Below are 56549 nucleotides of genomic sequence, written 5' to 3' on the forward strand. Positions count from 1 at the left end.
TGGTGGCTTCGCCGGGCGCAAGTCCCGCAGCTAGCGGATTGGCAATGATGCGTGTCGTGTTTTGCATAAAGTTCATCTGTTCGTCCTCTTTCGTCGTTGAATACTCTTCTGCGGCCCGGCGTCTATTCGGCTGGTATTGGCGCAGCGCGAGGAAGCTCGGGCCTTTCCTGAATGACGGCACGTTGAATCGGGCCCACGATGACCCAGTAGCTGATAATGGCGAGTAGGCCATGGAGGCCGACATAGAGCAGCGCGCCATTGAAGGATCCGGTCGCTGCAAGGATGTAGCCGATCGCAACCGGGGTCGTGATGCCGGCAGTATTACCGATCGCGTTGAAGACGCCGCCGGTCAGCCCGATGACTTCTTTTGGCGCGGTATCGGCCACTACGGTCCAACCTAGCGATCCAAAGCCCTTGCCGAAAAAGGCGGCGCTCATCAGGACTAGGATCAACGTGGTGGAGTCTGTGTAATTGCAGCCGATGATCAGCATCGTCATCAACAGACCAATCGTAATCGGCGTCTTCCTCGCGGTGCTTAGCGATCCGGTCCTGCGAAGAAGCCAATCTGAGAAGAAGCCGGTCATGACGCCGCCAACGAAGCCGGCGATGGCCGGGATGGTCGCCACTAAACTTGCGTCGAGTACCGAAAAGCCGCGGGCCTTGACGAGATAGCTCGGAAACCAGGAGACGAAGAACCAGGTGATGGATGTAATGCCGTACTGCGCGAGGAAGATGCCGACGAGCATGCGGCTGCGGAAGACTTCGGCCAGATCCGACCATTTTGGACCGCGCTCGGCGGAGCGCACAGGAGCTGCGCCGAGGTCGACAAGGCCGCCACCAGAGCGAATGTGATCGAGTTCAGCTGGCGCGACTTTTGGATGTTGAGCAGGCGGATAGTACGTGACGAACCAGAGGGCGGAGAATGCGAGCCCTAGGACGCCCATCACAGTGAAGATGTGCTCCCAGCCGAAGCGATGATCTAGATAGCCCATCAAAGGCGTGAAGATCACGAGGGAGACATATTGCGCGCTGTTGAAGATCGCGCCGGCAATGCCGCGCTCGCTCGATGGAAACCAGGCAGCGATGATGCGCCCAGCAGCCGGCCCGACTGGAGATTCGAACACGCCAAGCAGGAAGCGCAAGGCGAGCATGGCCAGAAACGGATAGGCGAGCCAGGCCACGCCGCTCATCAGGAACGTGACGACCGACCAGAGGATCAATCCGACCAGGATGCTGAGCTTTGCGCCGAGCTTGTCCGTGATCCAGCCAGCGGGCACCTGAGCCAGCACGTAGGCCCATGCGAAAGCGGAAAACATCCAGCCGAGTTCGACCGGGCTGATGCCAAGAGCCTTGGACATATTGGGGCCCGCGATCGAGAGCGTCGCTCGATCGCCGCTGCTTAGTGCCAGCAACATCGTGATGAGTGCCAAGATCACGAAACGAAATTGGAAGCGCGCCACTCTGCTCCCTGACATACGATCCTCCCGTCGAGGTTTTCCCGGATCGATCTCTCGCCGATCACGGAGCCCAACCTAGACGCAGGATCAATTCACGTCTAAACTCAATTTTGGATCGAGCTAATACCTTAAAGTTATCAATGATCGAATTTGCACAAATTCGTGCCTTTGTTGCGGTTGCCGACGAGCTTCATTTCGGGCGAGCGGCCAAGCGCCTCAACATGACTCAGCCGCCACTCAGCCGGCACATCCAGATGCTCGAGCAACAGCTCGATGTGACGCTGCTTGAGCGAACGAGCCGGTCGGTTGAGCTGACCGTCGCTGGAAGGGCGTTTCTCTCTGAAGCGCGAGGGCTGCTTCAGCAACGGGAGAATGCGGTGAAGGCTGCGCGACAAGCAGCCTTATTGGCTGGTGGTGCCCTGACGATCGGCTTCGTGGGTGCTACAACTTACGGGTATTTGCCTTGGCTTGCCTCGTGCTTGCGCAGCGAACTACCGCACATCGAAGCAAGCTTTGTCGAGCTGACCTCGCGCGAGCAGCTCGAAGCTCTCAAATCAGGGCAAATCGATTTCGGCTTGGTGCGCCCATTGCAGACGGCCGAGACGGTCAGAAGCGCATGCGTGTTCCGCGAGGAGCTGGCGCTCGCCCTGCCACTCGATCACCCGCTCGCGGGGCGGCGCCGGCCCGAGCTTGAGCAGCTCGATGGGCAACCCTTCATCATGTATTCGAGCGCTGGCCCCTACATGAACTCGCTGCTGACCATGGCGTTTGGAGCCGCCGGCATCCGGCCGAATGTCGTGCAGTCGATGAGCCAGGCACAAGCCATCCTCGCGCTGGTCAGCACGGGGTTGGGTCTTGCGATTGTTCCCGGAGAGACCCGCAATGCCTGCTTCGACAATGTCGTGTTTCGGCCTATCCGCTTTGGGCGCTCTATCTTTGCTGAATTGCACGCCATCTGGAGAAGTGACAATCGCAATCCTGTTTTACCGCGCCTGCGCGAGCTTGCCTTTCGGGACGAGGGCAGCGGTGTCCGCCGGCCCTTGCAGCTGCAGCCCTAGAGGCCACTAACCAGAACGCGGACCCGGATTCGGTCCGCCACCGCCGCCCTGGGGTGGCTCGTCGCTTACTTCTGCAATGATGTTAAATGGTTGACGAAAGGTCGTAGTGAAGGCCCTGCGTCACTTCGATAAGATTTATCTTATTGTCAACCTTGTGTATTATAAGAAAAAGCTTATTACCGCGGGAAATATTAATATGGTATTCCTTATAGATTTATCAGCTCGTTATATGGTATATCTTATCGGATGAAAGACGCTATCCGGCATCTCGACAGCCGCTTTGCCGCGCTCCGAGCGCTCTCGCACTCCCAGCGCCCTCCCAAGGGCTGGATTCGCGCGATCCGCGACGCCCTCGGCATGACCACCGCCCAATATGCCAAGAGGCTGGGGGTTTCGCAGCCACGCATCGTGGAACTCGAAAAATCCGAGCAAGGCGGCAGCGTAACCCTCAATACGCTTCAACGCGCGGCCGAGGCCCTCGGCTGCAGGCTGGTCTATGTGCTTGTACCCGACCGCCCCCTCGCAGAAGTTGTAACCAAGCGAGCTGCTGAGGTCGCCGAGCGGCAATCACGAGCTATCGAGCAAACGATGCGGCTCGAGGACCAAGCGGTGGAGGACAATCAGGCTGCCCGCGCGCTTCGGGAACAAGCGATCGAGGATTTGTTGAAACGCCCCGCGCGCCTCTGGGACGACGAATGACTGAGACTGATCTGCATGCCGCCGACGATCACGCGACACCGCTGACCCCTCAGGAGCGCGAAGATCTTATCCCAACGCACATTACCTTACGTAGCGAGTTGAACGAACTGGAGCAGCAGAACATCGCGACGGCAAACCGCTGGGCGTTTGGCCGCCGCAAGGTTCCGACGCGGGAAAGTTTTCTCAAGAGTTTGCATCGGCGCATGTTCGAACGCGTCTGGCGCTGGGCTGGAAAATTTCGAACGACGGAGCGCAATCTTGGTGTCGCGCCACATCTGATCGAAATTTCGCTGCATCAGGTGCTCGACGACGCAAGGTATTGGATTGAGAACAACACCTATCCACCGGACGAACTTGCGGTTCGCTTCCATCACCGCCTCGTATCCGTACATCCGTTCCCAAACGGCAACGGTCGCTGGTCACGATTGGCTGCTGACTTGTTGATCGTGCAGCTTGGGGGCCGGCGCTTTACATGGGGCGCCGCCGGCTTGCAGACAGCCGGCACCGCACGCAGGGCCTACATTGCAGCGCTTCAGGCTGCCGACAACCATGATTTCGGGCCCCTCATCGCTTTCGCGCGATCATAAAATGCCCGGCCCACCATCGGGCAAACCCTAACTAAACCAAGGCGCTTTCCTTAGCTAACTCGGTCTACGTCGGAATCAACAGCAGGGATCCGCAGATTTCGCCTGTAGAGCAGCCGTTCGAACGCATACTGTGTGAGCAAGAGATCGAAAGGCTCGTTACGCTGTTTGCAAGATTGAGCAGGCGGCCACGGATGGATGCTCCGACATTCGTCAGCGGCCTACGCATTCAAGGTCAGCGTCTCAAGGCGCGGCTGAACGATTTTGTCCCATATGCCGGCTTCGGCGGCGTATTTTGCGATTTCGGAGGGTGTCGCTTTGCGCAGTCTGATCGCGTCTTTCATCGCTTGCGTGGCGTGCGCAAGGCCTGTGGGGACGTTGTAGAAGGCTTTTTGACGTTGGCCGCTCTTGAAGAGATCGACGATAGTTTTGGCCGGTGTGTAGATCGGTACCGAGATCCCTTCGATGGTGTAATGCTTGATCCCCTTGTCAAACTCCTTGGGACCAAAGCGCGTAATTTGAATGCGAGGCCGCGCAATCTTGGGCCGCCAGTCGCGCGGACCGATCGCCATCCATACATAGGGCGGGATGCGGTCTGTCAGCTCATGGAAGGCGAGCGCAGACTCGTAACAGATGACGCCGTTTCGAATGAGTTTCGCAGCAACTGCGAGCGAGTGGTTACTGTCGAGCAGTGCATCGGGTAGCTGGTAAAGGCCGCGGCTGAGCTGATTGAGCGTGCCCTTCTGTTCCATTCGGGAAATGGTTGCGGCCGTGATCCCTTCCTGGAGAAATTCAGAAAGGCGCATCATGCCCCGCTTCTGAAGAAGCGAGATCGCCCTATCCCTCTGGCGTTGTGGTTGCTTCCTCATGGAAACCCGCATGATACAAAACCTTGCAAGTGTCAAGATTTTGCACAAGGAGTTATATCAATGCGACGTTCCCACAAGACAAATGCCTTTTTGAAACCAAGCACATAACCCCTCGCTTCACTGGCTCGGAATCTGCCCCTCCGGGTCTCACCATGTGGGCAACCCGGCTGGATGAGGCGCACCAAGCCTGCGACAGGCTGGATGGTCTCGTCTCGTGAACCTAAAATTGGGCCATGTCTGAACACGAAGTCGAGTGGTCGCCGGAGCTGATCCATCCTAAGAATGTCGCCGGGACGGCGCTTCTGGGAAAGGCCTGCGATATTCTCGAGCTGATCGGCAGATCACCCGGCGTCCTCGACCAGGCGCGTCTTGCGGACCAGACGGGCATCCCCAGGGCGACCCTGTATCGCATCCTTGCGGCGCTGATCTCGCGTGGACTGATCCGGGCAGATCCGCGCACCCAGGCCTACACGCTTGGTTTCAACTTTCTCGATCTTGCACAGAATGCTTGGTCGTCGTCTGACCTTGCGTCAATTGCGTCCGTAGAGTTGAGGCGCTTACGCGATTTGACCGGTGAGACCGCCTATCTCGCGGTTCAAGACGGTCACCACGTGCTCTCGCTCGGCCGCTTCGAGAGCGCACATTCCGAGCGATCCAATGCGAGGCTCGGCGCGCTTAAACCGATGCATTGCACAAGCCAGGGCAAGGCGATCCTCGCTCATCTCTCCGACGCGCAACTCGACTTGGTGGTCCGCGACGGGCTTGCCAAGTTTACCGAGAAGACGATTTGTGACGGCGAGCAGTTGAAGGCACATCTGGCCATCGTCCGTGCGCGCGGCTATGCGATCGATGACGAAGAGATAGTTCTCGGCACCCGCTGCGTCGGAACGGCTATTCTCGATCCCGCCGGCAAACCGCTTGCGGCCATCAGCGTGGCCGGCCCGACTTTTCGCATCACCGCCGAGCGCGCCGAACGATTAGGGCAAGAGCTCGTTGATGTCGCAAGACGGATTTCGAGCCTGCTCGCACCTGCCATCAAGAGCGCTCGGCATGATCCGGGAAATTACAAGGTCTGGACGAAGAGCACAGCCTTTGTGGGCGCGGCGCCGCGCTGGGATGCGCGCGCGCAGAACTTGGTTTGGGCCGACCTGTTGGCGCCTGCTATCCGCGCCGACGGCGGGCATCCCTTCACCGTCTCGCTGCAGGCGCTCTCTGAGGGCATCAACTCGCTGTGCCTTGTCGAGGGCGGCGTCGCCTATTCAGTTGGCCATGACATCGTGATCGACAATTTATCGGGCGGCCAGGAGCGCATTGAAGGAAAGCCGGGTATTTCCTTCAAAGTGCTGCGCGTCTCGGAGGCTGGTGAGATCTGGGCAGCAGCCTACAGCGCCGAGGCCAACATAAGCCTGGTTGGACCGTGGCGACGGCAATCGGGGATGGAACCGGTGTTCGAAGTGCAAGGCCAGGTGAGCGACATCGCCTTTTGCGGTGATGCCGGCCTGTTCGCGACGGAGCCATCGCGTCAATGCGTCTATCTGCTTGAGCGAAAGGCGGCGCGAAAGCGAAAATTCGCCGATATTCCGAAGGTCGCGGGCGCTCCTTGCGCCCTCGCCGTCGACGAGCAATTTAACCCATGGGTTGGATTGTCGGACGGCTGGAGCGTCGTGAAGCTTAATGAGAGCGGAGAGATTGAGCGAACCGTCGCCCTCCCCGTGCCAAGACCAACCGGTATCGCGTTTGGAGGAGCCTCCCTGTCCGAGCTCTTCGTGACCAGTGCCCGCACCGGCCTGTCGCGCGAAAGCCTCGCCAATGCTCCTCTTTCGGGACACCTCCTGTCGATCGATGTCGGCGAGCGCGGCCTCGCCGATCCAGTCGCAAGGCTTTGACCCAGGCCACTCGCATTATGCCCCAAAGCAACACCGTACCCAAGATCATCTCACTGCAAACCTTTCCGGTGCGCATTCCGTTCGCCGATGGCGGCCCGGGCACGGGCGGCACGCCGTCCCGCTGGCATCGCCTCGACATGGTGCTGATTCGTATCGAAGATGAGGATGGGCATGTCGGCTGGGGCGATGCCTTTGCCTATTTCTGCTTGGAGGCGGTGCGCGCGGCCGTCGATCACATGATCGCGCCGTTTGTGACCGAGGCAGCCATCGACGATATCGCTGCCTGGAACCTGGAGGTGCAAAAGAAACTTCATCTCTTTGGACGCTACGGCATAACCATGTTCGCGCTGTCAGGGGTCGACATCGCGCTGTGGGACTTGAAGGCGAAACGGCAGGGCGTGCCGCTATGGCGGCTTTTCCGGGCGAATGCGCCGACGCACCGGCCGGCCTATGCGAGCCTCGTCAGGTATGGCGACAAGGACCTCGTCGCTGAGCAATGCAAGCGGGCGCTCGAGCGCGGCTACCGGCACATCAAGCTTCACGAGATCGCCCCGGATGTAATCAGGCACGCGCGCGAGGTCATCGGGCCCGGTGTCGCGCTGATGGTTGACGCCAATTGCGCCTGGTCCATGCAGGAGACGATCGCTTTGCGAGAAACGTTCCGCGCCTGCAACACCTTGTGGGTGGAGGAGCCGGTATTCCCGCCCGACGACTACAAGAGTATGGAGGAGATTGAGAAGGCCGCAATCCCCGTTGGCAGCGGTGAGAACGCCAGCACGGCCTTTGATTTCATGCGGATCATCAACGCTGTTACCTATCCACAGCCGAGTATGACAAAAGTCGGCGGGATCTCCGAATTCGTCAAGATCTTGGCCGCATGCGAGCGACACGGTAAGAGCGTCATGCCACATACGCCTTACTTCGGGCCGGGATATCTTGCGACCCTGGCGATGCTGCCTTTGATGCAGGAGAAGACGCTGATCGAGTTCCTGTTCGTCGACCCTGAAGTGTGGCTCGCGAGCACACCGAAGCCGGTGAAGGGGGTTGTCAGCGCATCTGATCGCATCGGCATCGGCTTTGAACCAGATCTCGATGTCCTCAAGCGCTACGCTCCCCGCACCTGATCTCAACATGTGAGACGGCGCACTCGCTGCGAGCTTGATAGGCCTTCCGCCGAGCACTGCTGCCGCTATGGTGATGCCTGAAGGCAAGCATTGCACTGCTTGCGCTGGTTTAGATTCCGTTCTTGGAGGTAGATACGCATGGCTCCGATTGCTTCCCAAACCCTCGAAAAGCTGAAGGCCTGCTCGACAGCGACGCTGACCACGCAGCTCTTCAAGCGCAACTATCGTCAGCAATTCCTGGTTGGGATCACGCCGCTCAATCCGAGCGCTGGTGCGTTTGCCGGGGAGGCTTTCACCTTGCGCTTCATTCCCTCGCGGGAAGACAAGGACTGGGATCTTTCTGATCTCCGCAAGCGGGGTGAGGACAATATGCAGTGGGAGGCCGTGGAGGCGATTGGTGCAGGCCAAGTCCTGATGATCGACAGCCGCAACGACCCGCGTGCCGCATCGGCCGGCAACATGTTGATGACGCGCATGATGCGCAAGGGCGTTGCGGCAGCCATTACCGACGGCGCATTCCGCGACGGGACAGAAATCTCAAAAATGGCGTTTCCCGCTTACTGCAGGGCCAACACGGCCTCGACGCGCCCTGCCTATCATCGCGCGGTTGACATGCAATTGCCAATCGGCTGCGCCGATGTTGCCGTTTACCCCGGCGACATCATCGTCGGGGACAGCGATGGCGTCGTCGTCATCCCACGTGCCATCGCCGAGGAGGTGGCGGAGGAGTCTCATGAGCAGGAGCTGCGCGAGAGATTTCTATTCACCAAGATCGATGCTGGCGCGCCTCTTTGGGGCACCTACCCGCCGAACGAGGCAACGCTGAAGGAATACGCGGAATGGCGAGCCCGGCGAGCGGCGGAGTAAAGCGATGGGTGCGCTCACGAAAGCCGCGCAGGCGGAGGCCTTGATCCGCCGATACTTTCAAGCCTGCAACGATGCCGATCACCAGGCGCTGCTGGACTGCTTCACGAGCAATGCTGTCCACTATTTCCCACCCGGCCTGCCTGGTGCGCCCTGGCGCGGCGCTCAGGCAATAGCCGACGGCTGGGTCTGGTGTGTCAAAACGATGGGATCGCGCTGGACCATTGAGAAGGTTCTGGCCAGCTCGGACGGCCACGAAGCGGTGATCGAATGGACCCATTGGAAGACGGCCCTTGGTGAGGTGCTGCGCGGCGATGAATGGTACGTCTTCAACGACGACGTCACACGGATTGCCGAGATCCGGGCCTACTATGCCTCTCCCGTCAACAAGGCCGAGACAGTCAACAAGCTGCATGACTTCGACTATGAGGCCAGGGGCTATGCCATGGCGCCGCCCTCGCCTCCGCCCAAATTGTCCTGAAGCGCCCGGGCCTGTTCATGACCTCACTGACCGGAAAGACACGCGTTCATGCGCTAATAGGCTCGCCTATTTCGCAGGTGCTGGCACCGGGCTGGCTGACCAAGCGAATGGAGGATGCCGGATATGACGGTGTGCTGGTGCCGCTGCAGGTCGAGAGAGGCAATCTTGACACGGCTCTGGCGGCCCTCAAAGCAATGCTCAACATCGACAGTATTCTTATCACGCTGCCACACAAATTCGGGGCGATCGCGCATTGCGACCGCCTGTCTGATCGCGCCAAGGTCCTCGGGGCGATCAACGCCATGCGACGAGAACAGGACGGCCGCTGGCTCGGCGACAATTTCGACGGTGCCGGTCTGACTGCCGGATTGAAGAAGGCGGGCCATGCCATCGCCGGCAAAAACGTGTTCATGGTCGGCGCGGGCGGTGCAGGCTCCTCGATCGGCGTCTCCATGCTCGAAGAAGGCGCCCGCCGGTTGACCTTCCACGACCTCGACGCGTCAAACCAGAACAGCCTGTTTGACAGGCTTAGTAAGGCATATCCAGGCAAGGTCTCCATCGATACTGCCGTTCCTCGCGATTGCGATATTGTCGTCAATGCGACGTCGGCAGGCTTGCGGGACGGCGACCCGCTACCAGTCGATCCCGCTCAACTTGCGCCGCACATGATCGTTGCCGACGTTATCACCGATCCGGTCCCGACAAGGCTCCTGTCGGAGGCAGCCAAGATTGGCTGCGCCACGCGAGACGGCACGCACATGCTGGATGGACAGATCGCGCTTCTGTTCTCCTTCATGACCTCTGGTCATTGAGCATCAGACCGCTCACTAACGGCGACAGTCTCACGAAGTGAGACGATCTCTCGCGGACAATGAAAGACGGGCTTCACGTTGAAAGCCGCGCTCGCTAACGTTTCGCGCAATCATAACAACAATACTTGGCACTCTGGAGGAGACACTTGCGAACGCCATCGAGGCGGTCGGGCCAAAGGAATCGATCGCCGCCTGCTCCCTGAGTGGTCGCTCTGCCTGGCACCGCCGCGACGAGAATAACGCCGGGGCGGAAGCGGATGCGCTCCGAATACCGAGTCCGAATCGACCTCTTCTAGCCGAAAATCTGGGCGTAGCTCTAATTCGAACAGTCAATTGCCATCGGGAGGATTGAAAATGAAGACTCTTGCTAGAGTTTTGACAGCTGCTGTTGTCTCGCTGGCCCTCTTGGGGCAAACAGCGACAGCCGGGACGCTTGAGAAGATCAAGTCCGCGGGTATCATTCGCATCGCCGTCGATCTCAGTGTCCCTCCCTGGGCATTCAAGGACGAAGACCTCAATCCCACTGGCTCGGAAGTCGAAACAGCTAAGCTCTTGGCTGCCGATCTCGGCGTGAAGATGGAGATCGTGGGGACGAACAGCGCCAATCGCATTCCTTTCCTGATGTCGCATCGCGCAGACGCAGTCCTTTCGGCCTTGTCGATCACTGATGAGCGCAAGAAGCTGATCGCGTTCTCGCTGCCATATTCTGGAGCGACGTCCTATGTGGCAGCACCGAAGAGCATGCAGATCAAGACGTTCGCTGATTTGTCGGGAAAGCGCATTGCCGTCACGCGCGGCACGACGAACGATGCGGATGTGACTGCGGCGGCCCCGCGAGATGCGGAAATCGTGCGCTTTGAGGATGAAGCAACGACCATGACGGCGGTCGTGTCCAACCAGCTTGACTTGGTCGCGCAGGTGCCGACCCTTGTCGACCTGATCAATAAGAAGAACCCGGCCAAAGAGCTTGAGCTGAAGCTGCCGCTTCGGACCGCGCCTATGGGTGTTGGCATGCGTAAGGAGGATACGGATCTGAAGGAATGGGTCGACAGCTGGGTGAAGAAGAACATCGCCAACGGAAAACTCCAAGCGATCTTCAAGAAGTTTCAGGGCGCCGACCTGCCCCAGGAAGTCATCGCCGCGTCTCAATGACATGGCCTACGGCCCTTGAAACGAGCAAAGTCCTATGACTTACAATTTCGACTTCGCAGCCGTGCTGGCTTATTGGCCGCTCCTGTTGGAGGGTATCTGGACGACGCTACGGCTCACTTTATTCTGCACGGTGTTCGGCATCCTTTTAGGTGGTGCCTGCGCCGTGGTCCGGACCGGCGGGCCAACCTGGGCCCGTTGGATCGTCTCCTTGTATGTGGAGTTCATCCGCAATACGCCGCTGCTCGTGCAGTGCTACTTCCTAATCTTTGGCATTGCGAGCATGGGAATTCGGTTGCCCATCCTGGTTGGTGCGACCATCGCGCTGACGGTCAATATCGGAGCTTATACGACTGAGATCGTGCGTGCGGGCATTGAATCGATCCATCGCGGCCAGCTTGAGGCGGCGACCTGCCTTGGACTGTCGCGCACCCAAACCTATCTGCATGTGATTATTCGGCCAGCGCTGGAGCGCGTCTATCCGGCGCTGTCGAGCCAGTATGTTCTGTTGATGCTGGCCTCGAGCATCGTGTCCTCGGTTGGCGTTGAGGAGCTATTCGGGATCTCTAACCGTATCCAGAGCGAGACTTATCGCAATTTCGAAATCTTCGTCGTGCTCGGCGGCATCTATCTAGGTCTCGCCATACTGGTACGTGGGGGTTTTGCTCTCCTCGGGCTTGCGATGTTTCCTCGCCGCCGCAAGCTCGGAACCCCGCTGTGAGCATGGAGATAGCAGATGAATAGCGCCTACATTCTCTCGTTGCTCCAGGGGCTATGGGCGACGGTCGTATTGAGCCTGTTAACTTTCCTGTTTGGCGGCATCGCCGGCTTCATCGTCGCTCTGGCACGCATCTCGCGGAATTGGGCGATTTCGCGCGGGGCGGCGGCCTATATCGAGATCATGCAGGGACTTCCGTTGCTCGTCCTCATGGGTCTGTGCTTTTACGGGCCGAGCATTTTGGGCTACGACTCCTTATCTCCGCTGACGGCAGCGACCTTCGCGCTCACACTTTACAGCAGCGCCTATCTGGGCGAGATCTGGCGCGGCTGCATTCAGGCGGTGGCGAAGCCGCAATGGGAAGCCGCAGAGTGCCTCGGCCTGACGCGCTGGCAGCGCATGAGGGCTGTCATCCTGCCGCAAGCTCTGCGCATTGCCATTCCACCGACAGTCGGCTTCTTGGTCCAGATCGTCAAGAACACATCGATCGCCTCACTTGTGGTCGGATACGCCGAGCTCTCCTACAACGCAAAGATCATCAACAACGCAACATTTGAGCCGTTTCTCTACTTCGGCATCGCTGCCCTGATGTACTTTGCGATCTGCTATCCGCTGTCGGTTCAAAGCAGAGCCCTCGAAAGGAAACTCAATGTCGCCAATCGTTGAATTAAAGGACGTGCGCAAGAGCTTTGGCGAGCTGGAAGTCCTTAAAGGTGTCACCTTTGAGGTGAACAGGGGCGAAGTCGCCGCTATCATCGGCCAGAGCGGATCGGGCAAGAGCACGGCGCTACGTTGCATGGATCGCCTGGAGACCATCCAAGGCGGCTCGATGCTGATCTGCGGCCACGAGCTCCATGATGACGACATCGACTTGAAGTCTTTGAGACGCGATGTCGGAATCGTTTTTCAAAGCTATAACCTCTTCCCGCACCTGACCGTGGCCGAAAATATCATGTTGGCCCCGCGCATGGTAAAAGGCATGAAGCAGCGGCAGGCCCGCGAAATTGCGGATACTGTGATCGCCAAAGTGGGGCTGCGGGAGAAGATGGACTGCTATCCGGAACAGCTTTCCGGCGGGCAACAGCAGCGCGTAGCCATTGCCCGCAGCCTTGCCATGGAGCCTAAGTTGATGCTGTTCGATGAAGTGACTTCAGCGCTCGACCCGCAGCTTACGGGAGAAGTGTTGCGTGTCATGGAGCAGCTCGCGGCCGACGGCATGACCATGATCCTGGTGACCCATGAAATGGCCTTTGCCCGCAAGGTGGCGGACCGCGTCATTTATATGCGCGATGGCAAGGTGCACGAAATGGGATCGTCGGACATCCTGCGGATGCCTGCGACGCCCGAGCTGGCGGCGTTCGTCGCCGAATCAGCTGAGCATTAAGCTGCGGCAGTGAACGGGCGCTCAAACGGTCCATCTCAAATGGTTTGAATGGCGTTCTATGATCACCAACCAGCTTTTGACGGCCGGTGCGGCTCGACTTGGCTTCTCGGCGTCCGCTGGCGGACGCGTGACCTCTCTCGAGCTGTGCAGCAGCAAGGGTAGCGGCTTGCCGCGACGGGTCTTGCGTCCGTTCCCGGCCGGGGTAGAGCCCGCTCAGTTACTGCGCTGGCCCAAGGGTGGTATCTATCCCCTCGTCCCCTATAGCAACCGCGTGAGGGATGGGGTTCTTCTCTTCCAGGGTAAGCGGTACGAGCTTGCGGCCCATCCCGACGCGCTGCCGCATACGTTGCACGGGCATGCGCACAGGATGCCTTGGGAGACGATCTCGCTGACGCCATCGCAGGTGACGATGCGATACTCGCACAAGGGAGGCGCCGACTGGCCTTGGGCGTTCAGCGCAACTCTTAAGGTCGAACTTGAACCCTCGCGTGCCATATTTTGTCTCAATCTTCGAAACGAGGCGCAGACGCCGATGCCGGGTGGAATCGGCCTGCATCCCTATTTCGAGCACCAAGTCGATGACAACATAGAGTTTGACGCACCGATCGACTGGGCCGTGACGACGGACTATCTCGCCGCGCTGCCGGATGCCCATTCTGCCGGGCCCACAGCAGATTCATTGCCGCCCGGTGAGGTGACGCTTTATCGCAGTGGATGGCGCGGGCTCTGCGTTATTCACCGCTCGAATGGTGATCGGATTGAAATGCGAGGGGATCCTGCATTTTCGCATTTTGTGCTGCATCGGCCCGCTGATGCCGCACATCTATGCGCAGAGCCCGTCAGCCACGTTGCGGACGGGTTCAACCTGTTCGCTCGCGGTTGTGCTGACACTGGAACTGTGATTCTGGAACCCGGAGACGAGCTGAAGGGCTCTGTTGTGATTTCCATGAGTTGATAGCCGCGGATGGTCAAAGCTGCGGATGGCGTCGGACATTTGGTCTCCCTTTGCAAGCGCCGCGCCCCGGCAGGGATGGACCGTTCAGGCGAGCATTGTTCGAAAGTGCCAAACATTGCGAGACCCTAGCCTGCCAGTTGCATGCATTACCGAGAGATTCCGCTGAGCGGACGAAGTAATTCAGGGAACATAGACTGATGTGAATAGGGATAGGGTGCTGGCGAGGCGCTCACTTGGTTCAAGCGCTCCACCTCCTTGATGGAAAGTTGCCAGTCGAGGGCTGCGATGTTTTCAACGAGCTGTTCGGCCGTGCGGGCGCCAATGACGACACTTGAGACGGTTGGCCGGGCGAGTAGCCAATTGATCGCAACTTGAGACGCGCTTGTCCCGCGCTCCTGCGCGATATCGTTGAGCGCATCCACGATGTCAAAGAGCTTGGCGTCGCGCTCGGTCAGGCCTCCGAATTTCGCCGCTCGGCTGTCGGCCTGCGGCGGCCGGTCACGGCTGATCTTGCCGCTAAGCTTGCCGCCGGATAGCGGGCTCCATATGATGGCGCCTATGCCCTGATCGAAACCCGCGGGCATCAATTCGTGTTCATAGTCCCTGCACAGCAAGGAATAGTGGACCTGATGCGAGATGGGGCGCGGCAAGCCAAGCCAGTCAGCGGTGGTGGCCATCTTGGCCAGCTGCCATCCGGAGAAGTTAGACGCCCCAATATAGCGGACCTTCCCGGCCTTGATCAGTTCCTCGAAGGCGCGCAGTGTTTCCTCGATCGGTGTATTTTCGTCATAGCCGTGGAGTTGCAGCAGGTCGAGGTGATCGCAGCCAAGTCGCTTCAGCGAGGCCTCGCACGCCATTATGATGTGCTGCCGGCTCGCCCCCATTCCGTTCGGCCCGCTATGCGAGCGGTAGCCGAGCTTGGTGGCGATCAGGGCCTGCGATCGGCGTGAGCCCAGAGCCTTTCCGAGGATTTCTTCCGCCGCGCCCATCGAGTAGACGTCGGCGGTGTCAAAGAGATTCAGCCCCGCATCGAGGCATATGTCGACGAGCCGTCGGGCCTCCGATAGATCGGTCGTGCCCCACTTGCGAAAGAACTCGTTCCCACCGCCGAAAGTCGCTGTCCCAAAGGCCAGGGCTGGGATCCTCAGCCCTGAACGGCCGACACCCCTATGTTCCATCACATTGTCCTAGCCATAAGCACCCTGTGCTTGCCTCGTTGCAAAGCGGCTCATTTTGGATGCTCGATCTCGGGGGAGCGTCATCAGACTTCATCAATCACAGCGCCCATCTCGATCCGGGTCTGGCTCGACACAAGAGCACGGATCCGAGCCTTGCGGACGGGAGCGTGCCTGGAGTTACGGTGCGCCTCGACGGCCTCGTAGTCGTCGAAGAGTTCATTGGACATGAAAGTATCCGGCAGCACCACGCCATCAGGATTAACCGCCTGCAGGATTTCGAAGCGACGACAGCCAGGCTCCTCCGCCAGGGCGATTGCCGCAGCCTCTAGTAGTGTAGCCCTCAATTCCTCCTCACAACCCGCCTTCGCGACAAAGCGCGCGACGATGGCTAAAGTTCCTGACATGGCTTTCTACCTCAAGAGCGGAGAGACGGTCGCGGCATATGCCGACCGATAAGAAACAAGAAATAAGCCGCCGGTCGTCACGGGCGCGAGCGCTAGAAATCGAAAGGATCGCGCTCGACGAGACTAACCCAACGAAAGCCTCCCCTGGCGCACTTGGAAGGGGCTCAATTTAGCCGAAGGCGCAGGTCAAACCGGCAGCCCAGAGCTTCTCAGAAAGGACTGCCTGGCTTGGATCGCATCGGTTCGTGCAAACCGATGCGCTAAGATGCAAAGAACCGCTAGTCAGTCATTGAAGGGTATACCAGGCGCCGGTGTCGTCGGAAGCCCCGGCTCGGTAATGCGCGCGCAGTTGCTTGGCGTCTTTTTGCCTTCAAGTGTCTGTTTGAAGAACGCCAATGCGTCCGGGAAAGCGGCAATCAGGCCCCCGTTGTGAGTGGCACCAGGATAGGTGTTCCAAACGACCTCGTTTCCGGCCGAGCATAAGGCCGCCACGGCTGCATATTGGCGACGGGGCGGCAGTACTGAATCGGCCAGACCCGTGCCAAGCAGAACGGGCACCGGCAGCCGCACGGGCTTCATGTCGGTCGGAGACGCAAGGCTCGCTTCGATGTTCGCGATCGGTTGGACATAGGCGTTGTCGGCGGTGACAGTATCTTTCTGCGCGATCGCGCGCATCTCGCCGGTGCAGCCTTCTCGTGCTGCGCGTAAGACGAGCCTTCCCTTGTCAGTCACGAGGTTGTCTACGGGGGGTGCCTCATCGGGAAGCGAACCGCCGAGCATCATGAGGGTGAGGTAAATCGGCGAGCCAACCTTGAATGCCTCCGCAGGCCGGTAAGGGCCGTCGGGAAAGGTCGACACGACCCCTGTGGCGACTGTGGCGAGCAAGGGTACATCTGGCGCATAGTTCGGTGCGACCGTTGTTGCGCCCAAAGCTGCGCCTGAGCCTTGCGACTGACCACTGATGAAGACCTTGGGAGCGAGCTTGTCGCCATGGGCGGCGCGCGCTGCCCGGACGGCATCGAGCACGGAATGCCCTTCAGCTTCCCAGATCAGGTAAGGATGCGGGCCGGGACCGCCGAGACCCTGGTAATCGGTGGCAACGACCGCAAACCCATTCTCTAGCCATTTTTGGATGTAGGTTGCATCGCGCGGCTTGTGCCCGGCCCAGGACGGCGCGCACACGTCCGCAACGCCCAGCGTGCCATGAGCCCAGGCCACGAGGGGCCAGCCTCCGGCCGGCGGTTCTCCAACCGGCAGATACAGTGTCCCGCTCACCGGTACGATCCCGGCGTGCCAACGTACATCCGTCGAACTGTAGAGAATGCGTTCGGCGAGAGCCGCTTTCGTGATCTCCGGCTGGGCCTTCATTGGCTCTTCACGCAGCATCACGCCCGGCCTTGTGGGCAGCGGATCGGTCCAACGATAAAAAGCCGATAGGTTTTGATCGCCCCATTGGGGGCCAGTCGGCAGCGCGGTGTTCTGCGCGAAGGCCTCGGATAATGCCAAGGCCGAAAGGATCGAGATTGCGAGCACCGACTTCATTGTGAACCTGTTGGGATTGAGCTTTAGCAGCCTGTTCATTTTCTTCATCCGATCTGGTTCCATAACGGGCTATCGTGCGATGGACTTGAGCGCCTCTTCATGGGCAGCGCGCAGGAGGCCGAGAATGTAGCCGTTTGCGAACGCAAAGCCTATCACGTAAGAGGGATCATCCTGATGACGCGGACTATGATCGGCCAGCAGTGAGCCGCCGCTGTCGCGAAGCAGGCGAATGATGTTGAACAAGTCCACATCGCCCTCGTCATGATAGACCTCGACGAAGTCGTTCTGGCTGGCGCGGACATTGCGGAAGTGGATCTGATGAATCTTCTTTCTCTTGATCAAACCGTATAACAGCGCAAGCTGATCAACCCCTTCAGGCATCGATTCCCGTGAGACCCCGGTATCGTATTGAAAGCCATTATGAGGTGAATCGTACAGCTTCTCGTATTTGAGCAGCGCGTTCGCATAATCGCCGGCATCGAAGCTGTCGACACCGAGATAGCCGAGAGGCAGGCCGCCCGGATCGTAGGGGTGGCAAGCCATTTTGACCCCGCTCTCCGCGGCCACGGGGATGACGCGGGACGCCCAAACATGCAGGCGCTCCCAATAGTCGTCCGCTGAGACACGGCCTGCAGGGGTCGGCGGGAGGTCGCGCCAATTGTCTTCTAGCTTGAACGCGTCGTATTCCGACCCACCACGGCCCTGAACTTTGCGATTGCGCCGGATCGGGGTCAAATTCCAATGATAGCTGATGATCTTGACCCCGGCGCGGCCGGCGGTTTGGACGTTTTCGCAAATCAGATCCAGATAACGGTCGCGTTCCGGCCCCGGCGCCATCGCGATGTACGCCGAATCCATCCGGATGCTCTCCCAGATGAGATCGTTTTTCTGCAGCGTGTCGGCGATGCGCATCATGCCTTCGAGGCTCCAGCGCGTGGTGGGCTGAAGCCGCGCGCCTCCCATGCCCGTGCCGAGCGCCTGAGCGCGAGCAAGCGCACCCTCGTCGGGCGTATCGCTTCCAAAGACGTCCGGAGCGGCGTTTCTCGTCTCCAGCGAGACATCGAGATAGCGAATGCCCCACCGCTGGTGCCACTGCATGTTCTGCCGCGAGGTCACCGGTCCTCTGTCGAAGTTGCGTTGGCCACCCAGCCTGATCTTGTCGTTGACGCGCACGGCAAGCGAAGGGACGCCGCCGCTTGGCTCCTGCTCCGCGACCGCTGCACCTGACATGCCAGCGCTGGCGGACATGGCCAATAGGGCCTTTGTAAAGTCGCGCCGATCCATTTGTTGCATCTCCAACACGCCAGATCAGGATAGCGACTTCAGCAGCAGGGTCGCGATCACAATCATGATCGCCCCGCCGACACGAGTGGCGATCTGGGCGAATGCCATGAGGCCCATGCGATCGGCGGCGCCAAGGATGGCAACATCCCCGGTGCCGCCCAGTCCCGAATGGCAGGCGGTGACGATCGCAGCCTCGACCGGATACATGTTTAGCCACTTGCCGACATAAAAGCCGGAGGCAATCATGGCCAGCACGGTCGCGGTGCAGATCATGATGTATCCCGGGTTGAAGGAGGCGACGAGTTGTTCCCATTTGACCAGCAATGCGCCCATGGCGACGAGGATCGCAAAGGTCAGGTTGGTCGACATGAACTTGTTGATCTGGTAGGCGCCGAGCTCCATCTCGTTCGGTAGGATCTTGGTCAGCTTCAACGCGACCGCCGCGATGATCATCATGATCGGTCCAGGTATCCCTGTAAATGGCGCTAGGGTCATGCCAAGCACGAATAGACCGCAGGACAGCACCATACCTGCTCCCAGCAATCCGAGATCAATAGGCCGATCGGGCCGCACGTCGCCTAGGATGTCATTGTCGCCGGTCTTGACCAGCATGCCCTGCCCGCTCAGATCGCGCCGTCTCTCGCCAAGGCGCGCAAGAAGCCCGGCGCAAACGATTGCGACCACGTTGCCGAGCAATGCCGCAGGCACCATGTGTGCGACAAGATCGGCTTGCGGCCGCTGCAAGATCTCGGAATAAGCAATGGAGAGCGGCAATACGCCCTCGGCAAGGCCGCCGCCGACGATCGGAATGATGATGAAGAAGAACGTGTCCTTGGGAGTATACCCGAATGCCAGCCCGACCAGAATGCCGGCCGAGACGGCGGCAATGGTCCCGATCAGAAGCGGAACGAACATGCGGATGAAGCCTTGAACCAAGACGCGGTAGGGCATTCCGAGGATTGAGCCTGCGACGAGACAGGCGATGAAGAAGTATTGAAAATTGGCGGTCCGGAACGTCGTGGTGATTGCTTTAAGGGCGGCATCCGGCATCAAGCCATAGCTTACCAGTGCTGCCGGAACGAACAGGCATAGGATCGCGGTCCCACCGATCTGCTTGAGAACCGGTATCGTCTGGCCAAGCTTGCCCAGCAGAAAGCCGAGCAGCATGAGGACCAGGAGACCGCCGATCACATCGTTCGGGAGCTTTCCAGAGTAAACCGCGGCAGCACAGACGATGGCCGCTCCGACGTATATGCTGATTGGCAACGGGCCGATCTTGACGCCGTTGAGCTTCGTCGAAGGGATTGCCTCCGGCGCGGCCGGACGAAAAGTCGTGTCAACCAAAGTTCCCTCCAATTTTGTTATTTTCGTCATCCGGGCTGCGGCCAGTCTGCTGGCCGCGAGGACTGGCTTGCCAGTCAGAAGATCCAGGGATTCTCCGCAGCATGGCGTGCTTCGAAAGCGCGGATGTCGTCAGCAAGGACCAGGGTTGATGCGACGAAATCCCGGCCCGTCAGGAACGCCTCTTTCCTCGTCGGCTCGATGTCGAATTTGATCGGGCGGCGGCCACGGTCGAAGCGGATCGTCTGCGCTGCAAGATCAACGAAGACGTCGTTGCGCTCACGATGTGCCACAGCGTTAGCGATCTCAGCTACGAGATCGGGTTCGAGCGAGATCGTCAACAGGCCGTTGTTGCCGCAATTGTCATTGAATATCCCGGCGAAGCTGGTGCCGATCAATGCCCGGATGCCGAGCTGTTGAAGCCCCCACACCGCGTGCTCGCGGCTCGAACCGCAGCCGAAATTTGGGCCGACCACGAGGAAGCAAGCGTTGCGATAACCGTCCTGATTGAGAATAAACTCGGGATTGGGTTTACCGGCGGAGAAGCGCAGCAGATTGAAGGCGCCCTCGCCCAGCCCGCTCCGGTCCACGCCCTTAAGAAACATTTTGGGCATGATCACGTCGGTGTCGATGTTTGGCGACATCATGGGTGCAGCGACGCCTGAAACTTGATCGAATGGCATCATTGGCCTGCAACTCCCAGCAGTGAACGAACGTCAGCGATGTGGCCGGTGACCGCGGCCGCGGCCACCATTGCCGGACTCATGAGATGCGTGCGGGCGCCTGGTCCCTGGCGGCCTTCGAAATTTCGGTTGGTCGAGGACGCACACCGCTCTCCGGGCTTGAGCACATCGTCATTCATGGCAAGGCACATCGAGCAGCCGGATTGCCGCCATTCGACGCCGGCATCCGTGAACACTTTTGCAAGGCCTTCAGCCTCGGCTTGCGCTCTGACGTGGGTCGATCCCGGCACTACGATTGCCCGTACACCGGCCGCAACACGGCGGCCACGAAAGACCTCGGCCGCGTCGCGCAAATCCTCGATGCGCGAATTCGTGCAGGAGCCGATGAACGCAAAATCGATCGGGACGGATTGAATGGGATCACCGGCTCGAAGCCCCATATAGCTCAGGGCGCGAAGGGCCGCGGCCTTGCGTTCAGGCGCCACCTGTTGCGCAGGATCGGGGATAATATCGGTCACTGCAATTGCCTGGTCGGGGCTGGTTCCCCAGGTGACGAGAGGGGCGACATCCGCGACATCGAGCGCAACCTCGCGGTCGAACCGGGCATCGGGGTCCGAGGCGAGCGTCAGCCATTTCTTGGCCGCTCGCTCCCACATCTCGCCCTTTGGCGCGCGCGGCCGGCCCTTTAAATAGTCCAGCACCTTCTGGTCCGGGGCGACCACGACACCACGCGCGCCCGCTTCGACGATCATGATGGACATGACGATGCGGCCTTCGACGCTCATGTTTGAGACGACGGGGCCAGTGAACTCAACGGCATAGCCAGTAGCCCCGTCGGCGCCGATCCGCCGGATGATCTCCATGACGATATCTTTCGGCGTGACCCCGAACGGGACGTCTCCGGTGAGGTGGATGCGCATCGTTTTGAGGCGTCGGTAGCGCACCGTCGAGGTTGCAAGATAGTGCTCGATATCGGAGGTCCCGATGCCATAGCCGAGCGCGCCGAAGGCGCCATAGGCGGTGCTGTGGCTGTCGCCGGCGGCGATGACCATACCTGGCATGACGAGGCCCTGCTCGGGGGCGACGACGTGCTCGATGCCTTGGCGCGGATCGAGAATATCGAAATATTCGATGCCGAAATCCCGGGCGTTTTCAGCGAAGTAGTCAACTTGGCGCGCGGCGCCGCTATCCGGCATGGCGCGGGTGCGTTGTGCGGCTGTAGGGTTGACGTGATCGACCACCATCAGCGCCGCTTTGGGATTCCAAACTTTCCGCCCCGCGGCGCGCAGGCCGGCAAACGCCTGGGGGCTGGTATACTCGTTGAGGACGGTTCGGTCGACGTACAGCAGGACGAGCCCGGCATCATCCAGATTGCGGACCACATGGGAGTCCACCAGCTTGTCATACAACGTGCGCGCGGCCATCCCGCCTTCCTCCAAAGCTTCTTTCCGGCCACCGTGACGCGCGCGCGACTAGAAATCCAATGCCGGATGCTGATATCGTTATGCAAGGCCTGCATAAACGAGAGCTCTCCATGGAGATCAACTGGTTATACGATTTCATCGCGGTTGCGACAGCGCGCAGTTTTTCACGGGCCGCAGAGGAGCGAAACTGTTCCCAGCCGGCGCTCAGCCGGAGGATACAGGCGCTCGAGGTCTGGGCTGGCGCATCGCTGCTCGATCGCACCACGCACAGCGTCAATCTGACGCCCGCTGGTGAAGCCTTTCGTCACACTGCTGACGATATCGTGCGCAGATTGAGTGCCGGCCGGCTCGAGGCGCAGGAGCGGGCGCGCGGTGCCTCGGACGTACTGAAGTTCGCCTCGACCAATGCGCTGTCGCTGACGTTCTTTCCGGATTGGCTGCGTCGCATCGAGACCGAGCTACCATTCGTGCCCAACGTACAGCTCGTTGCCAATCATATGGAAGGCTGCGAACGGATCCTCTTGGCGAGCGATGCCCATTTTTTGCTTTGCCATTATCATCCGGCCGCCACGACGGCGTTGACGCCGTCGCATTTTCGCTCGCTGCATGTTGGTGACGATCGGCTGATCCCCGCATCGGTGCCGGTTTCGCGCCGCAACCGCAAGCCTCGCTTCAAGCTTCCGGGAACGGAGGGCGCGCCTGTACAGTTCTTGAGCTTCCGTTCAGAATCAGGGATGGGACGGATCCTGGAAGCGGTGCGTGCCACCTCCCCCTTGCAAGCTCATCTTCACACAACATTCACGTCGCATCTGGCGAAGCTTTTGGTCACGATGGTTCAGGCAGGCCGGGGCATGGCGTGGCTGCCGGAAAGCCTGATCAGTGATCAGCTTGCCTCTGGCGAGATTGTCGCGGCAGGCGGGCAGCAGTGGTACGTGCCGATCGAGATCCACGTATTCCGGCCTAAACTGCGGCTCGCCCAGGCGGCGGAGGCATTCTGGCAGCACATCGAGAAAGCAGCCACACATTCACGATGACGTAAGTAAAGTTGATGCCGCAGCAGTCACGCTTTTGGCCCGGCTATCTCAGTCGCTTATCAGCAGCGATGAAGTCGATAAATGTCCGGACCTTGGCTGAGAGGTATTTGCGCGTCGGATAAACCGCGAACAATTGGCTTTCGAAGATGCTCTGCTCCGGCAGCACTTGTTCCAGGCGCCCGGCGGCGAGATCCTCGCTGATCAGCCATTTGGGCAGCACCGCGAGCCCCATGCCTTCCAGGGCGGCCAGGTGCAGCAGAGTCTCGTTGCCGCTGAGCAAAACGGGGTTGAATTTGATAGTCTGCGTCCCACTTTCGCCCTGGATGGTGATACTCTCGCCTGGAGAGTGCAGCGCATAGTGCAAGAGGCTGTGTCCGGACAATTCAGCCAGATTCTTCGGGCGCTTTGCGCGATCGAGATAAGCGGGCGTGGCAACCATATAAAATGGGACCCTTGTGATCGGCCGCGCGATCAATGCCTCGTCAGGCGTGCCCGTCGCACGCAAGGCCAGGTCAAAACCTTCCTCGACCAGATTGACCAATCGTCCACTGAGATCGATGTTCAGCCGCACCTGTGGATAGCGAGCCTGATAGTCTGCCAAGACTTTCGAAAACTTCGGATTGGCCATCCAGACCGGTGCGGTTAGCCGCAATGTGCCGCGAGGAACTACGGTCACGTTGCTGACGGCCGCCTCTACCTCATCCAGGGACTCGAGCATTTGACGCGTCTGCTCGAAATATAATGCGCCGCTTTCGCTCAGGCTGACGCGTCGGCTCGTGCGGTTGAGCAGCCGTGAGCCCAGACGCTTCTCAAGCTGCATCACATGCTTACTCGCCATGGCGGGCGAGATGCCCAGCCGCTCTGCCGCGGCTGCAAAGCTCTTGAGCTCGGCAACCAGGCAAAAGACCTTCATGCTGACCAGCGTATCCATTCAGATCATCAACATATAGGAAATGAATCCATCCCAAAACAGATAATGATCCAAAATCGTGAAGCGACCAAACATGGTGACAGCCCTGTGATCGTCGGAGTGCCTGCCATGTCCACCGCCACCGCCCAAGCCGCCCCGCGGGAACGTCCCCTATGCGTGAGCCTTTGGATCGCTCAAGCCCTCCTCTTTTGCGTGTTCGCTTCGTCCGGGCTCGCGAAGCTGTTCATGCCGATTCCGCAGTTAGCGGCAATGATGCCATGGACAGGTCAGCACTCTGAAGCATTTGTCCGGGTCATCGGACTGATCGACCTCGCCGGAGGAATTGGCGTTCTCGTGCCTGCGTTAACCCGGATTATGCCGCGGCTGACAGTGCTTGCCGCGCTTGGCTGCTCCGTGTTGCAGGTCTTCGCTATCGTTTTTCATGTCTCTCGCGGCGAGGCCGAGCTCACGCCTCTCAACTTCATCTTGCTGGCCCTTAGCGTCTTTGTTGTCTGGGGGCGCGGGCGCAAGATACCGGTCGCGCCGCGCCGATCCTGATGCCGAGCTCCTAACCAGCCATGGCGGTGCTTCCCGAAGGCTCTCAGGGGATCGATTGGCGTCGAATTATCCCGGCGGCACGCTCCCACGATGCAGCTTCGCTCATCGCAGCATGTCTTCGCCCCTCCAAATGGATGGTAGCAGCAATCAGCCTCAGGCAAACCGGGTGTCCAGTTGCGCGCCACTTAAAGCGTTTCATGAGTACGATATAGCGGAGGTCCCGCTGGGCAATGATCCCTAGATCTCCATCGCGCGAGGGCGCTTTAGGCCTATATTCCGAACAGCAAGGCTTGCCGATGTTCGGCCAGCCATTCGCTCAAGGAGACGGGCATCCGTCCTAGGGTGCGCTCAACGAAGTCATTGCGCGCCCAAACCACCTCGTTCTGTTCTTCGTACTGGAAGAAATCCCAGAGATAGTGCAGCCGGATCTCTCCGAGCTCCCGGTACGCCTCGAAGAAGCCCGCTCTGCTGCCGTCGTGAACAATTCTTTCCTGAAAAACCTTGGTCATGAGATCGGCGACGTCGCTGAACCTCAGTATGTCCTGTCCGTTGTTCAGAGTGTGAAATTGACCAATGTGCCGATGATTGCTCGACAGGAAAAGACGTCCGGCCACTTCCGCAATGTCGCGTGGATCGATATAGGGAATCAAGCGTTCGGGCCAGATCAGCTTTCGCTCCTTCCTCAAGCCGTCCTTCATCCAGTAGAAGTTGTCCATGAAGGTTGCGCCGATGTTCAGGTAGGTGACAGGCAGACCGCTTTCGTCGAGGATTTCTTTTGCGATGGGGTGTTGGATGGGTAAACCAAGACCATGCTCGCGGAGAGACTGAGGAATTCGCCTTCGATTCGCTTCGGGTTGTAGGCCGACAAGACGTATAACGTGAACGGCGGACCTTGCCTTCTTGAGCAGGACAACGAGATTTGTCATCGCGTCGGCCTCGTTCGTGCCGCTTCTGGTCAGTACGAAGATTCCTTCCATTCCGTCGACCGCCTTCTCAAGCGATGCGAGATCAAAATAGCTGGCAATGACGACCTCCGCATGCGGGTGCTCGCGGCGAAGGACGTCACAATTGGCGGGATTGCTTGTTACGAGGCGCAGCTTGATCTGCGGCGCCTCCTCGCGCAAGAAGTGCGCAAGTGGGCCGCCGATATGAGCCGCTGCACCGAAAATGAGAATCGTGCTCGGAATCTTCTTCTGACCGTGTCGCATTAACAGACCTCAATAAACCCTGGCGAAGGCCCCAACCTGCCGCGAGCGGCTGGGTGGCCGCCTCAAGCCCCGAAGTTTTTCTGGATCGCCTTGTCGAGCGTCTCGCCGCCGATGAAACGCTGGCGCAATTCCCGCTTGAGCAGCTTGCCGGACGGATTCTTCGGCAGGCTGTCGACAAAGATCACGCGCTTGGGCACCTTGAAATGCGCCATCGATCCCGCACAATGCGTGATGACGGCATCCTCGTCGAGCTTCTCGCCGCTCTTAACCACGACAATCGCGGTTACGGCCTCGATCCAGTGCGGATCGGGCAGGCCCACGACGGCGACCTCGGAGATCGCCGGGATCTTGTAGATCATCTCCTCGACCTCGCGGCTGGCGACATTCTCGCCGCCGGACTTGATCATGTCCTTCACGCGGTCGACAACGGTGATGTAGCCCTCGGCATCGACGGTGGCGAGGTCGCCGGAGTGGAACCAGCCGCCAGCGAAAGCCGCCGCGGTCTTCACGGGATCGTTGTAATAGCCCGACAACAGATGCGGCGAGCGGTGTACGATTTCGCCGATCTCGCCGACGCCAACGTCCTCCATTGCCGTGTTGACGACGCGGGTCTCGACGTTGATGGCGGGTTTGCCGGCGGAGCCCGCCTTGCGGAGCTGGTCCTCGGGCGTCAGCACGGTCGCAAGCGGCGCGATCTCGGTCTGACCGTAAAAGTTCCAGAACTTGACGTTGGGCAGGCGGCGCTGGAGCTCGAGCAGCACCTCCACCGGCATGATCGAAGCGCCGTAATAGCCCTTTTGCAGCGACGACAGATCGCTCTTGTCGAAATTTGGCGAGCGCAGCATCGCGATCCAGATCGTCGGCGGCGCGAAGAAGCAGGTGATCCCGTGCGCCTGGATCAGCGCCAGAATGTTGTCTGCGGTCGGCTTGCCCGTGATCACGCCGGAGGCGCCGAGATAGACTTGCGGGCCGAGGAAGACGTCGAGCTGAGCGCAATGATAGAGCGGCAGCGCGTGCAGCACTTTATCGTCGGCGCTCATGCCGCCGTCGATGATGCAGCTCACATACTGCCACATCACGGCTTCATGGCTCAGCATCGCACCCTTGGGCAGGGATTCCGTGCCCGAGGTGTAAACAATCTGTGCGAGATCGCGGCTGTCGACGGAGGCCTCAAACAACGAGCTGTCGGCATCGAGAAGATCGTCGAAGCTGGTGAGGCCCGCCGGCTGCGCAGCGGGATCCTCGCCCGGCAACCAGATGAGCTTCTCCACCGCGCAGCCCTTACTGCTCGCGGCGCGTGCGGCCTCGACGAAATCGGGGCCGGTCGCGAGCAGCCTGGCGCCGGAGCTTTTCAGGATGAAATTGATCTCGTCGGGATTGAGCATGAAGTTGATCGGCACCAGCACCGCGCCGATCCGCGCTACCGCGAAGCGCAGCGCCGCAAAGGCATGCGAGTTGCGCGACAGCACGGCGAGACGGTCGCCCTTCCCGACGCCGAGGCCGGGTAGGCCACGCGCCAGTCGATTGCAGATCGCGTCCAGTTCGGCAAACGTCCAGCGCACCGCGCCGCAGCTCAAGGCTAGCTTGCTCGGCTCGCGGGCAGCCGAGCGGCGCAAGAGATCGCCAATCGAATGCTCGCGGGCTTTCGCGATCGTAACTCCGATATCTGCGTTCATCTCCCCTCCCTTGTGCTCGCTTCTGTCAGACCGTGTCCTGCTAGGGCAGCCCCACCGGCCTCGCGCTATCTTGCATATATTTTCCATATGGTCTAATTTGTATCAAGGGTCCGGGAGAGACCCCGCATGATCAGTCTAAGGGAGGATAAGCGGCATGATCGCCAGGATCGCAATCGTGGCCGCGGCCATGTTGGCCGTCAGCATTCAGGCAAAGGCCGACGACCGTCCGCTGAAGATCGGCTGGCTGATGAGCTATACCGGGCCGGGCGCCGCGGCCGGCGCCGCGTCCGATGCCGCGATCCAGGTGTTTTTCCGCAAGTTCGGCACTACGGTCGCCGGTCGCAGGATCGAGATCATCAAGCGCGACACGACGGGACCCGCACCTGACGTGGCCCGCCGCCTGGCCCAGGAGCTGATCGTCAGCGAGAATGTCGATTTCCTCGCAGGAATGGACTACACGCCCAACACAATGGCTGTTGCGCCGCTATCGACCAGCGCCAAGGTGCCCCTCCTCATCGTCAACTCGGCAACTTCGGGCATCCTCGCCAAGCATCCCTTCGCCGTTCGGTTCGGCTTCACGACCACCGAAATGGCGCAGCAGCTCGCGCTCTACGCCGCCAAGCAAAAGCTGAAATCCGTATATACGTTCGTGCATGAATACGAGCCGGGCCTCGATGCGGAGGCGATGTTCGTCCGTGAATACAAAGCGGCCGGCGGCGTGATTGCCGGATCTGTGCGGGCGCCGCTCAAGGCCACGGACTTCTCCGCCTATATCCAGCGCATCAAGGACGCGAACCCGGATGGCATCTTCGTGTTCATGGCTGCCGGCGAATTGACGCCGATCTTTCTCCGCCAGTTCAAGGAGGCAGGGCTGGATCCGGCCAAGATCATCGGCATCGGGGACATCACGGACGAATCGTCACTACCTGCCGCGGGCGAGGCCGCTCTCGGAGTTGTTACGGCCTTCCATTACACCCCGACGCATGATTCGGAGGTCAACCGAGAGTTCGCAGCCGCGTTCAACGCGGTCGCGCAGGGCCGGCCGCTCGGTTTCATACCGGTCGTCAGCTACGACGTCCTGCGTGCCATCTATACGGTCGTTGATGCGCAGAAGGGCGATCTCAATCCCGAGCGCACGATCGAGCTTCTGAAGCAAACAAGATTCGAAAGCCCGCGCGGCCCGATTGCGATCGACCCGTCGACCCGTGAGATCGTGCAGAACATCTACTTCCGAAGGGTCGAGAATCGGGACGGACAGATGGTCAATTTGGAGTTTGCGACCATTCCCGACGTCAAGGATCCTGGATCGGCGCGCTAGATCATGGTCGGCTTCGTCAACGTTCTGATCGGCGGCATCGCTTATGGGTTCGTGCTGTTTCTGATGGCTGGTGGCCTCTCCATCACGCTCGGGCTGATGGGCTTCGCCAATATGGCGCATGCGGCGCTGGCCATGGTTGGAGGCTACACGGCGGCATTGCTGATCGGCAAGGCCGGGTGGCCGTTCCTTGCGGCGGTGGCAGCGGCTGCCGCCATCGCGGCCGCCGTGGGTGCGATCCTCGAGCGCAGCCTTTTCCGGAGACTGTACGAGGCCTCGGAGCTGGAACAGGTCCTGCTGACGATCGGCGTCGTCTACGTGTCGATTGCCGCAGCCACCTATCTGGTCGGTCCAGAGCAGATGGCGATCGCGGTGCCTTCATGGCTGGACGGAAACGTCCGCATCGGCGCTGTCGAGGTCAGCCGCTACCGGCTTTTTCTGATCGGCTTCGGCACGGCACTTCTTCTGTCGCTGCTTGTTCTGATCGATCATACGAATTTTGGCGCCAGGATAAGGGCGGCCGTTTTCAACCGGCGGATGACGGCATCCTGCGGCATCGACGTCGCAAGACTGTACGCCCTCGCCTTCGCTCTCGGCTCCGCGCTTGCTGGACTAGGCGGCGCGCTCAGCGTGAAGCTCCTTGGCCTCGACCCGAACTTCCCCATCAAATTTCTGACGGAGTTGCTGATCGTGGTCAGCGTCGGCGGGCTCGGCTCCTTGCGCGGAACGTTTGCCGCCTGCCTCATGTTCGGGGTCCTTGACGTGGCCGGGAAATATCTGCTTCCGGAGATCGGCGCGTTTATCATCTATGCAACGGCGCTTTCCGTCCTGACGGTGCGCCCGCAAGGCCTAGCCGGCCGTCCGCAATGAGCGACATCACTCTCGACCTCGCGCGAACTGCGGTGCGCTTTCGCGCCAGATGGACCTTGGTCGAGCTGGTCTTTTGGATCGCTGCAGCGGCCTGCTATGTCCTCTTTCCCGGCAAGCTCGTCCTTCTCACACAGATCCTAATCGGCGGCCTGTTTGCGATGTCGCTCGATCTGTTGCTCGGCTATGGCGGGATTCCGTCCTTCGGACATGCCGCCTTTTTCGGACTCGGCGCCTACACGGCGGGATTGCTCGCTGCGCATGGCTGGGGCGAGCCGATCTCCGGCGTTCTTGCTGCCGGGCTCGTGACCGGCGCTCTCGGCTTCGCCTTCAGCACGCTGATTGCAAAAGTCCGCGGCGCCGCAGTGCTCATGGTGACGCTTTGCATCGGGCTTCTGCTCTATGAAGGCGCAAGCCGCCTGCCTTGGCTCACCGGCGGCGACAGCGGTCTCCAGGGAATCGAGATGTGGCCGCTGCTCGGGCTGTTCGAGTTCGATCTCTTCGGCCGAACCGCGTTCTGGTATGCCTATTGCAGCGCATTGACGCTTTATCTTGTCGCCCGGCGTTATGTCCACTCGCCGGAGGGTCTCGCGCTGCAGGCCATTCGCGAGAACCAGACCCGCGTTCCGATGCTCGGCGTCTCCATCACACGGCGCAAGATGATCGCTTTCACGATATCGGCGGCGAGGCGCGCTGCTGGCGCAGACCACACAGATCGTCGCACTGGAAACGTTGAGCTTCGAACGATCGGTGTCGGCCCTCGTCATGCTGATCGTCGGCGGAATTGGCACGCTTATCGGCGGCTTCATTGGGGCTGCCGCGTTCATCTGGATGCGCGACCTGCTGTCGACGGTCAATCCTGTATATTGGATGTTCTGGCTCGGCCTGGTGCTGATCGCGATCGTGTTGACGGCTAGAGGCGGCCTACTCGGCGTCGTGAGCCTGGTTCGGAGCAAGATCGTGCGCTGGAGGCGAGCGAGATGACGGTTGCCGCGCTCCAGACACGCGACCTTTGCAAGCAATTTGGCGCCTTGAAGGTCACCAATGCCGTCAGCCTCGTGCTAAAGGCAGGCGGTCGACATGCCCTGATCGGGCCGAACGGCGCCGGCAAGAGCACGCTGATCAACCTGCTCACCGGCGTGCTGGCCCCGAGCAGCGGCAGCATTCTGCTGGAGGGCGAGCCAATCGATCGATTGAGCACCGATCAGCGTGTCGCACGCGGATTGGGGCGGACTTTCCAGATTAACGCCCTGTTCCCGCATCTGACGCCGCTGGAATCGATCATGCTCGCGGTCGCCCGGCGCCGCGGACGGCTTGGCAGGCCTCTTCAGGCCTTACATCGGCAGCCCGACACCACGGACGAGGCGTATGAGTTGGCGCGTTCGGTCGGGCTTGACCGCGACTGCCTGCGGCGGACTGCCGAACTATCTTACGGTCGCCAGCGCCTTGTGGAGATTGCTCTCGCCCTCGCCGGCCGTCCCCGCGTGCTGCTGTTGGACGAGCCGGCGGCGGGAGTTCCCGCCGGCGAGAGCTTTGAGCTGATGCAGGCTATCGAATCCCTCCCCGATCAGATCGCCGTTCTCTTCATCGAGCACGACATGGATCTGGTCTTTCGTTTTGCCGACACGATCACCGTTCTCGTCGCCGGTTCGGTATTTCGCCAAGGCAAGCCCGGCGAGATCGCGACCGACCCGGAGGTGCGGCGGATTTATCTCGGAGATGACCGTGACTGAGCCGCTGCTCGAGGTCGACCAGCTCAACGTGGGCTATGGTGAAGGAATCGTCATCAGCGGACTGTCCTTCGCGATTGAGGCCGGCGGCTCTCTTGCGGTTCTGGGCCGAAACGGGGCCGGAAAATCAACCCTGATGCTCGCCCTTGCGGGTCATCTCACGCCCCGCTCGGGGCGAATTCGTTTTCGCGGCAACGAGATCGCCGACCTAGCGCCACACCGGCGATGCCGACTGGGCATCGGGTGGGTGCCGCAAGGCCGCGAGATATTCGCCCCCCTCACTGTCGAGGAGAACCTGCAGATTGCCGCGACGAACGGACCTTGGACAATCGAGCGCATCTTCGAGATGTTTCCAAGTCTGAAGGCACGTCGCACCAATTTCGGAGATCAGCTGTCGGGCGGCGAACAGCAGATGCTGGCGATCGGTCGAGCCCTGGTGACGAACCCGCGCTTGCTGCTGCTCGACGAGCCGCTCGAAGGCCTCGCCCCCGTCGTCGCGCAGGACGTCGCGCGCTGCATCACCGCGATCACCGAGACCGAGAGCATGGCGGTCATTCTGATCGAGCAGCACGCAGGCTTCGCGCTCAGGCTGGCGCGGCAGGCGATCATCCTGGAGCGCGGCATTGCCGTTCGCAACGGAGAAAGCAGCGCTATTGCGGCGGATCGCGGTGCCCTCGAACAATATGTCGGCATCCGCAAACCCGGTCGCGCCGCGTAGCCGAAGGCTTGCTCATTATACTGTCCATATGGTAGATTTAGCGTAATAATAATTTCCTGGGAGAACCACATGGCCTTTCGTTTCGATCCCGAGGAGCGGAACTTCGTGGACGACCCCTATCCCACCTACAAGGTGTTGCGCGACGACCATCCGGTCTATCTGCACGAAGGGAGCGGGTTCTACATCATCACGCGAAACGAGGACGTGGCGCGCATCCTCAACGACTACGAGGTCTTCTCTTCGGCGCGTGGCAATGCGCTGGTCGATTCACCCTTGCGGGTGGGCAGGACGCTCGGATCGACCGATCCGCCGCGTCATGACGAACTTCGCCGTGTGGTGATGAAGGGCTTCACGCCCGCGCGCATCGAATCCATGCTGCCCGCCATTCAGCGCGACGTCGATCGACTGCTGCACAAGTTCGGCACCCGTCGTGAGTGCGACTTCATGGCAGATATCAGCAGGCCCATCCTCTATGGCGCACTCGGGCGGATGCTCGGGTTGGACGGCGAAGCTGCGGACCGGGCGGCGGATTTGTCGCGGGACATCTTTCATACCGATACGGGACCGATGGGCCCGGCTGCGAGGCCGGGCTTGATGGAAGGGGTGTTTGAACTGCTCACCGAGCAGCTCGAGCGACGTCGCAAGGACCGCAGTGACGATCTGTTCTCGTTCCTGCTCGACGCACAGGAGGGGGGAGCACCACTTTCCGACGGCGAGATTCTGGGCAACATGTCGACCGTCCTGCTCGCGGGCAACGCGTCCATCGGGCATTATTTCTCTAACTTGATCTACGCGCTCTGGACCAATCCGGACGAGCGTCGCAAGTTGCAGGCCGATCCGGCCCTGCTGGATGCCGCCGTGAACGAAGGCGTTCGCTGGGATACGTCAACCCAGGCTTTCGGACGGCAGACCACGAAGGAGGTCAAGCTGCACGGAATCGCAATTCCGGCAGACAGCCGGCTCGTGGTCTGTTTCGCGGCCGCCAATCGCGACGAACGCGCTATCCCGGATCCGGACCGCTTTGACATCAGCCGGCCAAAGACCCGGCATTTTGGCTTCGGCTCCGGCCCCCATATCTGCCTTGGGGCGCCCGCAGCACGGGCCATGATGCGAACGGTCATGACCCCTCTGCTGCCGGCGCTCGGCGACTATGAGCTCGACGTCGCGAACGCCGAACGCGTCGCTCACATGATGGTACGCGGCTTTTACAAGCTGACGATCCGCTGGTGAACGAGGTGAGCGAGTTCGACCTCACCGGCAATGGGTTTCTCGATGACCCCTATCCGACCTATCGTCGCCTGCGCTCCGAATGTCCGGTCTATCATTGCCCTACCACAAAGCTCTGGTTCGTGAGCCGCTATGCGGATATCGCCTATGCACTGAACAATCCCGTCCTGCTCTCGTCCTCCGCCGGGAACGCCCTCAGCGATTCTCCGCTGCGCGTGGGCAAGACGCTCGGCTCGATCGACCCGCCACGGCATGACGAGCTTCGCCGGATCATCATGCGGGGACTGAGCCCGGCGCGTATCGAGCTGGTTCTGCCCTGGATCCGCGATACTCTCGCTAAGGGCCTGGAAGCGCTTGGCACCCGGCGCCGATGCGACTTTGTCGCCGAAGTGAGCCGCCCGGTGCTGTTCGGCGCGCTAGGCAGGATGCTGGGGCTGGGACCCGATTCGGCGCAGCGCGCAGCCGAGCTGTCGGAGCGTTTATTTCGCGGGAATTCCGGCCCCGCGGGGCCTGCGCTCTCCGAGGAAGAACGCGCCAAGGTCATTGCGCTGCTGTCCGAGGAGTTGGAACGCCGGCGTGTCGAACGTGGGGACGATCTCTTCTCGGTCCTGATCGCTGCTCAACAGGATGGAGCGCCCCTCACGGATACCGAGATCGTCGCAAACATGATGACCGTGCTCCTGGCCGGCAATGCCTCCATCGGCCACTTTCTACCCAACCTGGTCCATGCGCTCTGGCGCCACCCCGAGCAGCGATCGCGCATCCTGGCCGATCAGAGCTTGGTCGAAGCTACCATCGAAGAGGGTGTGCGCTGGGATACCTCGACACAGTGTTTCGCGCGGATCACTTCCAGCCCGGTCGCCCTCAGCGAAACCGACATTCCAGCAGGCAGCCGGGTGGTGTTGCTTTACGGCTCCGCCAATCGCGATGAGAGCGCAATTACAAATGCCGAGACCTTCAATGTCGACCGGGGCAAGGTTCGCCATTTCGGCTTCGGTTCGGGGCCGCATATTTGCCTCGGCGCCCCCGCGACACGCGCCATGCTCCGCACCATTCTGCCGAAAGTGCTGAGCACTTTCGGGGACTTCGAGATTGACCTCGCCCGCGCAGTTCGTGTTCGTCACCTGATGGTGCGCGGCTTCAGGAGCTTGCCGCTCGCTTGGTAACGCGTTTTGCGTCTTTGTTTCGCGGAGCGAGCTTACGCCGGCGAGGTTGCTCTGCCGGCTCGCGGAAAAACAGCGCGCAGCAGGTGCGGATGTGCTCATCAACGAATTTCTTTGAAAAAGGCGAGTGGCCCATCACCTGCTGGACCTCGGCCGAAAGCATGAAGATACGCGTTACCGCACCGATGAACAGATACTGGAGATGATAGGGATCGCCCTCGACGTAACGGTCTTGCTTTTGAGCCGCACGGATGAGCTTCGCGACGACGTTGAAATAGTTGCGGACCCGATCTTCGACTAGCCAGGTCAGCCGTTCGCTCTCGCGCTTTCCCTCGTGTGACATCAGCCAATGGAAGTTCGGATTGGCAGCGGCGAAGCGGATGAACTGCTCCTGGAGAACCCTGAGCTGTCCCACCTCGTCCTGCTTAGAGACGCCGGCAAGGTAGTCTTGGAAGTGCCGGCTGAAATTCACGCTCGTCGTTGATAGGACGGCGCGCCAAAGCCCGTCCTTGTTCTTGAAATGATAAGTCACGAGCGGATGCTGAACGCCGGCCTTGGCTGCAACCGTCCGTGTCGACGCTCCCTCAAAGCCACGCTCGGCGAATTCCTCGAAAGCGGCCTCCAGGATCCGTTCCCTTGTGTCGAGGGAACGCTGCTGGCGCCGGCGCTGATTCACGACCTCGTCGAGGGTTTCCTTGGTCAGATCCGTCGCCAAAACAGCTCCGCGTGGCATGCCATGTCCGCACGAAGCCTATCCGCCGGAGCGACCGGTTTGTCAACACCGCGCCCGACGCGCACAAGCGGAACACACAGACCGGAGCGACACAGGCGTGAACTCCGCCGGCAAGTCGCCTCGCCGGCGGCAGTCGCTCGCTGTGCCGGGAAATTTAGGACCAGACGGCGAAGCCGATACCCGTGCCTGTACCGGCCGGGGTCCTATAGCCTGGATAGTATTCCGTCCAGTCGTTGTCGAGATGCTCGGACATGCCCGCGACCATCACCCAATTCAGGAGTTCCGAAGAGCCGGAGTTCAACTCTCCCCTGGTCAGCGACTTGAGGACGGACACGTCCTTGCGCTTGATCGCATCGAGCACCTTGCGATCGAGCTTCTCGTCCACGACAAAATGGCTCAGGCCGCCGCTGGCCACCACGGCCACTCGGGCATCCAACTTCGACCGTGAAATGAGGCTCGCGATCGCCTGTCCGACGCCATAGGCGCGTCGTGCCGTCGGGGCATTGGGCGGAAAGTAGGTGTTCAGCAGGACCGGCAGAACCGGAATGGACTTTCCCTTGAACAGCCGCTCGATGATGAAGCCGTAGGCATGGCCGAATCCGGCCTTGTGCGGGTCATCCACCTTCGCTGCTGCTCCGATGTCCACGTCGTTCTCGATCAGACCATGGATCAGCTCGCGGGCGAGCTCTGGACAGCCCGGAAACGTATGGACTGCATCCATGGCATATCCCTTCATGACCGTGCCGATCCAATTCGGCGTCTGCGGCGTGAGATGGCGCTCATGCGTCAGGATCTCCTCTCCATAGAAGATGGAGATTGCGGGCATGTTGGATAGGCTGAACAATTCGGCCTGATCGTCCCCCACGATCAGCACGACGTCGGGTGCAACCTGCGCCAGGCGGTCGGCCATGTAATCCAGAGCCTTCTGCGATGCGGCCTCGATCTCCAGGAACTTCGCCTCGGTCGCCAGCGCCGCATAAGGAGCGCCGTTTTCGCGGGCGAGCTCGTCGTAGGACACATAGCGGCCATCGGAGAGATTGAGAGCTTTGTTCTTGAGATCGTCAGCCGCGCGCTCGCTCCAACGCTTTCCCTCCAGCGCGAGCATGGGGGTGTGCGACGCGGCGAGGCCGAGAACGATTTTCGCCATTGGACATTTCCTCTCTTTTAATTTTACCAGATGGACTATATTGCTACGAGCGATCGCGAATGGCAATCGCCTCGACGCAATTCCCAGGGCTTGCGACGGTCGCTTTTTAATTATACCATGTGGAAGATTTAGTGGTCGCAAGACCCGCGCTATCCATCCAGGGAGAAATGTCCGCATGATCATCGACGCCCACGCGCATCTCGTCGCGCCGCCGAGCTTCTACGCCCATCGCGGAAATCTCCAGGTCGCGCGCGGCCAATACGGCATCTATCACGCCAAGATCCCGGATGCAGAGCTTGAGAAATCAGCAGCCCAGAACGTGCAGATCATGGACGGCGTCGGCACCGACATCCAGGTTCTCTCACCCCGGCCTTTCATGATGCTGCATGGCGAGAACCGCTGGGACGACATCGTCAGCTGGGCGCAGGACAACAACGACATGATCGCACGCACGATCAAGTTGCACCCCAAGCGCTTCCGCGGCGTGGGCGGCCTGCCTCAAGCGACGGGCGTGCCGGTTGAAAAGATGTTCGACGAGATCAAGCGGTGCATCAACGATCTCGGCTTTCTGGGCGTGTTGATCAATCCCGATCCTTCGGAGGGGGCCGGCAAGTCGCCGCCGATGGGCGATTCCTATTGGTATCCCCTATACGAATTCCTCTGCGAGCACGATATCCCTGGTCACATCCACAGCTGCGCCTGCTGCGGCCGCGAAACGTATGACGAGCACTTCATCACGGAAGAGAGCCTTGCCATCACCTCGATCTCCCGGTCCGACGTGTTCAAGCGCTTTCCCAGCTTGAAGCTGCTGATCAGCCATGGCGGCGGCTCCGTGCCGTATCAAGTCGGTCGCTGGCGCTCGAATCGCCAAATGTTCGCCGCCGCCTCGGGGGCGAAGGCCGAGACTTTCGACGAGACGCTCAAGCGCTTCTGGTTCGATACGGTACTGCACTACAAGAAATCGCTGGAGCTGCTGTTCGACGTGGTCGGCGCCGATCGGTGCGTCTTCGGCACCGAGCGGCCGGGCAGCGGCGGCGGCATCGATCCAAATTCGGGCAAGCCCTATGACGACATCAGGCCGGTAATCGAATCGATCACCGAGATCAGCGAAGCTGACAAGAAGGGCATTTTCGAAGGCAACGCGCGCCGTCTGTTCGCGCGGCTTGACGTCTGACCGGTTGGGGAGGAGCAGCAATGACTGCACGCCGCAGCATCGAAATCGAAGGCTTCAGCCATGGCGCTCAGCCGATACCCGCAGCGTCTCGCGTCGGCAATATCGTCATGACCGGCGGTGTCTATGGGTTGGATCTCGCGGCAGGAAAGATTCCTGACGAGGTCGAGAAACAGGTTGAACTGATGTTCGACAATCTCAAGCGCATCATGGCGGCAGCCGGAGGTGCGATGGATCGCATCGTCAAGATGACGGTTTACGTCAAGGTTCCGGAAGCCCGACCGGCCGTCAACAAGCATTGGCTGGAAGCGTTCCCCGATGCAGCTTCGCGACCTGCACGGCATACATTCCAGAACGATCATCTGCCGGCCAACATGCTGGTCCAATGCGATGCCATGGCGGTTCTCGAGTGACCACCTCAACGACATCTGACATTGTCGCCAGACTGATGGAACTCGACACCTGCGCGGTGTCCGACGCGCTCGACAAGCTCAACTTGCCGGGCGCTGTCATCGGAGTCTCGGCCCTCACCGGCCCGACGCGAGTCGCCGGACGAGCCGTTACGACGAAGCTCGGCGCACCTCTGCCGAACCTCCCGAAACGCCACCTCGGCGCGGGAGCGGTGATGGCGGCAGAACGTGGCGACATCATCGTCGTCGAGCATCGCGGACGGACCGATGTGTCTGGCTGGGGCGGCCTGCTCAGCCTCGGCGCCGTCAAGAAGGGCGTTTCCGCTATTCTGATTGACGGCGCCTGCCGAGACCTTGATGAAAGTCGCGCGCTCGGGCTTCCGGTCTTTGCGCGCGCAGCCGTACCCGTGACCGCTCGCGGCCGGATCGCGGAGCATTCGTTCCAGGAGCCGATCACGTTCGGCAACGTCGCCGTCAAGCCGGGAGACTATGTCCTAGCCGATGGCAGCGGCGTGGTGTTCGTCGACCAACTCCGCGCCGAGGAGATCATCGCTACGGAGCCGAGGACATTTTTGGGCGCGAGCGGGCGATGGCGGCAGCCATCGATCGCGGCGAAGCGATCGGCAACGTCATGGCCGGGAACTACGAAGATATGCTGAAAGGGTAGCGCAGCAAATGACACAGGACGCGGCTGAAAACCTCAAGACATTCGGGGTGACGACCCTGTCAGATGCACTGGATCGACTGGGCATCGAGGGGCAGTGTCTCGGGATCATGCCGTTTGCGCGCTCGATGCGTCTTGCCGGCCCGGCCTTTACGATCCGAATGCTACCGACCGGCCAGAGCGGCGGTTCGGTCGGCGACTATATCGATGATGTGCAGCCCGGCCAGATCGTCGTCATCGACAATGACGGTCGCATGGACGCCACGGTCTGGGGCGACATTCTGACCCTGGTCGCCGACCGCCGCGGCATCGGCGGCACCGTCATTGACGGCGTCTGCCGCGATATCGACCGCAGCATCGAACTCGACTATCCGATCTATGCCCGGGCCAACACGATGCGGACTGGCAAGGATCGCGTCACTGCCGACGCCTACAATGTGACCGTGCAAATTGCCGGTATCCGCATCGCGCCTGGCGATTGGCTGGTCGGGGATGGCGACGGCGTGATCTGCATCCCGGCGAGCCGCGTCCAAGAGGTGATCGAAGTCGCCGGACAGATCGCAGCCGCAGAGGAGAAGATCCGCGAAGCCGTGCTGCGCGGCGATCGCCTCGACGAGACACGGAAGAAGTTGCGCTACCATGCGCTGCAAACGCGCGAGAGCGGCGCCAAGGCTTGAATTTAGAGACGCGTCTGCTCGGCAGACGATGGCTCGGCTTTGCGATTCACGCAGTTTCTGGCTTCAAGGAAGCTGCAGGCGGTCTAGAGGCCTGCCAATAGTGGAAATTAGCCCATGCATGTTGCGCATACCGGTCGTGGCAGCGGGCCTGCGCCGGGCGCGTGCCGGCAGGCGACTCGACAGGAGAGCGTCAATGCCTATTTCTGGCTCCGAATTTAACCTCCTGTTAGTAACGCTGTTAAGTCCCCAAGCATTTTAAGATGACGACCAGTCGATCCCTCCTAGGCTTTCAAAAAGTCACGGAGCGCGATTGATGAATGATCCCTTAATGACGTTGGGAGATGTGTACCGTCGGACGGTTCGCGACGTTGCGATCGGGCTTGTCTTAACTGTTCCGCTGGTTTGGCTAGCATACGCCTATCTGTTCGGACCGGAGGGCAACGTGAGCAGCCTTTATGCGACAGGTTGCGTCGCTCTGCTTGGTACGCTCGCCTCCATTGGAATTGGAGGCGCCATGAGCCTGCGCAGCAACCTGCTGCAGCAAAAGTTGATCGCGACCCAGGCCGAGCTCCTAAGACTTTCGAGAGTTGACCAACTCACCGGTCTCTTGAATCGAAGAGGATTTAACGAGGTTGCAGCCAAGGCTCTCGCAGAGGCATACGATCGTCACCTTCCCGCTATAGGCTTGATGATGGATATCGATCGGTTCAAGGGCATAAATGATCAATACGGTCATGATTTCGGTGATGCGGTGCTGGTTGAAATCGGGGACGTGCTCAAGTCGTTCGCGAAGGAGCATAGCCTCGTGATTGGCAGGCATGGAGGCGAAGAATTCGCGGCGCTGCTGTTGGGCGTATCTCCGAGCGATGCAGTTTTACTCGCTGAGCAGTTGCGGCAGGCTTGCGGGCAGAGAGAAGTTGCCCGAAATGGTGCCTTGACCAAGGTCACGGTTAGCATTGGGCTGGCGGTTTCCAAGGGAAGCGAGGGATTGTCGAAAGTACTTGGCCTTGCAGACGAAGCTTTGTATCGCGCCAAGCGTGCAGGGCGAGATCAGGTTTCGGTGCGCTATAGCGATACCATTGGCGTTTCCGCTTTGGGCTTCACCTAATCGTAGCAACCGCACTCTTTCTCCACGCGCGCGCAGCAGCCTCACTTGGCGCGAACTCCGAGACTCTAACTGCTGCTGGATGAAAATTCAGTGGCAGGTCAAGCCGCCGCGAGCGAGCGCTTCCTGCTATTGCTCAAAGCTAAGATCGGGATGGCCAAGGCTTTGGCCAATCTACCCAAAAAAGATTTGCGTGTGTCGAAGACAGACGTTGATCGAGCTTTACGAGTCCGGATCAACTCGATAGCCTTCGAACAGATCTTGCCTTGATCCGAAAAGAGAGGCCGTACTCTTGGTAGTAGAGTACGGCCAAGTGGGAGGGAGCTTGGTGAACACTCCGCCGGGAACTTAGAGAAACAATCAGCGCCACGGGCGCATTGGTCATTCAGTCAGTGATCGAGTGTCGAGTTTAGAGTGAATAGGGCTGCAGCTCAGCTTTGATCGTCACCCATTGCCATTGAGTGAACTCTTCCCAGTTAGCGATACCGCCGATCGATGTGCCATTGCCCGATGTGCCGGAGCCGCCGAAGGGATTGACCACATCGTCGTTGATCGTCTGATCATTGATGTGTAGCAAACCCGTTCGTAATTGCTCGCCAATTGCCATTGCCCTGCCGATGTTGCGCGAGATGATCACAGCAGAGAGCCCATATTCGGTATCATTCGCCATTTGCCCGGCCTGTACATCCGTCTCAAATGGGACAAGCACCGCGACCGGAGCGAAGAGCTCGTCACGATAGGCCGGATTGGTGGGTGAGATCTCCGCCAGCACGGAGGGCTGAAGAAACAGGCCCTCCGCCTTGCCTCCCGTTAGCAGCCGAGCTCCCTCGGTGACGGAGCGGTCAATCAGGGTTAGTGCATGATTTAGCTGATGCTGATTGATCATCGGACCGAGGGCAACGGAAGGGTCGAGAGGGTTGCCAACTTTCAAAGTCTTCGCATATCTGACGAGCGCATCGCTGAAAGCGTCGAAGATGTTTCTCTGCACGAGAATGCGTCCAGCGCTCATGCAAACTTGTCCTTGATGAAAGAACGCCGAAAAGGCGGCGGCACGAACGGCGGTATCCAGATCTGCGTCGTCTAGGATGATAAGTGAGTTCTTGCCGCCAAGTTCGAGGGACACCTTCTTGAGATGCTGTCCAGCCACCTGTCCGACCATTCGCCCCGCCCTGCTCGACCCGGTAAATTGGATCATCGCCACATTGGGGTCCTTGCACAGAGCCTCACCAGCATCCTCTCGACCGGGCAGCACCTGAAGAACGCCTTTCGGCACACCCGCCAATTCGAAGAGGCGCGCAATAACGAAGCCACCACAAATAGCAGTCCGCAGATCCGGCTTGACTACCACCGCGTTTCCGACGGCCAGGGCCGGCGCAATGGCGCGCTCGGCAAGGTAGAGCGGGAAATTGAAGGGTGATATCACGCCGATCACCCCGAGTGGGCGTCGCCGCACGAAGCTGATGCGCCCTCCCGGGCTTGGAAGCACGTTCCCTTGAGCTTGCGAGGGCATCGCAGCCGCAAGCCGGATTGCTTTGAGCGTACCTGCGAGCTCGATCTCAGCCTTCAAGCGGACCGCGCCGCTCTCTCGCATGATCCAGGTGACGATGTCATCCCTATAACGCTCGCCGACTTCGCACGCCTTTAGAAGTATGTTTTCGCGTGCATCTGGCGCCGTCGCGGCCCACGAGACCTGCGCCTGCCGTGCATTCGCAGAAGCGCTCCCAATGTCGACCGCGCTTGCAAGACCAACCTTACCAATCACCGCACCGGTCGCAGGTTCGACTGCCTCAAAGGCGGATTTGCTAGATGACCATTCGCCCGTGAAGAATTGCCCAGTCAGCACCGAGCCTGCCACGATGTTGTCGCTAACCATTTCTTTCATTCTCCAAAATGTCCCGGGTCAATTGGCGTCGAGCACGCTCGACTGCTTCTCAAGAGCCCTCACCTGAACGGCGGGGGCGGATTGTCCAGGTGCACTTCAGCGCAGCATGATAGGGACAGCCAGCCCATGCCTGATCCTCGGCATGACGTCCGATAAAGTAGGATGGAAACTGTTCATCAAGGACATTGATCCGATTACGCAGCTTCTTCCTGTTTTCCGCCGGCATACTGCTCCTTTGTTCCATGTAGCTGATCCGCGGATCAGGAAGGAGCGTCTTTGCAATCCAGGCCACGCAGCCCAACGATCGCGGTATGAGTACTTGAGCCAAGGGATGCGCCGGCGGAATGCCATGCGCCTTCAGCGTCGAAGGCAGCGCCATTGATCGCAACATCTGGTGACCCAACCACCGCAAGCCTGGCGGAAAATAGCGATAGCTGAACTGATCGAAGAGCGCGTTGACGATCAGATTCCCTCTCTCGGTCACTGATCGCTCCCTGCTTTCGAAATCCCGGCAAAATGCAACGAGACCGTCCCAGTCCTTAGGATACCCGTGTAAAGGTACGCCACCTTCGGCGACGAATAGCTTTGCCATCTCACCCCAAAACTTGTGAGCTGCTATTTTTGCTTCTCGTTGAAGCCCTTCAATCCCATCGCCTTGAATGCCAGATCCATGGCGATCGCCGTGAAGGCAAGCGTGTAGATCTAATCTTCGTGATCAGAAAAATCGCCCGGGTACTGTTTGGCATAATGGGCGTGGAGCTTGTTGATGTTTTCGACGGATTTGATGGTGCGATCGTCCTGAGGACCGTAATACCACCAGGTTGTGTTGTTGATTCCGGTCTGTTCGGCGCGATGAGTGGCTCTATAAAGAAGCTTTCCGCCATCCTCGCGCCAAACGGCCCGAGCGCCCCACTCAGTCACTACGAAGTTGGGAAATGTGAAACAATACGAAAAATTCTGTATGAAATCCGTCAGGCCGTAACAGCTGGATAGCCGCCAAATTTCAGCATAATCGACGTGCGGATCGAGTTGCTCGATCCTCCTGTTGATCCACTTGTAGCCCTTCTTCATGATCGTTACTCCGCCATTCCATGACTTCGCGGCTTGGCGCGGAGCTCGGCTTGTACAAAGAGCCGCATCGCATACGCAGGGAGTCGACCGGCGTTTCCCCAATGCGCGCAACCAGTAGCGCAGACACGAACTTCAAACTGATTTTGCAAAGGCGATTGAGCACCTAGGCGGCGCTCTTGCAAAATGCGGTGCCGCGACAACTCGTGCCGGGGCCCTGCGCAAGCTGCGGGAGGAGCTTGCCGGCGGCTGTGCATCGACTTGAGTGAGAAAAATCGAAAGCGCGCGGAAACAGGCGACCAATCGGGACGTCGCTCGAAATGAGCTACTCGGTCAAGCGAACCAAATGTTGGCTGATCCTTAAGACCAGCACACACAATCCGGACGCTCCGACTTGAGCCTGACGGAGCCTTCGACTGCTCGAACAGGCGGACTAAGCCCATCGGACGGATCCTCCTATATGTCAGTTTTGACTTATAGTAAGAATACATCAGGTTATCGCATATGGCAATCCTTACATATTACCTGCCGGTGGACCAACCTTATGTTTTTCTGTTTCTGCTCAGCAAAGCGGAATTCCCGAATGCGGGGCGGCGAGGTGTGTACCGCGCTCGCCGATTGCCTGATTGAAAGGTATGAACGCGAAGAATTCGCCGTGGCAACCGCCGAGCAGTAGCGGCAAACAAGAAGGTAGGAAGAAGTTACCACGATTGCCCTATCGAACCTTAGTCGGCATCGACGTGATCACGGATGGCGCGATGGCCGCCTAGGCGATGAGACTTCCCTGGCGATGCGGTCACTTTATTCGGCGAAAGGATCGTAGACTTCGCACTTCATGCGAGCTTAGACGGAGGTGCCTCCGTCGATGTTCTTGCGCAGCTCCGAGGAAAGAACGTCCGGACTTGTGTTGAACGTTAATATCTGACTTAACGATGCGACCAGCGAGTGTCGTCGCGAAAACCGAACAACGAAATGGTCAAACATCAGATTAATGCTCACACCTTTGGTCAACTCGAAGAACCGAGACTGACATCCGAGATGTTGTTGTCGATAGCAAAGCTCGCAACCCTGCTCCAATTCGAACCATGCCGTCTCCGGAGCCGGCGGATCATTATCAGCTGAATGCCGCCCTCTCGGCAAAAGCGATCATGGCGACTGCGCCTTATGTGCATGTCGCGGAAAGGGTCGTGATTGTGCCTGACGCAATCACCCTATTCGGCGTAACAGCGGCGAGAGAGCGTCCCCGCGAGAACGTATTGGCGGAGAGGCCTCTTTGAGCCCGGCCCCTATACCTCTTTCGACATCTCTCGCTCGCACCGGTGCCAGGCACCTGGGGAATTTGCCAAAGGGGTTGCGTCGAATTGGATAAAAGCGAATGAGAACTTGGCTGCTCGCAGAAACTAGATCGGCATCTCAACGTCTTTCAGCATTTCGAATCCGCGCGTAGCGTTGGCTCTCGTCAGGCTCCGGCAAGCCAAGAGATCTGCCTACTGGTTTAGCTGCGGCAACGGCTGGATAGCGGATGTGGCTCTCTGTGATGCAGCAATGAAGCAGCAGAGAGCAATGAGATCGACGGCCGCTGCCGCCGACCCGAGACCAAGATAGCCAGTCGTCTGGACCAATGTCCCGCCCAGGAGCGGTCCAATCATGTTGCCGACCAACATGGCTGGGGTCGCAGCAACCGCGCGCCCGGTGAGATCAAGGCGCGCGAGATGCCCGAAGACAAAAGTATGCGTGAACAACATTATGAACGGGAAAACGACCGCTCCGACCGCATACGGCAAGAAACCGCTAGAGCAAGAGATTAGGACAGCTACCGCTCCCTGCAGCAGGGTTCCAGTCATCGCGACCCGCATCGGCGGAAGCCGCTTTTGGAGAAACGCGGCGAGCAGGGTCGGTGTCATAGCCACCAGACCTAACGTGACCAGAACGCTTTGGATCTGGACAGGCGACAGTCCGCGATCGGTGCCCATCGGTTGTAGGAAACTGAATATCATTGCCTGGACGAGCGACATCAGGACGATTCCAGTGATAATGAACCACACAGGGCGTGTGAATCCAGCGGCATCCCTGACGAGGTCTTCGCTGATGGAAGCAGAGGGAAAGAAGAAAGTCGCTATTGCGGCTGCCACGGCCGTAACTGCGGCAAAGACCTCAAAGATGGCTGGTGGACCGAATTTCGTGATGAGAGTCGCCGATGCGCCGAGCAATATTACCGCGAAGACTCCAAGCGTTAACCCCCCCATTGCAAAGACACGATGTGGGTTATCCGTGCGACTCCTGTCGCCAATCCAGCGACGAAGTGGCCAACTGCCAGAATGCTAAATTCGGTGAAGCCGGCCATCACATAGAAGGTCCCGGCACTGATGCCGAAGCCCAGCGTCGGCATCCAGCGCCCCGGAGCGCGATGGAAGAATGGCGATAGTGTAACGCTTGCAAAGACCATGGCTCCTAGAAAGAGGGTCGGAAGCGCCCCCGCTCGCGCCGGTGAAAACGCATATTCCGAGATCAGAACACCGACCCAAATCGGAAGTGCGGGCTGGTCTATCATCCCAGCCATGTGCCCTGTCACTAATGAAATCTTTGACCCCAACGAGTTAATCTGCGCCATTTTTTCCTCCCGTATGATAGTCGGCCCTCGTGAATTGCAGCTCCGCACCGATGCAGGCATGATGAAGGCATCCGACAGCTATGGAGAGCCGCGACGCTCGCTCCCCACTGCCATCGAAACTCTTGAGCTGCCGGCGCGCGCCTCACAGAGTGCTTTGCTATCCATCGAGAGCATCATGGATGAGAGCTCTAGACGGGACGATTGCCCGTTGCTTCAACTAGCCATCGCGGCCAATTACCAATGGCATCTGCACAAAGCGCAGCTGCTTGCGAAAATGGCTTCACCGTTGATCAGCAATTGAGGATACCCAGCACCGGTCAGAGCGTTTGGTGCAGAGTTCGGACGTCATTCCGAACAGGTCAGGTGCGTCCACCCCCGAGCGGCAATTCACGGCCTTCCTCCATATGTCATTTATTACTTACTGGCTAGCAGGCATGAACATATATGTCAAATCTGACGTATGGATGCGCGTGGCCGGCAACTATGCAGAACCGCAAAGAGCGCCAGATTTGAAGCTTGGGGCTTTTGTTGTGCCCACGAGAATACGCCGATTGGGACGGCTGATGTCGTCGCATTCGACAACGTCTGGCAGGAGAGCAGACCTGATAAGAAGGTCTACGACATTGCTAGCAGTGGTCTTGTTCTCGACCATACCCATGTTGCGCCGTGCGCTTTCATAAGCACGGTCGGAAACGCACGTCCGAGCCACGTCGACTGTAGCTGGGCCGAGTTCGACGCGTCACCGGCATTCTGAGACGAGACCAATGTGCCACGCTCCTGATCAATTCAGTGGCGCTGCGCTTTCGATAGCCGTGGACGCTACGGGAGAGACATTCAGGACGATGATGTGGCGAGCTTTTTTAACGTCGTTCTGGTGCTCGGTCTCGCGATCGATTGTTTGATTCTCCTAAGGACCATCACTCGGTAGCTCGACAGCTACGGCGGTGACATCATTTCACGACGCTCGTGGATTGTGAAAGCGCGGTGAACGTCGTGCGACGCTGCCGGCAATCGCCGATCGTCGTGCACCGGATCGCCAAGCCCGAAGAGCTCTACGGTCGGATCCGGTGCAGGGAAAGGCATCACGAACTCCCGGTACAAACCGGCGCGGAGCGTGGCGGTTACCAAGCAGGACGCCAAAGGCCTTGTGGCATCGCGCTCGGGCTTCCCTATGGTGAGCTGGCCCTGGCGAGCCTGCTGGGCTCCTCCTGGCGCGAAGAAGAGTCCTTTAGTGGGGCTTCTACACGGAACCAGGCGATGTAAAGCGCCGGCAAGAAAAAGAGAGTCAGGAAGGTCGCAGCCATGATGCCACCGATCATCGATAGCGCCATAGGACCCCAGAAGACCTGCGGCGCGATCGGAAGCATGCCGAGGCTTGCTGCGGCGGCCGTCAGCAGGATTGGCCGCATGCGATGCTGTGTTGCCAGCACGACTGCCGACCATTGATCGTGACCCTCGTCAAGCATTTCGTCGATCTGCGCCATCAAGATAATCGAATTGCGAATGATGATCCCGATAAGGGCTAACGTACCGAGAATCGCGACAAAACCCATCGGTTTTCCGGATACGAGGAGAGCGAACACAACGCCGATCAAGCCGAGGGGAGCCACGCTTACGACAAGGAACAGCTTCGCAAAGCTTTGCAGCTGGACCATAATGAAGAACGCCATCGCAAGCAGCATCACAGGCACGACCGCAACGATTGGACCCTGACCCTTTGAGCTCTCCTCGACGGCGCCTCCGGTTGCGATCTTCATCGACGCCGGCAGGTTCGCGGCGAAGGTCTCGATAGCCGGCGCAAGCTGTTGGACGACAGTTGCCGGTTGCGTGCCATCGTGGATGGTGCCTCGAATCGTGATTGTTGGGACACGGTCGCGTCGCCAAATAATGGGCTGCTCCAGGTCATAGCGAAGTGTTGCGAACGAGAGCAACGGGACCACCTGTCCATTGCCAGTCGGGATCTGCAACGACTGCAGCGTTTCGATTCGGCTGCGTTCGTCGTTTGCGGCGCGCCCAACGATGTTGACCTGATAAATGCTATCGCGCATCTGTGTAATGGACGTCCCGCCGACAAGGCCGTTCAGTATCGAGGCAACATCGACGGAGTCGAGCCCGAGCTGCCTCGCCTTGTCTTGCGCTATTTCGACTTGAACGACCTTGCCTGGCTCGTTCCAATCAAATGTCGGAGGGTCAAGATGCGGGTTGTCGCTCATGATTTTGGCGATCTCCAGTGCCTTGGCGCGCAATTGCTGGATGTCCGGCCCGCTGAGGCGGTATTGCAGCGGACGTCCAACCGGAGGTCCAAGGTCGAGCGGGTGGATGAAGACGTCGATCCCGATGAATTGATCGGCCGCGGTCTTTCGCAATCTGCTTTCGATCCGATTGCGAGCTTCAAGTGACTTGGCTACGACGACCACCTGGCCGAAATAGTTAAAGGCCATCTGCTGGTCGAGTGGCAGATAGAAGCGGATCGCACCTTGCCCAACATAAGAGCTCCAGCTTTCGACGTCAGGATCGGAGGCCAGCCCTTTTTCGAACTGGTCGATCTGCTTCTTGGTCTCAAGGATCGTGCTGCCCTGCGGAAGCGTCAAGTCGACGAGCAGCTCGGACCGGTCTGACGACGGGAAGAACTGCTGCTGCACAAATCCCATACCGACGATTGCCACCGCGAGCAGACCGAGGCTTCCGCCGATTGTGACCCAGCGGAAGCGCATCGCGGCCTCCAGTAGAACGACAAAGTAGCGGGATAGCCGGCCGACACCGATATGGTCGTGATGTTTCATGGTTTTTGGAAGGACCATGACGCCGATCAGTGGAGCGAACAGAACGGCTACCACCCAGCTGGTTAGTAGCGATGCTGCGATTACGAGGAACAGAGTGTAGGTGTATTCGCCAGCCGATGAGCCGTTGAACCCAATCGGGATAAAGCCTGCGACAGTTACCAGGGTTCCGGTTAGCATCGGAAATGCGGTCGAGGTGTAAGCAAAGGTCACTGCGTTATAGAGATTGTCCCCGCGCTCAAGGCGGTGCACCATCATCTCGACTGTTATCATTGCATCATCGACGAGCAGTCCAAGCGCGATGATCAGCGCACCTAGGGAAATGCGCTGCAGCGTTACTCCAAAATACTGCATGATGACGAACACGACCGCCAGCACGAGCGGAATTGAGAACGAGACCACCAGCCCTGCCCTCACTCCAAGACTGATCAGGCTTACCACCAACACGATGGCTATGGCCTCAACGAGCGCTTCGGTGAAGCCGCCGACTGCCTGCTCAACTATCTTCGGCTGATCGGAAACCAGGTGGAGTTCGACGCCTACCGGAAGCGTGGCCAAGATGTCGCGCATCTTTGCTCTCAGCGCCTCACCAAATTGAAGCACATTGCTAGAGGCCATCATCGCGATGCCGAGCCCGATCGCAGGCTTTCCATCGACACGAAATAGCGGATCGGGTGGATCGCGATATCCACGGGTGATGGTCGCGACGTCGCTAAGCGGAAGGAAGCGGTTGTCGATGCGCAGGTTGGTGCTTCGAAGGGCCTCTTCCGAAGCGAATTGACCGCTTACGCGCAGCGAAACTTGTTCTGGGCCCGCTTGTACGACGCCTGACGGCTGCACTGTGTTTTGATTTTGCAGTGTCTTGATGAGCGACTGCATATTAAGACCGAGTGCCGCCAGCTTGCGCGTGGAGATGTCGAGATAGATGACCTCATCTTGTGCTCCGATCACCGTGATCTTGCCGATGCTTGGCACGGTGAGAAGTTCCGAGCGCACCCGCTCGACATAGTCGCGCAATTGCCGTGGGCTGAGTCCGTCGGACGTAAACGCGTAGATGTTGCCGAAGACATCGCCAAATTCGTCGTTGAAGGAGGCTGCGCCTACGCCTGAAGGCAGGGTGTACTGGATGTCCTGAACATGTTTGCGGACCTCATAGAATAGCCACGGCACGTCCTTTGGCTTGGTGGTGTCCTTCAGATTGACCAAAATCGTGGTCTGACCGGGCGTCGTGTAGCTCTTGACGTAGTCGACCGCGCCGATCTGTTTCACCTCCTTTTCAATCCGGTCGGTCACTTGATTGAGCATGTCGTCAACCGTCGCGCCGGGCCATTGTTGCTGGATCACCATAGTCTTGATGGTGAACGGAGGATCTTCCTCGCGACCGAGGCTGCGGTAGGCGAGCAGGCCCGCTATCGCGGACGCTATCATCAGGAACCAAACGAACGAGCGATGCTTTAGGGCCCATTCAGATAGATTGAAGGAGGTCACGACTGATTCTCTTGCAAAAGTTTGACGAGTTGTCCTTCGGAGAGGGAATGCACGCCGGCAGTGATGACGCGATCGCCAATCGACAAGCCGGATGTAACTGCCACGCGGTCTCCCCTGTGGGCGCCGAGCATCACAGGACGTGCTAGAGCCCTCTTGTTTGCTCCCACGATCCAGACGGCGTCCTGACCTTCGATTTTCAAAAGAGCACTAACCGGAATCTCCATTTGGCCCTCCTGTGCAGCCGCGAGGCGGATCGTGGTTCCCAGCCGAAACGCTTCAGGTGGATCTTCGATGGTGAACCGAATGCGCCGAGTTCTGGTCGAGGAGTCCGACTGCGGCGCGATCTCACGGACGACCGCCTTGGCTGCGATGCTATCCTGGACGAGGAGCGATGCCCGAGAGGATGAACCTTCGATGAATTGGCCAATTCGGTCGTCCGGTATGTCGAACACACCGTCGCGAAAAGTTGGGCGAGCGATGGTGACAACCGTCTGGCCTACCGAGACGACCTGGCCGATTTCCGTGGACCAGGAGACGACGACACCGTCATAGCTGCTGTTTAGGGTCGTGTAGCCGAGTTGTTCGGTCGCCTTCTGCAGACTCGCCTCAGCTTGCGTGGCGCGTGATTGGGCGCTCTGCTGGGCTGCTGTTGCCGCATCGAGGTCCGCCTGTGTCCCGCTGCCCGTGCTGAACAGTTTGTGCTTTCGTTCCAGAGTGGCCTCGGCATTGGCAAGGACCGCTCGAGCGTTGGCCAGATCGGCCTGGCTTGAGACGATCGCGAGCTGCGCGACGGTCGAATCAAGGGACCCGAGTCTTTGCCCCTTGGCAACGAGATCTCCCACATTGACGTCGCGCGAGCTCATTCGCCCCATTGTTTGAAAGCCAAGCTCGGCCTGGTACCGAGGCTGCACCGTTCCGGTGAAGGTGTCGATCCTCTACGAGGCCGGTTGCACAACCATGGTGAGCACGGGACGAATGACGGGCGATTCGAGGCTCTTCTCCTCGCACCCGGAAAGCGCCGCGGCGCAGGCGAAAAGTAGCAGCCGCAAGACCGTGGGTGCGGGCGACGTCATGGCTCGGCTCCGTAGGCGACCGCGACAACCTTCCCTGGATACAGCAGTTGTACGCTGGAAGTTACGACACGCTCGCCTTCTTCCAATCCGGCGGCCAACGCGACCGCTCCAGTGAGATATTCCTGCACGACGACCCCGCGAAGCCGGGCCTTGTTCTCGCTATCCAATATCCAGACTGCGGGCTTACCGTTGGCTGCAAACAGCGCGCTCGATGGAATGACAAAGGCAGGCGATAACTCCCAACGGGCTCTACCGACGACGGCCGAACCGAGTGTCAAATCGGCCGGCGCTCGTTCGACCGCGACCTTGAGCGTAACGGTGCCGGTGGCCTGATCCAAAATCGGCGAGATCTCGCGCACAGAGCCGGCAACAGTTACATTCGGCATCGATTGCGAGGTGATGTCGACAGTCCTGTCGTTTGGCGGATTGGTGACAAGAATCTCGGGAACTTGGAATACCGCATCCCGCGGGCCATCCTCGGCAAGGGCGAAAGCCGTCTGTCCGGCCTGCACAACCTGGCCGACTTCGATACTACGTGAGACAATGATGCCGTCCCGTCCTGCCTTCAATTCCGTGTAGGTTAGCCGCTCGCGTGCCGTATTCAGGGCAGCTTGTGCGCTGTTGACCTGCGCCTCATCTGTTCGAAGCGTGGCTAACGCCTGATCGAATCGCTCACGTGTGGTAGAGCCACTGCTAAGCAGAGACTGTTGTCGCTCGAAATTTCGTTGGGCTTCCAGCAACTGCGCATTCGCAGCATTCAGCGCTGCTTCAGCACTGGTAACATCGGTCTGCTGCTCGGTCCGTTCAAGATGCGCGAGAGTTTGACCTGCTTTGACATACTGCCCAACCTCGACGTCGCGACGGACAACTCGTCCACTGGTCTGAAATGCAATGTTCGAAAGGATGCGAGCCTGGATCGTCCCAGTGAGGGGAAGGTCTGGCGTGATGTGTTGCCGGCGGGCGGTGGCGACGGTCACGCGCAACAGCGCCGAAGACTTGTCACCCGCTCGCGCCATCGAGTTCGGGAACGCTGTAAGCACGGTCGCGACGAGCGCGAGCGACGTGCGGAATTGCGCCCTGTTGGCCAGCCGCGGCATTAGGTCCCCTTCTTCGCTGGGCATTTGCAACATGCTGATTTAACTCAAAGTTTCAAGTTGTCTGAGCGCCCCGCCAAAGAACTCCAAGGCGTAATATTCAACAGGCGTTGAATATTTAGTTGCATCGTTCTAAACGTCAAGAGGTCGGAATGGTCGATGGAGGAGGAGGGATGTCTCGAAAAGCCGTGAGAACGCGCGGTCGACCACGGAAGGGCTCAGAACTAGAGGCCGACAACCTTCTCGATGCAGCGCTCGACGCATTTGCCGAGCACGGTTTCGAAAAGGCAAACCTCCGCTCAATCGCTGCTGCCGCGAAAGTTGATGTCGCCCTGATCTCTTACCACTACGGATCAAAACTCGAACTATGGAAGGCCGTAATCGAGTCGTTTTCGGGGGAGGCGATGGCTCTGCTCGCATCCGTGCGATCGGATGGGGCAGAAGTGTCTTCGAGGGAGCGCCTAGAGCTTACGATTGAACAATTGATCAATGTGGGCCAGCGTAAGCCGCAATTTGCGCGATTTGTCATCAACGAGGTTGCCGGGATCGACCAGAGCGAGCGATTTGAGTTCTTTCACAATGCCCTAACTAAGCCACTCCGAGAAACCTTGGTACCCTTGATCGCAGCAGTCAATCGGAGTGGCAACAGCCGGAAAGTCGATCCGAACTTGCGATTCTTTGCCGCCCTCGGCGCGATGTCGATGTCCATGGCTAACCGGCAATTCATCGCGCGATTTGCGCCGGTTGCTAAAGACGACAAGCAATTCCGCAAGGAGCTGATCGCCGTCATTAGCGCAGTGATGTGTCCCGAAAACGCCTAGCAGGCTGCTGAATTAGTAGCCGATCGACGGGCGAAAAAGAGAATGTCGTCGCCGCCTGAGTTTACCAAAAGGAAGTAGGAGGCTGCCCAGCCACGTCGTGATCGCAACGTTTCCACGACACGGCTCACAGCTGCACCGCCAGCAAAGTTTGTGAGGCGGCGGTCGTGACTAGTGTGGGTGCTGACCTGTCACTCAATTGTTATCCAGCGGACGATCAGAGTCTGCGGGGTTTCCGCAACGAACTCGAGGCAAACATATTGAGTGCTATCCCGACATGACTATCGACGGTGTGTCCAGGTGACCTTGTGGTGAGTGCCCGTTCAAGACGAGCAATGAGACGTTCAGCCCGGAGAGTTCCGGCGAGGACAGGTGATCCGTGTTAGGCCCGTTAGGCTGCGCGGATCGCTTCCAGGAATGTGGCGACCTCGGTCTCTAGCCGGTTGCTTTCGCCGGACAGTGACTTCGCGGCGGCGAGCACGTTGAATGACGCCGTTTCGGTCTCGCTGGCGCCCCTCTGTACATCAACGATGCTGGCCGAAACCTGTCGGGTACCATGCGCCGCCTGCTGCACGTTGCGGGAGATTTCGCGCGTTGCCGCGCCCTGCTCCTCAACCGCCGCCGCGATCGTGGAGGCGATTTCTGACATGCGGCCGATGGTGTCTCCGATCGACTTGATCGCGCCGACCGAGTCCTGGGTTGCGCTCTGAATGCCTGTTATCTGCTGACCGATTTCGTCGGTTGCTTTGGCCGTCTGCTCGGCCAGAGCCTTGACCTCCGACGCCACCACCGCGAACCCGCGGCCGGCCTCCCCGGCGCGTGCCGCTTCTATAGTGGCGTTGAGGGCCAATAGGTTGGTTTGGCTTGCGATCTGGCTAATGAGTTCGACTACGTCGCCGATCCGACGGGCCGCCTTGGCGAGTTCGGCGACATGCTCGTTGGTCCGTCCCGCCTGCAGCACCGCTTCGCCAGCAATGCGGGCTGAATCTTGCACTTGGCGACCAATCTCGTCGACGGACGACGACATCTCCTCGGCGGCCGCCGCCACGGTCTGCACGTTGGTCGAAGCTTGTTCGGAGGAGCCAGCCACGGCAGCCGTGATCTGTTTGGATTGCTCGGCCGTGCTAGTCAGCATACCGGCCGACGCTTCCAACGCCGCGGAGGCGGACGAAACGGTCCTGATCACATCGCCGATCATGGCCTCGAATTCGCGCGCAATCTGGTCCAAGCGTTGGCCGCGTTTGAGTTTGCCCTCGGCTTCGCTGGCGGCCGCGGCGTCGGCAGCCTTTTGGGCGACTAGCTTGTCTTTGAAATGCTGTAGCGAGCCGGCAACTTGGCCGACTTCATCATTCCGGCCGGTCGATGGGATCTCGACGTCATGGTTTCCGGCCGCAAGAGTGCCGATCACCTCCGCAAGCTGGCCTAGCGGCGTCACCACGCGTCGGCGCAGCATTATGGTCACGCCAGCGAGCGTACCGAGCAGGGCCAGCACTGCAACTCCTGCAAGCACCAGCATCCCCAGCGCGCCGTCACGGACCGCCGAGGCGCGCTCGGCAGCTTCGGCCAAGGCGGCATCGCGGACGCCGAAGAACATCTGGATAGCGGGCACAATGACCTTGGCCATGTCGGAGGGACTGAGACTGTATTTGCCGTCGCCTCTGGCCGCCGGCATTTCCTTCTCGACGACCGGAATCGCCTTTCCGAAATAGGCTTCGACGGCCGCTTTCATGGCCGTGGCAAGGCGGGGCGGATTGCCGAGCTGGTCGATCGTGCCCTCGATGCGTTCTCGGTCGGCATCTAAGCGGCCCTGCATACGATCCATCAGCGCAAATTCAGCGGGAGTGAGCGGACGCGAGGCGCTCAAGGCCGGCGACAGTGGCGAGGCGTGGCTGCCGGCGGTCACCCGCAAATCCTGCGCGGTTCGCGCCAGGCTCAGCAGCGTTGCAAGTGAAGAATCGGCGCTGACCACCTGCCCCTCCAGCCGATTCAGGATCGGCTCGATCGCGCCGATCATCTCGGCAACAGTGGGAAGGAGTTCTTTGACCACCGCACTATCGCGCGATCCGAGGGATACGCGCACGGCCCGATCGGCCGCCGCATGAACATCCTTGAAACGGCGCCCGGTACGGTCCAGGCTTTGGATCATCGGTTCGCCACCATCAAGGGCCAGCAAACTGTTGCGGGCCAGGTCGAAGGCCGCATCGGCGGCGCTCGACGCCTTGCCCATCGCTTCGATCTGGGTCGGCGTGGCGGGCGTTTCCTGAAAGATCGTGATGTAGGGTGTACGAAGGCCCGCCAGGTGTTGACTGACCATCAGCACCGCGCCGAAAGCCTCGACCATTTTGATGGATTCGGAGCGACTAACGAAGATGCGCGTCTGCGGAAGCAGAACCTCGGCGCCGAGAATAACCGCAAACGTGGTCACCGTCAGCATCGACAGCGCAAAGAGCTTTCCGATTCGCATGCGTACCCCACATTTCGCATAAGTTTCCGAGAACCTATCGCGCTCTCGCTAATTCATCATTAAGTCCGGGACGCATCTTGGTGGCGGTATGCCTATGTATAGAATTGTCGTGTCGTCGATTGCGCCGCATCTCCTTGCCATCGACAGGAAATGGAAGGCGGCGAATCACGGCGTCTCGGGTGTGCGGTGATGCATCCCTCGCTACGGCTTTAACACCAGCTTGCCCATAACTTCCCGGCCATCAAGCATTCGATGCGCTTGCACAGCCTCCCTAAGCGGCAATCGCACCGTCACGGACGGATTGATGGCTCTTGCTTCCACGAGTTTGAAGACCTCTGACGCAATCCGTACGCGCTCTTGAGGAAATGGATCGTAGACGTGAACGCTATAAGCACGCACTGAGATGCTGCGGTCCATGTTCTTGCGCAAGTCCGCGAATAGGTCGGACGATGGAAGTCCCGACAGCGCATTGAACGTGACGATCTGTCCCAAGGGAGCAACGAGCTTGATGTTGTCGCGGAAATCCGGACCGACCAATTGGTCGAACATCAAGTCGACGCCCGTACCTTTGGTGATATCCAAGATCCGGGCACCAACCGCTTCAGAGCTGCTGTCGATCGCATAGCTTGCACCCCGCTCCAAGGCGAACGCTGCCTTGTTCGGGGCCCGGCAGACAGCTATCAGCTGTATCCCAGCAGCGCGGCAAAGATCGATCATGGCGCAGCCGACGCCGCCAGTAGCTCCGTTGATGGAGGCGACCTTTACCCGGCGCAGATCTGCAGCGTCATTCAACATGCCCCATGCGACCTGATAGTCGGGAATTGCGACCGCGCCCTCAATGTCTATGCCTTCAGGCAGCTTCGTGATCTCGTGGACATCGCAGGCGACATATTCGGCGTAACATCGGCGAGAAAACTTCCATGCGAGAACGGGCTGGCCCGGGGAGAAGCCTTCAACACCATCTCCCACCCGCTCAACATAGCCGGTTACACTGATCCCCGGCACCTCCGGATACTCCACGGGCCACGGGTAGCGTCCAGTCCTGACCAGCGCATCGTATTT

The 56549-nt window shown here is 59.6% G+C and carries 54 protein-coding genes (2 of these 54 running past the window's edge); 29 read left to right on the forward strand and 25 right to left on the reverse strand.

Annotated features, from left to right (window positions below):
- On the reverse strand, positions 1–76 hold the 5' portion of the coding sequence (locus tag RPS27_RS02885) for an L-talarate/galactarate dehydratase (protein ID WP_373291656.1). Its footprint begins 1121 nt before the window's first position; the window shows 76 of its 1197 coding nt (coding positions 1–76); the start codon lies at positions 74–76; its stop codon lies off the left edge, out of view.
- A gap of 46 nt (positions 77–122) precedes the next feature.
- Positions 123–1475: an MFS transporter gene (locus tag RPS27_RS02890; protein ID WP_128930054.1), complete on the reverse strand. Its 1353-nt coding sequence runs from the start codon at positions 1473–1475 to the stop codon at positions 123–125.
- A gap of 122 nt (positions 1476–1597) precedes the next feature.
- Here RPS27_RS02890 and RPS27_RS02895 point away from each other — a divergent pair, with 122 nt between their 5' ends.
- The 3 genes from RPS27_RS02895 to RPS27_RS02905 all read left to right on the forward strand — a co-directional run bounded on the left by RPS27_RS02895 (position 1598) and on the right by RPS27_RS02905 (position 3801).
- On the forward strand, positions 1598–2515 hold the full coding sequence (locus tag RPS27_RS02895) for a LysR family transcriptional regulator (protein WP_128930053.1): 918 nt from the start codon (positions 1598–1600) through the stop codon (positions 2513–2515).
- A gap of 246 nt (positions 2516–2761) precedes the next feature.
- On the forward strand, positions 2762–3214 hold the full coding sequence (locus tag RPS27_RS02900; RefSeq protein ID WP_128955143.1) for a mobile mystery protein A: 453 nt from the start codon (positions 2762–2764) through the stop codon (positions 3212–3214).
- Entirely contained in the window at positions 3211–3801 is a 591-nt protein-coding gene (locus tag RPS27_RS02905) for a mobile mystery protein B (protein ID WP_128930051.1), read from the forward strand. Before RPS27_RS02900 ends, RPS27_RS02905 begins: the two co-directional genes overlap by 4 nt.
- 218 nt (positions 3802–4019) lie before the next feature.
- On the opposite strand, the gene RPS27_RS02910 is transcribed toward RPS27_RS02905, so the two are convergent.
- On the reverse strand, positions 4020–4679 hold the full coding sequence (locus tag RPS27_RS02910) for a type IV toxin-antitoxin system AbiEi family antitoxin domain-containing protein (protein WP_313753859.1): 660 nt from the start codon (positions 4677–4679) through the stop codon (positions 4020–4022).
- Positions 4680–4900: 221 nt separating this feature from the next.
- Here RPS27_RS02910 and RPS27_RS02915 point away from each other — a divergent pair, with 221 nt between their 5' ends.
- From RPS27_RS02915 to RPS27_RS02960, 10 genes are all read left to right on the forward strand, one after another.
- Entirely contained in the window at positions 4901–6553 is a 1653-nt protein-coding gene (locus RPS27_RS02915; protein WP_128930050.1) for an IclR family transcriptional regulator C-terminal domain-containing protein, read from the forward strand.
- Between the two features lie 17 nt (positions 6554–6570).
- Entirely contained in the window at positions 6571–7677 is a 1107-nt protein-coding gene (locus RPS27_RS02920; RefSeq protein ID WP_128955142.1) for a mandelate racemase/muconate lactonizing enzyme family protein, read from the forward strand.
- Between the two features lie 138 nt (positions 7678–7815).
- Positions 7816–8544 (forward strand): ribonuclease activity regulator RraA, encoded by a 729-nt coding sequence (locus RPS27_RS02925; protein WP_128930048.1) that lies wholly within the window; start codon positions 7816–7818, stop codon positions 8542–8544.
- Between the two features lie 4 nt (positions 8545–8548).
- The gene (locus RPS27_RS02930) at positions 8549–9022 is read left to right on the forward strand and encodes a nuclear transport factor 2 family protein (protein ID WP_128930047.1); all 474 of its coding nucleotides are present in this window, start codon (positions 8549–8551) and stop codon (positions 9020–9022) included.
- 17 nt (positions 9023–9039) lie between these two features.
- Positions 9040–9834 carry a shikimate dehydrogenase family protein gene (locus RPS27_RS02935; protein WP_128930046.1) on the forward strand — a complete coding sequence of 265 codons (795 nt, stop codon included), beginning with the start codon at positions 9040–9042 and terminating at the stop codon, positions 9832–9834.
- Between the two features lie 354 nt (positions 9835–10188).
- On the forward strand, positions 10189–10986 hold the full coding sequence (locus RPS27_RS02940) for a transporter substrate-binding domain-containing protein (RefSeq protein WP_128930045.1): 798 nt from the start codon (positions 10189–10191) through the stop codon (positions 10984–10986).
- 34 nt (positions 10987–11020) lie between these two features.
- Positions 11021–11704: an amino acid ABC transporter permease gene (locus RPS27_RS02945; protein WP_128930044.1), complete on the forward strand. Its 684-nt coding sequence runs from the start codon at positions 11021–11023 to the stop codon at positions 11702–11704.
- A 15-nt stretch (positions 11705–11719) separates the two neighbouring features.
- Positions 11720–12367, forward strand: a complete 648-nt coding sequence (locus tag RPS27_RS02950; protein ID WP_128930043.1) for an amino acid ABC transporter permease — start codon at positions 11720–11722, stop codon at positions 12365–12367.
- Positions 12351–13085 (forward strand): amino acid ABC transporter ATP-binding protein, encoded by a 735-nt coding sequence (locus RPS27_RS02955; protein WP_128930042.1) that lies wholly within the window; start codon positions 12351–12353, stop codon positions 13083–13085. Before RPS27_RS02950 ends, RPS27_RS02955 begins: the two co-directional genes overlap by 17 nt.
- A 58-nt stretch (positions 13086–13143) precedes the next feature.
- Entirely contained in the window at positions 13144–14040 is an 897-nt protein-coding gene (locus tag RPS27_RS02960; protein WP_128930041.1) for a hypothetical protein, read from the forward strand.
- A gap of 146 nt (positions 14041–14186) precedes the next feature.
- On the opposite strand, the gene RPS27_RS02965 is transcribed toward RPS27_RS02960, so the two are convergent.
- The 7 genes from RPS27_RS02965 to leuC all read right to left on the reverse strand — a co-directional run bounded on the left by RPS27_RS02965 (position 14187) and on the right by leuC (position 21896).
- On the reverse strand, positions 14187–15218 hold the full coding sequence (locus RPS27_RS02965; protein ID WP_128930040.1) for an aldo/keto reductase: 1032 nt from the start codon (positions 15216–15218) through the stop codon (positions 14187–14189).
- An 83-nt stretch (positions 15219–15301) separates the two neighbouring features.
- A complete protein-coding gene (locus RPS27_RS02970) occupies positions 15302–15622 on the reverse strand; it encodes a putative quinol monooxygenase (RefSeq protein WP_128930039.1) in 321 nt (106 codons plus the stop codon).
- Between the two features lie 282 nt (positions 15623–15904).
- A complete protein-coding gene (locus tag RPS27_RS02975) occupies positions 15905–17212 on the reverse strand; it encodes a lipase family protein (protein ID WP_232995552.1) in 1308 nt (435 codons plus the stop codon).
- A 21-nt stretch (positions 17213–17233) separates the two neighbouring features.
- Positions 17234–18448 (reverse strand): mannonate dehydratase, encoded by a 1215-nt coding sequence (locus RPS27_RS02980; RefSeq protein WP_164933591.1) that lies wholly within the window; start codon positions 18446–18448, stop codon positions 17234–17236.
- Between the two features lie 24 nt (positions 18449–18472).
- The gene (locus tag RPS27_RS02985) at positions 18473–19822 is read right to left on the reverse strand and encodes a 2-hydroxycarboxylate transporter family protein (protein WP_128955141.1); all 1350 of its coding nucleotides are present in this window, start codon (positions 19820–19822) and stop codon (positions 18473–18475) included.
- 44 nt (positions 19823–19866) lie between these two features.
- The gene (gene leuD, locus RPS27_RS02990; protein WP_128930036.1) at positions 19867–20475 is read right to left on the reverse strand and encodes a 3-isopropylmalate dehydratase small subunit; all 609 of its coding nucleotides are present in this window, start codon (positions 20473–20475) and stop codon (positions 19867–19869) included.
- Positions 20472–21896, reverse strand: coding sequence for a 3-isopropylmalate dehydratase large subunit (gene leuC / locus RPS27_RS02995; RefSeq protein WP_128930035.1), 1425 nt, complete (start codon positions 21894–21896; stop codon positions 20472–20474). The genes leuD and leuC overlap by 4 nt, the downstream gene beginning before the upstream one ends.
- Positions 21897–21955: 59 nt before the next feature.
- On the opposite strand from leuC, the gene RPS27_RS03000 reads away from it, so the two are divergent.
- Positions 21956–22930 carry a LysR family transcriptional regulator gene (locus RPS27_RS03000; RefSeq protein WP_237864940.1) on the forward strand — a complete coding sequence of 325 codons (975 nt, stop codon included), beginning with the start codon at positions 21956–21958 and terminating at the stop codon, positions 22928–22930.
- A gap of 43 nt (positions 22931–22973) precedes the next feature.
- Here RPS27_RS03000 and RPS27_RS03005 read toward each other — a convergent pair whose 3' ends face one another.
- Positions 22974–23861 carry a LysR family transcriptional regulator gene (locus RPS27_RS03005; RefSeq protein ID WP_128930033.1) on the reverse strand — a complete coding sequence of 296 codons (888 nt, stop codon included), beginning with the start codon at positions 23859–23861 and terminating at the stop codon, positions 22974–22976.
- A gap of 108 nt (positions 23862–23969) precedes the next feature.
- Between RPS27_RS03005 and RPS27_RS03010 the strand changes: the two genes are divergently transcribed.
- Entirely contained in the window at positions 23970–24398 is a 429-nt protein-coding gene (locus RPS27_RS03010; protein ID WP_128930032.1) for a DoxX family protein, read from the forward strand.
- 269 nt (positions 24399–24667) lie between these two features.
- Here RPS27_RS03010 and RPS27_RS03015 read toward each other — a convergent pair whose 3' ends face one another.
- Together RPS27_RS03015 and RPS27_RS03020 are read right to left on the reverse strand one after the other, a co-directional pair.
- Entirely contained in the window at positions 24668–25606 is a 939-nt protein-coding gene (locus tag RPS27_RS03015; RefSeq protein ID WP_128955140.1) for an SDR family oxidoreductase, read from the reverse strand.
- A 62-nt stretch (positions 25607–25668) separates the two neighbouring features.
- On the reverse strand, positions 25669–27282 hold the full coding sequence (locus RPS27_RS03020) for an acyl-CoA synthetase (protein ID WP_128930030.1): 1614 nt from the start codon (positions 27280–27282) through the stop codon (positions 25669–25671).
- Between the two features lie 154 nt (positions 27283–27436).
- On the opposite strand from RPS27_RS03020, the gene RPS27_RS03025 reads away from it, so the two are divergent.
- The 7 genes from RPS27_RS03025 to RPS27_RS03055 all read left to right on the forward strand — a co-directional run bounded on the left by RPS27_RS03025 (position 27437) and on the right by RPS27_RS03055 (position 34305).
- On the forward strand, positions 27437–28600 hold the full coding sequence (locus RPS27_RS03025; RefSeq protein WP_128930029.1) for an ABC transporter substrate-binding protein: 1164 nt from the start codon (positions 27437–27439) through the stop codon (positions 28598–28600).
- 3 nt (positions 28601–28603) lie between these two features.
- On the forward strand, positions 28604–29467 hold the full coding sequence (locus RPS27_RS03030; protein ID WP_128930028.1) for a branched-chain amino acid ABC transporter permease: 864 nt from the start codon (positions 28604–28606) through the stop codon (positions 29465–29467).
- Positions 29464–30381, forward strand: a complete 918-nt coding sequence (locus RPS27_RS03035; protein ID WP_128930027.1) for a branched-chain amino acid ABC transporter permease — start codon at positions 29464–29466, stop codon at positions 30379–30381. The genes RPS27_RS03030 and RPS27_RS03035 overlap by 4 nt, the downstream gene beginning before the upstream one ends.
- A 63-nt stretch (positions 30382–30444) precedes the next feature.
- Positions 30445–31197: an ABC transporter ATP-binding protein gene (locus RPS27_RS03040; RefSeq protein ID WP_128930026.1), complete on the forward strand. Its 753-nt coding sequence runs from the start codon at positions 30445–30447 to the stop codon at positions 31195–31197.
- Entirely contained in the window at positions 31190–31912 is a 723-nt protein-coding gene (locus tag RPS27_RS03045; protein ID WP_232995550.1) for an ABC transporter ATP-binding protein, read from the forward strand. The genes RPS27_RS03040 and RPS27_RS03045 overlap by 8 nt, the downstream gene beginning before the upstream one ends.
- 69 nt (positions 31913–31981) lie before the next feature.
- Complete coding sequence (locus RPS27_RS03050) at positions 31982–33142, forward strand: cytochrome P450 (RefSeq protein ID WP_128930024.1); 1161 nt, start codon at positions 31982–31984, stop codon at positions 33140–33142.
- A gap of 5 nt (positions 33143–33147) precedes the next feature.
- A complete protein-coding gene (locus RPS27_RS03055) occupies positions 33148–34305 on the forward strand; it encodes a cytochrome P450 (protein WP_128960202.1) in 1158 nt (385 codons plus the stop codon).
- Here RPS27_RS03055 and RPS27_RS03060 read toward each other — a convergent pair.
- Together RPS27_RS03060 and RPS27_RS03065 are read right to left on the reverse strand one after the other, a co-directional pair.
- On the reverse strand, positions 34280–35017 hold the full coding sequence (locus tag RPS27_RS03060) for a TetR/AcrR family transcriptional regulator (RefSeq protein WP_164933590.1): 738 nt from the start codon (positions 35015–35017) through the stop codon (positions 34280–34282). The genes RPS27_RS03055 and RPS27_RS03060 overlap by 26 nt on opposite strands.
- 172 nt (positions 35018–35189) lie before the next feature.
- The gene (locus tag RPS27_RS03065) at positions 35190–36140 is read right to left on the reverse strand and encodes an extradiol ring-cleavage dioxygenase (protein WP_164933589.1); all 951 of its coding nucleotides are present in this window, start codon (positions 36138–36140) and stop codon (positions 35190–35192) included.
- Positions 36141–36357: 217 nt separating this feature from the next.
- Here RPS27_RS03065 and RPS27_RS03070 point away from each other — a divergent pair, with 217 nt between their 5' ends.
- The 5 genes from RPS27_RS03070 (at position 36358) to RPS27_RS03090 (ending at position 40212) form a co-directional block, all read left to right on the forward strand.
- Positions 36358–37356, forward strand: a complete 999-nt coding sequence (locus RPS27_RS03070; protein ID WP_128930020.1) for an amidohydrolase family protein — start codon at positions 36358–36360, stop codon at positions 37354–37356.
- 20 nt (positions 37357–37376) lie between these two features.
- Positions 37377–37766, forward strand: coding sequence for a RidA family protein (locus RPS27_RS03075; RefSeq protein ID WP_128930019.1), 390 nt, complete (start codon positions 37377–37379; stop codon positions 37764–37766).
- A gap of 35 nt (positions 37767–37801) precedes the next feature.
- On the forward strand, positions 37802–38422 hold the full coding sequence (locus tag RPS27_RS03080) for an RraA family protein (RefSeq protein WP_210326182.1): 621 nt from the start codon (positions 37802–37804) through the stop codon (positions 38420–38422).
- Between the two features lie 55 nt (positions 38423–38477).
- Positions 38478–39104, forward strand: a complete 627-nt coding sequence (locus tag RPS27_RS03085; protein WP_206733474.1) for an RraA family protein — start codon at positions 38478–38480, stop codon at positions 39102–39104.
- 313 nt (positions 39105–39417) lie between these two features.
- Positions 39418–40212, forward strand: coding sequence for a GGDEF domain-containing protein (locus RPS27_RS03090; protein ID WP_128930017.1), 795 nt, complete (start codon positions 39418–39420; stop codon positions 40210–40212).
- Positions 40213–40618: 406 nt separating this feature from the next.
- Here RPS27_RS03090 and RPS27_RS03095 read toward each other — a convergent pair whose 3' ends face one another.
- The 5 genes from RPS27_RS03095 to RPS27_RS03115 all read right to left on the reverse strand — a co-directional run bounded on the left by RPS27_RS03095 (position 40619) and on the right by RPS27_RS03115 (position 45770).
- A complete protein-coding gene (locus RPS27_RS03095) occupies positions 40619–42091 on the reverse strand; it encodes a benzaldehyde dehydrogenase (protein ID WP_232995548.1) in 1473 nt (490 codons plus the stop codon).
- Positions 42092–42140: 49 nt separating this feature from the next.
- A complete protein-coding gene (locus tag RPS27_RS03100) occupies positions 42141–42683 on the reverse strand; it encodes a hypothetical protein (protein ID WP_128930016.1) in 543 nt (180 codons plus the stop codon).
- A gap of 110 nt (positions 42684–42793) precedes the next feature.
- Positions 42794–43162, reverse strand: a complete 369-nt coding sequence (locus tag RPS27_RS03105; protein WP_128930015.1) for a hypothetical protein — start codon at positions 43160–43162, stop codon at positions 42794–42796.
- 1484 nt (positions 43163–44646) lie between these two features.
- A complete protein-coding gene (locus tag RPS27_RS03110; protein WP_128930014.1) occupies positions 44647–45369 on the reverse strand; it encodes a hypothetical protein in 723 nt (240 codons plus the stop codon).
- A gap of 23 nt (positions 45370–45392) precedes the next feature.
- Positions 45393–45770 (reverse strand): hypothetical protein, encoded by a 378-nt coding sequence (locus tag RPS27_RS03115; RefSeq protein ID WP_128930013.1) that lies wholly within the window; start codon positions 45768–45770, stop codon positions 45393–45395.
- Between the two features lie 58 nt (positions 45771–45828).
- On the opposite strand from RPS27_RS03115, the gene RPS27_RS03120 reads away from it, so the two are divergent.
- Positions 45829–46071 carry a hypothetical protein gene (locus RPS27_RS03120; protein WP_128930012.1) on the forward strand — a complete coding sequence of 81 codons (243 nt, stop codon included), beginning with the start codon at positions 45829–45831 and terminating at the stop codon, positions 46069–46071.
- An 868-nt stretch (positions 46072–46939) separates the two neighbouring features.
- Here the strand turns inward: RPS27_RS03120 and RPS27_RS03125 are convergent.
- The 3 genes from RPS27_RS03125 to RPS27_RS03135 all read right to left on the reverse strand — a co-directional run bounded on the left by RPS27_RS03125 (position 46940) and on the right by RPS27_RS03135 (position 52232).
- Positions 46940–50038 carry an efflux RND transporter permease subunit gene (locus RPS27_RS03125; protein WP_128930011.1) on the reverse strand — a complete coding sequence of 1033 codons (3099 nt, stop codon included), beginning with the start codon at positions 50036–50038 and terminating at the stop codon, positions 46940–46942.
- Positions 50035–50970 (reverse strand): efflux RND transporter periplasmic adaptor subunit, encoded by a 936-nt coding sequence (locus tag RPS27_RS03130; RefSeq protein WP_128930010.1) that lies wholly within the window; start codon positions 50968–50970, stop codon positions 50035–50037. The genes RPS27_RS03125 and RPS27_RS03130 overlap by 4 nt, the downstream gene beginning before the upstream one ends.
- A gap of 137 nt (positions 50971–51107) precedes the next feature.
- Entirely contained in the window at positions 51108–52232 is a 1125-nt protein-coding gene (locus tag RPS27_RS03135) for an efflux RND transporter periplasmic adaptor subunit (protein ID WP_164933587.1), read from the reverse strand.
- A gap of 146 nt (positions 52233–52378) precedes the next feature.
- On the opposite strand from RPS27_RS03135, the gene RPS27_RS03140 reads away from it, so the two are divergent.
- On the forward strand, positions 52379–53026 hold the full coding sequence (locus RPS27_RS03140; protein ID WP_164938227.1) for a TetR/AcrR family transcriptional regulator: 648 nt from the start codon (positions 52379–52381) through the stop codon (positions 53024–53026).
- Between the two features lie 388 nt (positions 53027–53414).
- On the opposite strand, the gene RPS27_RS03145 is transcribed toward RPS27_RS03140, so the two are convergent.
- Positions 53415–55487 carry a methyl-accepting chemotaxis protein gene (locus tag RPS27_RS03145; protein WP_128930007.1) on the reverse strand — a complete coding sequence of 691 codons (2073 nt, stop codon included), beginning with the start codon at positions 55485–55487 and terminating at the stop codon, positions 53415–53417.
- A gap of 201 nt (positions 55488–55688) precedes the next feature.
- Positions 55689–56549, reverse strand: partial view of a zinc-binding alcohol dehydrogenase family protein gene (locus tag RPS27_RS03150; RefSeq protein WP_128930006.1) — the 3' portion only. 135 nt of this gene lie beyond the right edge of the window; only the last 861 of its 996 coding nucleotides appear in the window; its start codon lies off the right edge, out of view — the gene reads right to left on this strand; the stop codon is at positions 55689–55691.

Source organism: Bradyrhizobium sp. WYCCWR 12699, assembly GCF_032144035.1.
In the GTDB taxonomy this organism is placed as follows: domain Bacteria; phylum Pseudomonadota; class Alphaproteobacteria; order Rhizobiales; family Xanthobacteraceae; genus Bradyrhizobium.

Bases quoted from the DNA above. Each gene is read 5' to 3' on its own strand.
- RPS27_RS03120 (WP_128930012.1), top strand. From the start codon at position 45,829: ATGATGAAGGCATCCGACAGCTATGGAGAGCCGCGACGCTCGCTCCCC.
- RPS27_RS03030 (WP_128930028.1), top strand. From the start codon at position 28,604: ATGGTCGGCTTCGTCAACGTTCTGATCGGCGGCATCGCTTATGGGTTC.
- RPS27_RS02975 (WP_232995552.1), bottom strand. From the start codon at position 17,212: ATGAAGAAAATGAACAGGCTGCTAAAGCTCAATCCCAACAGGTTCACA.
- RPS27_RS02930 (WP_128930047.1), top strand. From the start codon at position 8,549: ATGGGTGCGCTCACGAAAGCCGCGCAGGCGGAGGCCTTGATCCGCCGA.
- leuC (WP_128930035.1), bottom strand. From the start codon at position 21,896: ATGGCCGCGCGCACGTTGTATGACAAGCTGGTGGACTCCCATGTGGTC.
- RPS27_RS03135 (WP_164933587.1), bottom strand. From the start codon at position 52,232: ATGCCCAGCGAAGAAGGGGACCTAATGCCGCGGCTGGCCAACAGGGCG.
- RPS27_RS03025 (WP_128930029.1), top strand. From the start codon at position 27,437: ATGATCGCCAGGATCGCAATCGTGGCCGCGGCCATGTTGGCCGTCAGC.
- RPS27_RS03040 (WP_128930026.1), top strand. From the start codon at position 30,445: ATGACGGTTGCCGCGCTCCAGACACGCGACCTTTGCAAGCAATTTGGC.
- RPS27_RS02925 (WP_128930048.1), top strand. From the start codon at position 7,816: ATGGCTCCGATTGCTTCCCAAACCCTCGAAAAGCTGAAGGCCTGCTCG.
- RPS27_RS03105 (WP_128930015.1), bottom strand. From the start codon at position 43,162: ATGAAGAAGGGCTACAAGTGGATCAACAGGAGGATCGAGCAACTCGAT.
- RPS27_RS02935 (WP_128930046.1), top strand. From the start codon at position 9,040: ATGACCTCACTGACCGGAAAGACACGCGTTCATGCGCTAATAGGCTCG.
- RPS27_RS02940 (WP_128930045.1), top strand. From the start codon at position 10,189: ATGAAGACTCTTGCTAGAGTTTTGACAGCTGCTGTTGTCTCGCTGGCC.
- RPS27_RS03140 (WP_164938227.1), top strand. From the start codon at position 52,379: ATGTCTCGAAAAGCCGTGAGAACGCGCGGTCGACCACGGAAGGGCTCA.
- RPS27_RS02980 (WP_164933591.1), bottom strand. From the start codon at position 18,448: ATGGATCGGCGCGACTTTACAAAGGCCCTATTGGCCATGTCCGCCAGC.
- RPS27_RS03020 (WP_128930030.1), bottom strand. From the start codon at position 27,282: ATGAACGCAGATATCGGAGTTACGATCGCGAAAGCCCGCGAGCATTCG.
- RPS27_RS03080 (WP_210326182.1), top strand. From the start codon at position 37,802: ATGGAACTCGACACCTGCGCGGTGTCCGACGCGCTCGACAAGCTCAAC.
- RPS27_RS03065 (WP_164933589.1), bottom strand. From the start codon at position 36,140: ATGCTCGCGCTGGAGGGAAAGCGTTGGAGCGAGCGCGCGGCTGACGAT.
- RPS27_RS03010 (WP_128930032.1), top strand. From the start codon at position 23,970: ATGTCCACCGCCACCGCCCAAGCCGCCCCGCGGGAACGTCCCCTATGC.
- RPS27_RS02920 (WP_128955142.1), top strand. From the start codon at position 6,571: ATGCCCCAAAGCAACACCGTACCCAAGATCATCTCACTGCAAACCTTT.
- RPS27_RS03015 (WP_128955140.1), bottom strand. From the start codon at position 25,606: ATGCGACACGGTCAGAAGAAGATTCCGAGCACGATTCTCATTTTCGGT.
- RPS27_RS03145 (WP_128930007.1), bottom strand. From the start codon at position 55,487: ATGCGAATCGGAAAGCTCTTTGCGCTGTCGATGCTGACGGTGACCACG.
- RPS27_RS02960 (WP_128930041.1), top strand. From the start codon at position 13,144: ATGATCACCAACCAGCTTTTGACGGCCGGTGCGGCTCGACTTGGCTTC.
- RPS27_RS03000 (WP_237864940.1), top strand. From the start codon at position 21,956: ATGCCGGATGCTGATATCGTTATGCAAGGCCTGCATAAACGAGAGCTC.
- RPS27_RS02955 (WP_128930042.1), top strand. From the start codon at position 12,351: ATGTCGCCAATCGTTGAATTAAAGGACGTGCGCAAGAGCTTTGGCGAG.
- RPS27_RS02910 (WP_313753859.1), bottom strand. From the start codon at position 4,679: ATGCGGGTTTCCATGAGGAAGCAACCACAACGCCAGAGGGATAGGGCG.
- RPS27_RS02905 (WP_128930051.1), top strand. From the start codon at position 3,211: ATGACTGAGACTGATCTGCATGCCGCCGACGATCACGCGACACCGCTG.
- RPS27_RS02965 (WP_128930040.1), bottom strand. From the start codon at position 15,218: ATGGAACATAGGGGTGTCGGCCGTTCAGGGCTGAGGATCCCAGCCCTG.
- RPS27_RS02945 (WP_128930044.1), top strand. From the start codon at position 11,021: ATGACTTACAATTTCGACTTCGCAGCCGTGCTGGCTTATTGGCCGCTC.
- RPS27_RS02915 (WP_128930050.1), top strand. From the start codon at position 4,901: ATGTCTGAACACGAAGTCGAGTGGTCGCCGGAGCTGATCCATCCTAAG.
- RPS27_RS03035 (WP_128930027.1), top strand. From the start codon at position 29,464: ATGAGCGACATCACTCTCGACCTCGCGCGAACTGCGGTGCGCTTTCGC.
- RPS27_RS03095 (WP_232995548.1), bottom strand. From the start codon at position 42,091: ATGAAAGAAATGGTTAGCGACAACATCGTGGCAGGCTCGGTGCTGACT.
- RPS27_RS03115 (WP_128930013.1), bottom strand. From the start codon at position 45,770: ATGGCGCAGATTAACTCGTTGGGGTCAAAGATTTCATTAGTGACAGGG.
- RPS27_RS02950 (WP_128930043.1), top strand. From the start codon at position 11,720: ATGAATAGCGCCTACATTCTCTCGTTGCTCCAGGGGCTATGGGCGACG.
- RPS27_RS02895 (WP_128930053.1), top strand. From the start codon at position 1,598: ATGATCGAATTTGCACAAATTCGTGCCTTTGTTGCGGTTGCCGACGAG.
- RPS27_RS03075 (WP_128930019.1), top strand. From the start codon at position 37,377: ATGACTGCACGCCGCAGCATCGAAATCGAAGGCTTCAGCCATGGCGCT.
- RPS27_RS02970 (WP_128930039.1), bottom strand. From the start codon at position 15,622: ATGTCAGGAACTTTAGCCATCGTCGCGCGCTTTGTCGCGAAGGCGGGT.
- RPS27_RS03090 (WP_128930017.1), top strand. From the start codon at position 39,418: ATGAATGATCCCTTAATGACGTTGGGAGATGTGTACCGTCGGACGGTT.
- RPS27_RS03070 (WP_128930020.1), top strand. From the start codon at position 36,358: ATGATCATCGACGCCCACGCGCATCTCGTCGCGCCGCCGAGCTTCTAC.
- RPS27_RS02900 (WP_128955143.1), top strand. From the start codon at position 2,762: ATGAAAGACGCTATCCGGCATCTCGACAGCCGCTTTGCCGCGCTCCGA.
- RPS27_RS02985 (WP_128955141.1), bottom strand. From the start codon at position 19,822: ATGACGAAAATAACAAAATTGGAGGGAACTTTGGTTGACACGACTTTT.
- RPS27_RS03100 (WP_128930016.1), bottom strand. From the start codon at position 42,683: ATGGCAAAGCTATTCGTCGCCGAAGGTGGCGTACCTTTACACGGGTAT.
- leuD (WP_128930036.1), bottom strand. From the start codon at position 20,475: ATGATGCCATTCGATCAAGTTTCAGGCGTCGCTGCACCCATGATGTCG.
- RPS27_RS02890 (WP_128930054.1), bottom strand. From the start codon at position 1,475: ATGTCAGGGAGCAGAGTGGCGCGCTTCCAATTTCGTTTCGTGATCTTG.
- RPS27_RS03050 (WP_128930024.1), top strand. From the start codon at position 31,982: ATGGCCTTTCGTTTCGATCCCGAGGAGCGGAACTTCGTGGACGACCCC.
- RPS27_RS03005 (WP_128930033.1), bottom strand. From the start codon at position 23,861: ATGGATACGCTGGTCAGCATGAAGGTCTTTTGCCTGGTTGCCGAGCTC.